At 73.7% G+C, this 57671-nt stretch carries 51 protein-coding genes and 1 pseudogene (1 of these 52 running past the window's edge); 46 read left to right on the top strand and 6 right to left on the bottom strand.

What is annotated here, in order from left to right; all coding sequences use genetic code 11:
• Positions 1-107: 107 nt before the first annotated feature.
• Positions 108-293, bottom strand: coding sequence for a 50S ribosomal protein L28 (gene rpmB, locus AB0N04_RS30270; RefSeq protein WP_014138233.1), 186 nt, complete (start codon positions 291-293; stop codon positions 108-110).
• Positions 294-592: 299 nt separating this feature from the next.
• Between rpmB and AB0N04_RS30275 the strand changes: the two genes are divergently transcribed.
• The 10 genes from AB0N04_RS30275 (at position 593) to mutM (ending at position 10528) form a co-directional block, all read left to right on the top strand.
• Positions 593-2224, top strand: coding sequence for a DAK2 domain-containing protein (locus AB0N04_RS30275; protein WP_360220886.1), 1632 nt, complete (start codon positions 593-595; stop codon positions 2222-2224).
• Positions 2225-2300: 76 nt separating this feature from the next.
• The gene (gene recG, locus AB0N04_RS30280; RefSeq protein WP_360220889.1) at positions 2301-4517 is read left to right on the top strand and encodes an ATP-dependent DNA helicase RecG; all 2217 of its coding nucleotides are present in this window, start codon (positions 2301-2303) and stop codon (positions 4515-4517) included.
• Between the two features lie 105 nt (positions 4518-4622).
• Positions 4623-5156, top strand: coding sequence for a hypothetical protein (locus AB0N04_RS30285; protein WP_280686268.1), 534 nt, complete (start codon positions 4623-4625; stop codon positions 5154-5156).
• A gap of 101 nt (positions 5157-5257) precedes the next feature.
• Positions 5258-5842, top strand: a complete 585-nt coding sequence (gene rsmD / locus AB0N04_RS30290) for a 16S rRNA (guanine(966)-N(2))-methyltransferase RsmD (protein WP_360220892.1) — start codon at positions 5258-5260, stop codon at positions 5840-5842.
• Positions 5843-5893: 51 nt separating this feature from the next.
• On the top strand, positions 5894-6385 hold the full coding sequence (gene coaD / locus AB0N04_RS30295) for a pantetheine-phosphate adenylyltransferase (RefSeq protein ID WP_360220895.1): 492 nt from the start codon (positions 5894-5896) through the stop codon (positions 6383-6385).
• A gap of 236 nt (positions 6386-6621) precedes the next feature.
• Positions 6622-7794, top strand: a complete 1173-nt coding sequence (locus AB0N04_RS30300; protein ID WP_360220898.1) for an ATP synthase F0 subunit B — start codon at positions 6622-6624, stop codon at positions 7792-7794.
• 171 nt (positions 7795-7965) lie between these two features.
• Positions 7966-8610, top strand: a complete 645-nt coding sequence (locus AB0N04_RS30305; protein WP_360220901.1) for a DUF177 domain-containing protein — start codon at positions 7966-7968, stop codon at positions 8608-8610.
• A gap of 2 nt (positions 8611-8612) precedes the next feature.
• Positions 8613-8786: a 50S ribosomal protein L32 gene (gene rpmF / locus AB0N04_RS30310; protein WP_030056747.1), complete on the top strand. Its 174-nt coding sequence runs from the start codon at positions 8613-8615 to the stop codon at positions 8784-8786.
• Between the two features lie 20 nt (positions 8787-8806).
• The gene (gene rnc, locus AB0N04_RS30315; protein ID WP_360220904.1) at positions 8807-9598 is read left to right on the top strand and encodes a ribonuclease III; all 792 of its coding nucleotides are present in this window, start codon (positions 8807-8809) and stop codon (positions 9596-9598) included.
• 51 nt (positions 9599-9649) lie between these two features.
• Positions 9650-10528, top strand: coding sequence for a bifunctional DNA-formamidopyrimidine glycosylase/DNA-(apurinic or apyrimidinic site) lyase (gene mutM / locus AB0N04_RS30320; RefSeq protein WP_360220907.1), 879 nt, complete (start codon positions 9650-9652; stop codon positions 10526-10528).
• 129 nt (positions 10529-10657) lie between these two features.
• Here the strand turns inward: mutM and AB0N04_RS30325 are convergent, their stop codons facing one another.
• Positions 10658-11578, bottom strand: coding sequence for a hypothetical protein (locus AB0N04_RS30325; protein ID WP_360220910.1), 921 nt, complete (start codon positions 11576-11578; stop codon positions 10658-10660).
• Between the two features lie 290 nt (positions 11579-11868).
• On the opposite strand from AB0N04_RS30325, the gene AB0N04_RS30330 reads away from it, so the two are divergent.
• The 5 genes from AB0N04_RS30330 to ftsY all read left to right on the top strand — a co-directional run bounded on the left by AB0N04_RS30330 (position 11869) and on the right by ftsY (position 19378).
• On the top strand, positions 11869-13230 hold the full coding sequence (locus AB0N04_RS30330; RefSeq protein WP_360220913.1) for a hypothetical protein: 1362 nt from the start codon (positions 11869-11871) through the stop codon (positions 13228-13230).
• 141 nt (positions 13231-13371) lie between these two features.
• Positions 13372-13671: an acylphosphatase gene (locus AB0N04_RS30335; protein ID WP_360220916.1), complete on the top strand. Its 300-nt coding sequence runs from the start codon at positions 13372-13374 to the stop codon at positions 13669-13671.
• A gap of 402 nt (positions 13672-14073) precedes the next feature.
• The gene (locus tag AB0N04_RS30340) at positions 14074-14277 is read left to right on the top strand and encodes a hypothetical protein (protein ID WP_030243474.1); all 204 of its coding nucleotides are present in this window, start codon (positions 14074-14076) and stop codon (positions 14275-14277) included.
• Positions 14278-14453: 176 nt separating this feature from the next.
• Positions 14454-18086, top strand: a complete 3633-nt coding sequence (gene smc / locus AB0N04_RS30345; protein ID WP_360220919.1) for a chromosome segregation protein SMC — start codon at positions 14454-14456, stop codon at positions 18084-18086.
• A gap of 47 nt (positions 18087-18133) precedes the next feature.
• Entirely contained in the window at positions 18134-19378 is a 1245-nt protein-coding gene (gene ftsY, locus AB0N04_RS30350; protein ID WP_360220922.1) for a signal recognition particle-docking protein FtsY, read from the top strand.
• A gap of 101 nt (positions 19379-19479) precedes the next feature.
• Here ftsY and AB0N04_RS30355 read toward each other — a convergent pair whose 3' ends face one another.
• Positions 19480-20157, bottom strand: a complete 678-nt coding sequence (locus AB0N04_RS30355; protein WP_360220925.1) for a bifunctional DNA primase/polymerase — start codon at positions 20155-20157, stop codon at positions 19480-19482.
• 605 nt (positions 20158-20762) lie between these two features.
• Between AB0N04_RS30355 and AB0N04_RS30360 the strand changes: the two genes are divergently transcribed.
• From AB0N04_RS30360 to ftsH, 7 genes are all read left to right on the top strand, one after another.
• On the top strand, positions 20763-22217 hold the full coding sequence (locus AB0N04_RS30360) for a hypothetical protein (protein WP_360220928.1): 1455 nt from the start codon (positions 20763-20765) through the stop codon (positions 22215-22217).
• A gap of 290 nt (positions 22218-22507) precedes the next feature.
• A complete protein-coding gene (locus tag AB0N04_RS30365) occupies positions 22508-23944 on the top strand; it encodes an ammonium transporter (RefSeq protein ID WP_360220931.1) in 1437 nt (478 codons plus the stop codon).
• On the top strand, positions 23944-24282 hold the full coding sequence (locus AB0N04_RS30370) for a P-II family nitrogen regulator (protein WP_270143771.1): 339 nt from the start codon (positions 23944-23946) through the stop codon (positions 24280-24282). Before AB0N04_RS30365 ends, AB0N04_RS30370 begins: the two co-directional genes overlap by 1 nt.
• Positions 24283-24460: 178 nt before the next feature.
• Positions 24461-26929 carry a [protein-PII] uridylyltransferase gene (locus tag AB0N04_RS30375; RefSeq protein WP_360220935.1) on the top strand — a complete coding sequence of 823 codons (2469 nt, stop codon included), beginning with the start codon at positions 24461-24463 and terminating at the stop codon, positions 26927-26929.
• A 100-nt stretch (positions 26930-27029) separates the two neighbouring features.
• The gene (ffh, locus tag AB0N04_RS30380) at positions 27030-28595 is read left to right on the top strand and encodes a signal recognition particle protein (protein ID WP_360220938.1); all 1566 of its coding nucleotides are present in this window, start codon (positions 27030-27032) and stop codon (positions 28593-28595) included.
• Between the two features lie 60 nt (positions 28596-28655).
• Complete coding sequence (locus AB0N04_RS30385) at positions 28656-29198, top strand: GNAT family protein (protein ID WP_360217696.1); 543 nt, start codon at positions 28656-28658, stop codon at positions 29196-29198.
• An 86-nt stretch (positions 29199-29284) separates the two neighbouring features.
• The gene (ftsH, locus tag AB0N04_RS30390; RefSeq protein WP_360217693.1) at positions 29285-31222 is read left to right on the top strand and encodes an ATP-dependent zinc metalloprotease FtsH; all 1938 of its coding nucleotides are present in this window, start codon (positions 29285-29287) and stop codon (positions 31220-31222) included.
• A gap of 260 nt (positions 31223-31482) precedes the next feature.
• Here ftsH and AB0N04_RS30395 read toward each other — a convergent pair whose 3' ends face one another.
• Positions 31483-32187 (bottom strand): methyltransferase domain-containing protein, encoded by a 705-nt coding sequence (locus tag AB0N04_RS30395; RefSeq protein WP_360217690.1) that lies wholly within the window; start codon positions 32185-32187, stop codon positions 31483-31485.
• 472 nt (positions 32188-32659) lie between these two features.
• On the opposite strand from AB0N04_RS30395, the gene proS reads away from it, so the two are divergent.
• The 18 genes and pseudogenes from proS (at position 32660) to AB0N04_RS30485 (ending at position 49491) form a co-directional block, all read left to right on the top strand.
• A complete protein-coding gene (proS, locus tag AB0N04_RS30400) occupies positions 32660-34072 on the top strand; it encodes a proline--tRNA ligase (protein ID WP_360217687.1) in 1413 nt (470 codons plus the stop codon).
• 398 nt (positions 34073-34470) lie between these two features.
• Entirely contained in the window at positions 34471-35049 is a 579-nt protein-coding gene (locus AB0N04_RS30405) for a hypothetical protein (protein ID WP_359822362.1), read from the top strand.
• Positions 35050-35440: 391 nt separating this feature from the next.
• Positions 35441-35869: a 30S ribosomal protein S16 gene (gene rpsP / locus AB0N04_RS30410; protein WP_360217684.1), complete on the top strand. Its 429-nt coding sequence runs from the start codon at positions 35441-35443 to the stop codon at positions 35867-35869.
• Positions 35870-35871: 2 nt separating this feature from the next.
• Positions 35872-36111, top strand: coding sequence for an RNA-binding protein (locus AB0N04_RS30415; protein ID WP_030056773.1), 240 nt, complete (start codon positions 35872-35874; stop codon positions 36109-36111).
• A 295-nt stretch (positions 36112-36406) separates the two neighbouring features.
• Positions 36407-36979, top strand: coding sequence for a ribosome maturation factor RimM (gene rimM, locus AB0N04_RS30420; RefSeq protein ID WP_360217681.1), 573 nt, complete (start codon positions 36407-36409; stop codon positions 36977-36979).
• Positions 36980-37083: 104 nt separating this feature from the next.
• Positions 37084-37902, top strand: coding sequence for a tRNA (guanosine(37)-N1)-methyltransferase TrmD (gene trmD, locus AB0N04_RS30425; RefSeq protein ID WP_360217705.1), 819 nt, complete (start codon positions 37084-37086; stop codon positions 37900-37902).
• 154 nt (positions 37903-38056) lie between these two features.
• Complete coding sequence (gene rplS, locus AB0N04_RS30430) at positions 38057-38407, top strand: 50S ribosomal protein L19 (protein ID WP_030306736.1); 351 nt, start codon at positions 38057-38059, stop codon at positions 38405-38407.
• A 332-nt stretch (positions 38408-38739) separates the two neighbouring features.
• Positions 38740-39561, top strand: coding sequence for a signal peptidase I (gene lepB / locus AB0N04_RS30435; RefSeq protein WP_360217678.1), 822 nt, complete (start codon positions 38740-38742; stop codon positions 39559-39561).
• 7 nt (positions 39562-39568) lie between these two features.
• Positions 39569-40543, top strand: a complete 975-nt coding sequence (lepB, locus tag AB0N04_RS30440) for a signal peptidase I (RefSeq protein WP_360217675.1) — start codon at positions 39569-39571, stop codon at positions 40541-40543.
• Between the two features lie 244 nt (positions 40544-40787).
• Complete coding sequence (gene lepB, locus AB0N04_RS30445; RefSeq protein WP_360217672.1) at positions 40788-41804, top strand: signal peptidase I; 1017 nt, start codon at positions 40788-40790, stop codon at positions 41802-41804.
• A 145-nt stretch (positions 41805-41949) separates the two neighbouring features.
• On the top strand, positions 41950-42705 hold the full coding sequence (gene lepB, locus AB0N04_RS30450) for a signal peptidase I (protein WP_360217669.1): 756 nt from the start codon (positions 41950-41952) through the stop codon (positions 42703-42705).
• Between the two features lie 112 nt (positions 42706-42817).
• Positions 42818-43291: an NUDIX domain-containing protein gene (locus tag AB0N04_RS30455; RefSeq protein ID WP_360217666.1), complete on the top strand. Its 474-nt coding sequence runs from the start codon at positions 42818-42820 to the stop codon at positions 43289-43291.
• A gap of 54 nt (positions 43292-43345) precedes the next feature.
• Entirely contained in the window at positions 43346-43672 is a 327-nt protein-coding gene (locus tag AB0N04_RS30460; protein WP_030056781.1) for a DUF2469 domain-containing protein, read from the top strand.
• A 168-nt stretch (positions 43673-43840) separates the two neighbouring features.
• Positions 43841-44341 (top strand): YraN family protein, encoded by a 501-nt coding sequence (locus AB0N04_RS30465; protein ID WP_360217663.1) that lies wholly within the window; start codon positions 43841-43843, stop codon positions 44339-44341.
• 1 nt (position 44342) lies between these two features.
• Positions 44343-45935: pseudogene (locus AB0N04_RS30470) on the top strand (YifB family Mg chelatase-like AAA ATPase); the annotation flags it as partial.
• Between the two features lie 272 nt (positions 45936-46207).
• Entirely contained in the window at positions 46208-47377 is a 1170-nt protein-coding gene (gene dprA, locus AB0N04_RS30475) for a DNA-processing protein DprA (RefSeq protein ID WP_360217702.1), read from the top strand.
• 304 nt (positions 47378-47681) lie between these two features.
• Positions 47682-48698, top strand: a complete 1017-nt coding sequence (gene whiG / locus AB0N04_RS30480) for an RNA polymerase sigma factor WhiG (protein WP_360217660.1) — start codon at positions 47682-47684, stop codon at positions 48696-48698.
• A gap of 208 nt (positions 48699-48906) precedes the next feature.
• A complete protein-coding gene (locus AB0N04_RS30485) occupies positions 48907-49491 on the top strand; it encodes a helix-turn-helix domain-containing protein (RefSeq protein WP_360217699.1) in 585 nt (194 codons plus the stop codon).
• Between the two features lie 142 nt (positions 49492-49633).
• On the opposite strand, the gene AB0N04_RS30490 is transcribed toward AB0N04_RS30485, so the two are convergent.
• Positions 49634-49993 carry a peptidoglycan DD-metalloendopeptidase family protein gene (locus tag AB0N04_RS30490; RefSeq protein ID WP_360217657.1) on the bottom strand — a complete coding sequence of 120 codons (360 nt, stop codon included), beginning with the start codon at positions 49991-49993 and terminating at the stop codon, positions 49634-49636.
• A gap of 987 nt (positions 49994-50980) precedes the next feature.
• Here AB0N04_RS30490 and rpsB point away from each other — a divergent pair.
• The 6 genes from rpsB (at position 50981) to rlmN (ending at position 57227) form a co-directional block, all read left to right on the top strand.
• Positions 50981-51850: a 30S ribosomal protein S2 gene (gene rpsB / locus AB0N04_RS30495; RefSeq protein WP_360217654.1), complete on the top strand. Its 870-nt coding sequence runs from the start codon at positions 50981-50983 to the stop codon at positions 51848-51850.
• 129 nt (positions 51851-51979) lie between these two features.
• Entirely contained in the window at positions 51980-52819 is an 840-nt protein-coding gene (gene tsf / locus AB0N04_RS30500; RefSeq protein ID WP_360217651.1) for a translation elongation factor Ts, read from the top strand.
• A 261-nt stretch (positions 52820-53080) separates the two neighbouring features.
• On the top strand, positions 53081-53845 hold the full coding sequence (pyrH, locus tag AB0N04_RS30505; RefSeq protein WP_030056790.1) for a UMP kinase: 765 nt from the start codon (positions 53081-53083) through the stop codon (positions 53843-53845).
• Between the two features lie 98 nt (positions 53846-53943).
• On the top strand, positions 53944-54501 hold the full coding sequence (frr, locus tag AB0N04_RS30510; protein WP_360217648.1) for a ribosome recycling factor: 558 nt from the start codon (positions 53944-53946) through the stop codon (positions 54499-54501).
• A gap of 290 nt (positions 54502-54791) precedes the next feature.
• On the top strand, positions 54792-55994 hold the full coding sequence (locus AB0N04_RS30515; RefSeq protein ID WP_360217645.1) for a phosphatidate cytidylyltransferase: 1203 nt from the start codon (positions 54792-54794) through the stop codon (positions 55992-55994).
• A 132-nt stretch (positions 55995-56126) separates the two neighbouring features.
• Positions 56127-57227, top strand: a complete 1101-nt coding sequence (gene rlmN / locus AB0N04_RS30520; protein WP_360217642.1) for a 23S rRNA (adenine(2503)-C(2))-methyltransferase RlmN — start codon at positions 56127-56129, stop codon at positions 57225-57227.
• Here rlmN and AB0N04_RS30525 read toward each other — a convergent pair whose 3' ends face one another.
• Positions 57228-57671, bottom strand: partial view of a hypothetical protein gene (locus AB0N04_RS30525; protein ID WP_360217639.1) — the 3' portion only. Its footprint extends 708 nt past the window's final position; only the last 444 of its 1152 coding nucleotides appear in the window; its start codon lies beyond the right edge, outside the window; it ends in the stop codon at positions 57228-57230.

Raw genomic sequence — 57671 nt, forward strand, 5'->3', positions numbered from 1 at the left:
CCCGCGGTGCCACTTCTCGGCGACGGCGTAGGCCCGCTCGATGTCCCGCAGCAGCGCCGGGTCGGCCTTCGGGTCGTTCGCCCGGATCGAGCGGATCGGTCTGCGCGTCAGCGCGAGACCTTACCGGCCTTGATGCACGAGGTGCAGACGTTGAGCCGCTTCGGCGTCCGCCCAATCACAGCGCGCACCGTCTGGATGTTGGGGTTCCAACGACGGGGGGTACGGCGGTGCGAGTGGGAGATGCTGTTGCCGAAGCCCGGCCCCTTGCCGCAGACGTCGCAGTTGGCAGCCACAGGAGTCACTCCAAGACTTCAGATCATTTACGTTCGACAACCCCTGTGAACCAGCGGAACACTCGCGTGAACCGGACCGGGCCGAGGGGTGCGCCCGGATTGTTCCAGGCAACCGGAAGAGCATACAACGCTTGCTCCCGTTCAACGAAACTACCATGACCGGCCGGGTGATCGCCCCGGTCGGCCGTCCCGGCGGCCCTCCCCGGCCCCCGATAACCTGCCGGTATCACCCCTCGCCGCAGCTCTGGCTGTGCTGCTGCCCCGCAGGCCGTCGCGGCGTCCGATCCGGAGGAGACCCGGTGCTGCACACGCTCGACGCCCCGGCCGTGCGCACCTGGTGCCAGCTCGCCCTGCGCGCGCTCGGCCAGGCCCGGGAGGAGATCGACGCGCTCAACGTGTACCCCGTCCCGGACGGGGACACCGGCACCAACCTCTACCTCACCGTCGAGTCCGCCGCCGCCGAGGTGGAGAGCCGCTTCACCGACCCCGCCGACGGGCCCGCCCCGGGCCTGGCCGACACGGTGCGGGCGATGGCCCGCGGCGCGCTGGTCGGCGCCCGCGGCAACTCCGGGGTGATCCTCGCCCAGTGGCTGCGCGGCACCGCCGAGACGCTCGCCGAGGGCGGCGGCGCCGACCAGCTGCGGGCCGCCCTGCAGCGGGCCGCCGACTCCGCCTACCAGGCCGTCGCGGAGCCCGTCGAGGGCACCCTGCTGACCGTCGCCCGGGTCGCGGCCCGGGAGGCCGTCCGGGCCGGGGACGGGCTCGCGCAGGTCGCCGACACCGCCCACCGGGCCGCCCGGGACGCCCTGCGGCACACCCCGGAACAGCTCGCCGTGCTGGCCGAGAACGGCGTCGTGGACGCGGGCGGGCGCGGACTGGTGGCCGTCCTCGGGGCGCTCGCCGACGCCGTCGCCGGCCAGCAGCCGATGGGCCCGGTCGCGCTGCGCGACGACGTCCGGGCGGTCGACAGCTGCGAGGTGCACGTGCGACCGCCCGGCCCCGGCCACCCCGCCTTCGAGGTCATCTACCTGCTGGACGCGGCCGACGAGGCCCTGCCCGCGCTGCGCGAGCGGCTCGGCGGCCTCGGCGACTCGCTGGTGATCGGCGGCGGCGACGGCCTGTGGAACGTGCACGTCCACGTGGACGACGCGGGCGCCGCCGTCGAGGCCGGGGTGCGGGCCGGGCGGCCGCACCAGATCCGGATCACCCACTTCGCCGAGGCCGCCGCCCGGGCCGGCCGCGCCGCCGAGCGCGGCGAACGCGAGGAGCGCGCCCGCGCGGTGCTCTCCGTGGTCTCCGGCACGGGGCTCGCCGAGCTGTGCGAGCAGGCCGGCGCCCTGGTGCTGCACGCCGACCCGGACCGCCCGCCGGCCAGCGCCGAACTCGCCGCGGCCGTCCGCCGCTCGGCCGCCTGCGAGGTCGTCCTGCTGCTCAACGACCCCGAACTGCGGGCCGCCGCCGGGGCCGCCGCCGACCAGCTGCGCGAGGAGGGCGTGCGGATCGCCGTGCTGCCCACCCGCTCGCCGGTGCAGGGGCTGGCGGCGCTCGCGGTGCACGAGGCGGGCCGCCGCTTCGACGAGGACGTGGTCGCCATGACCTCCGCGGCCGGCGCCACCCGGTACGCCGAACTCGCCGTCGCCGAGGGGGAGTCCTGGACGATGGCCGGGGTCTGCCAGGCCGGGGACGTGCTCGGCCTGATCGACGGCGACGTGGCGGTGATCGGCACGGGCCTGGACGAGGTCGGGACGAGCGTGCTGGACCGGATGCTCGGCGCGGGCGGCGAACTCGTCACCCTGGTGCTCGGCGACGGCGCCGACGAGGCGCTCGCCGAGCGCCTCGTCGCGCACGCCCGGCACCGGCGGCCGGAGGTGGACGCGGTGGTCTTCCACGGCGGCCAGGAGTCCGCGCCGCTGCTCATCGGCGTCGAGTGAACCCGCCGCCCGGGTCGGCGCGGGTCGGCCGCCGGAAGGCCCGGACTGTCGGCCCCGTGGTGTAAACAAGGGCCTGATGGGCGCTCTCGATGAACCACTGACCAAGCTCGTCGGCGACCGCACCGCGAAGGTGCTGGCCGACAGCCTGAAGCTGCGCACGGTCGGGGACCTGCTGCACCACTACCCGCGCCGCTACGTCGAGCGCGGCCAGCTCACCAGCCTGGACGAGCTGGAGATCGACGAGCACGTCACCGTGCTGGCCCGGATCGAGAAGGTCACCCTGATCCCGTTCCGCGGGCGCAAGGGCGACCGGCTGGAGGTCGTCGTCACCGACGGCCGCAGCCGGCTCTCGCTGGTCTTCTTCAACCAGGGCTGGCGCCAGAAGGAGCTCAGGGCCGGCGCCCAGGGCCTGTTCGCGGGCAAGGTCGGCGTCTTCAACCGCAGCCGGCAGCTGGTCTCCCCGGACTACCAGCTGCTCGACGAGGACGCCGGGTCGGACGCGGCGAAGCAGTTCGCCGGCCGGCTCATCCCGGTGTACGGCGCCAGCGCGCAGATGCCCAGCTGGAAGCTGTCGATCTGCATCGAGACGGCGCTCACCAAGCACCTCGCCGACGTCGGCGAGCCGCTGCCCGCCGAACTGCGCGAGCGGCACGAGCTGATCCCGCTGCCCGAGGCGCTGGAGCTGATCCACCGCCCGCGCGGCCAGGCCGACCGCGAGCGCGCCCAGAGCCGGCTGCGCTGGGACGAGGCCTTCGTGCTCCAGGTCGCCCTGGCCCGGCGCCGGGCCGCCGAGTCCGCGCTGCCCGCCGTTCCGCGCCGGGCCCGCGAGGGCGGCCTGCTGGACGCCTTCGACGCCCGGCTGCCCTTCACCCTCACCGAGGGCCAGCAGAAGGTGTCCGCCGAGATCGCCGCCGACCTGGCGACCGAGCACCCCATGCACCGGCTGCTCCAGGGCGAGGTCGGCTCGGGCAAGACGCTGGTCGCGCTGCGCGCCATGCTCGCCGTGGTCGACGCGGGCGGCCAGGCCGTCCTGCTCGCCCCCACCGAGGTGCTCGCCCAGCAGCACCACCGCTCGATCGTCGAGATGATGGGCGACCTCGCCGAGGGCGGCATGCTCGGCGGCTCCGACCTCGGCACCCGGGTGGTGCTGCTGACCGGCTCGATGGGCGTCCCGGCCCGCCGCCAGGCGCTGCTCGACATGGCCTGCGGCGACGCCGGCATCGCCATCGGCACCCACGCGCTGATCGAGGACAAGGTCCAGTTCCAGGACCTCGGCCTGGTCGTGGTCGACGAGCAGCACCGCTTCGGCGTCGAGCAGCGGGACGCGCTGCGCGCCAAGGGTGACCAGCCGCCTCACCTGCTGGTGATGACCGCCACGCCGATCCCGCGCACCGTCGCGATGACGGTCTTCGGGGACTTGGAGACCTCCGTCCTCGACCAGCTGCCGGCCGGCCGCTCACCGATCTCCACCCACGTCGTCCCCGCCCTGGAGAAGCCCAACTTCCTCACCCGGGCCTGGGAGCGCGTCCGCGAGGAGGTCGCCAAGGGCCACCAGGCGTACGTGGTCTGCCCCCGGATCGGGGACGAGGAGCCCGCCGCCGAACCGAAGAAGCGGCGCAGGGCGGCCGAGGAGGACTTCGAGGAGGTCGCCGACGCCGGGGCCGCGAGCGACGAACGGCGGCCCCCGCTCTCGGTGGTGGAGACGGCCGGGAAGCTGGCCACCGGCCCGCTCGGCGGCCTGCGGGTGGAGATCCTGCACGGCCGGCTCGCCCCGGAGGCCAAGGACGACGTGATGCGCCGGTTCGCGGCCGGCGAGGTGGACGTCCTGGTGGCCACCACCGTCATCGAGGTCGGCGTCAACGTGCCCAACTCCACCGCGATGGTCATCATGGACGCCGACCGCTTCGGCGTCTCGCAGCTCCACCAGCTGCGCGGCCGGGTCGGCCGCGGCAGCGCGCCCGGCCTGTGCCTGCTGGTCAGCGACATGCCCGCGGGCAGCGCCGCCCGCTCCCGGCTGGACGCGGTGGCCGGCACCCTGGACGGCTTCGAGCTGTCCCGGATCGACCTCGAACAGCGCCGCGAGGGCGACGTGCTGGGCCAGGCGCAGTCCGGGGTGAAGTCCTCGCTCAAGGTGCTCTCGGTGCTGGAGGACGAGGAGGTCATCCTGACCGCCCGGACGGAGGCCACCCGGCTGGTCGCCGAGGACCCGGACCTCACCGCCCACCCGGAGCTGCGCACCGCGCTGGAGAGCCTGCTCGACGAGGACCGCGCGGCCTACATGGAGAAGGGCTGAGCGGCCGCCGCCGGCCCCGGAATTGTCAGACCCCCGGGAGAGAATGAAGGTGTTCAGGACGCACCCTCAAGGTGCGTACCTGGCGCGACACTTGGGGGTCCTGCCATGGCATTCCGTCATCTCAACGAGCTCCCGCTCGGTGACAAGGTCTTCCGGATCGAACTCGCCAGCGACGACGACCGCGAGGTCACCCTCACCCTGACCGGCTGGCGCGAGGGGGCGGCCGCCCAGCCGCTGGCCTCGGGCAAGCTCCGCCTGCCGGTCGAGGACGTCGCCTCGCTGCGGATCGCGCTCAACCGCGCGCTGCGGGCGCTGGCGATCGTCGCCGACGTCTCCGAGCCCATCCCCGACCGCGACGTGCTGCGCGAGCTGTACCCCGGCCACGGCGCCCCCTGGGTGCCGCAGCACGAGGAGGAGCTGGTCCGGCGCTTCCACGACGGCGAGACCGTCGCCCGGATCGCCGCCCGCTTCGGCCGCACGCCCGACTCCGTCCGCACCAAGCTGCGCGAGCTCGGCCACGACCCGCGCCGCCCCGAGTTCTGCCCGCCCGACGGCTGCCTGTCCTGGTCCCGCTACGCCTCGCCGGCGCTGCTCGGCGCGGCCGTCCCGGCCCAGTCGGCGGGCTCCGAGGCGAGCTGACGCCGGTCCGGCCCGCGGGGCCCCGCCGATCCACCGGTGGGGCCCCGCGGGCCGGGGCGGGATAGCGTGGTCGGGCAGCGACGAAAGGACCTCCCACCACCATGACCCGCGTGATCGCCGGGGCGGCCGGGGGCCGCCGACTGGCCGTACCGCCAGGCCGGGGCACCCGCCCGACCTCCGACAAGGCCCGCGAGGCGATGTTCTCCACTCTGGAGGCGCTGCGCGGCACCCTGCACGGGGCCCGGATGCTCGACCTGTTCGGCGGATCCGGCGCGGTCGGCCTGGAGGCGCTGTCGCGCGGCGCCGACCACGTCCTGCTGGTCGAGGCGGACGGCCAGGCGGTCCGGGTGATCCGGGAGAACGTCCGCACGATCGGCCTGCCGGGCGCCGAGGTGAGGTCCGCCCGGGCGGAGAAGGTGGTCGAGGGCCCGGCCCCGGAGACCCCGTACGACCTGGTGTTCCTCGATCCGCCGTACGCCGTGACGGACGAGGAGCTGCGCGAGATGCTGATCACACTCCTGGCCGGGGGCTGGCTCGCGGAGGACGCACTCGTCACCGTGGAGCGCAGCACCCGCGGCGGAGAGTTCGGCTGGCCCGAGGGCTTCGAGGTGTTGCGCTCCCGCCGCTACGGCGAGGGCACGCTCTGGTACGGTCGCGCCGCCGCCGAGGCCCGCCAGCACGAGTAGCGGGCCGAGGCCCGCCGAGCAGCCGTCACCCCACGAGGGAGCACACACGCCATGCGCCGCGCCGTCTGTCCCGGATCGTTCGACCCGATCACCAACGGTCACCTCGACATCATCGAGCGGGCCTCGAAGCTGTACGACGTGGTGCATGTCGCGGTCCTGATCAACCGGAACAAGCAGGGCATGTTCACCGTCGAGGAGCGGATCGGCCTGATCGAGGAGGTCACCGCGCAGTTCGGGAACGTGGTGGTCGAGTCGCACCACGGCCTGCTGGTGGACTTCTGCCGCGAGCGCGGGATCCCCGCGATCATCAAGGGCCTGCGCGCGGTCAGCGACTTCGACTACGAGCTTCAGATGGCGCAGATGAACCACGGCCTGACCGGGGTGGAGACCCTGTTCGTGCCGACCTCGCCGACGTACAGCTTCCTGTCCTCGACGCTGGTCAAGGAGGTCGCCTCCTACGGCGGCGACGTCTCGCACCTGCTGCCGGAGACGGTGCACCGGCGGCTGGTCGAGCGGATCGCGGAGCGCCGCGCACAGCAGTAGCGGACGGGCCGCGGGAGGGCCGTCGGCGGTCTGGGTGGCCGGCGGGATCGGAGGAACCGTCCGTTTCTGCCGGTTCGTCACGACTTGTCCTCCGCCTCCCGCGGCCGGTTCCGCCCGGGCGTTGTGTCCTCGCAGCGCGGTGGCCGTACAGTCTGTAGTCCTGCCCTGCGGTGAGGTCCACCGCGCCGGGCCTGCCTCCGCCGGACCGTCGGCGGCACACGGAAAGACGAAGCCCCGTGGACGTGCAGAACAAGGTCGACGAGATCGTCGCGGCCGTCGAGGGCGCCCGCTCGATGCCCATGTCGGCCTCCTGCGTGGTGAACCGGGCCGAGCTGATCGGCCTGCTCAACGACCTCAAGGCGGCGCTGCCCGCCGAACTCGCCCAGGCTCAGTCGGTGATGGCCGACCACGAGCAGGTGGTCGCCGGCGCGCAGGCCGAGGCCGACCGGATCATCCAGGGCGCGCACGCCGAGCGCGGCTCGCTGATCTCCGACACCGAGGTGGTCCGCCGGGCGCAGGCCGAGGCCGACCGGATCCTCGCGGAGGCCCGCAACGAGGTCGAGACCAAGCGCGTCGAGGCCGACGACTACGTGGACAGCAAGCTGGCCAACTTCGAGGTCGTGCTGACCAAGACGCTCGGCGCCGTCGGCCGCGGCCGCACCAAGCTGCGCGGCGACTCCAGCGTCTTCGAGACGGAGTTCGACGGCGAGAGCGACGGCGAGGAGTTCCAGCCGCAGCGGATCAGCCCGAGCCCCGAGGTCGACGAGTACGTCGACGTGAAGCTCGCCACCCTGGAGAACGTCCTCAGCGCCACCCTGGAGGCCGTCGGCAAGGGCCGCGACAAGCTGCTCGGCAAGCGGCCGATCGACGAGCTCGGCGCCTACCTGGCCGCCGCCGACGAGGCCCAGCAGGCCAAGGAGCGGGCCGAGGCCGTCGCCGCGGGCTTCTCCGAGGCGGAGGGCGACGACATCGCCTGGTACCGCGAGGACGTGCCGCAGCAGCAGACCTGGCCGGAGCAGACCCCTGCCGCGGCCGGCTGGCAGGCCCCCGGCGCCGACCAGTACGCCGCCGCCCAGCAGCAGGGCGGGCAGTACGCCGAGGTGTACGGCGGCGGCTTCGACTCGGCCGGCCAGGGCGACCCGTACGGCACCCAGTGGGGGCACCAGCAGCAGGGCGCCGCGGGCGGCTACCAGCAGCAGCCGGACTACCAGAACCAGCAGCACGGCGACTACGGCTATCCCCAGCAGCAACAGGGCTACGGCGCCCAGCAGTACGACGGCTACGCCTACCCGCAGCAGCCCGCCGCCCCGCCGGCCGTGCCGCAGCAGCAGCCGGGACTGGACGAGACCAGCTTCTTCGACACCAGCATGATCGACATGACCCGGCTCCGGGAGCTGGGCGGCCGCTGAGCCGGTTCCGGCCGGGCCCGGCTGGCGTCCCTGACGGGACCGAAGTTGGGCCTGGCGGGAGACTCCGGTAGGCTGACCACTCCGGCCATTTCGTGTCGGACTCTCGGCTTGCCCGCGCACCGTCGGTGCGTAGGCACCGCAATCGATGAATCCCATGGAAGTCAGGACACCTTGAACCGCCTCGACCACCGCGACCCCCTCGTGTTCGACACGCACGAACTGGGACGTCGCCCGGGCTCGCTGCGCAAGGTGTCCCGCACCCTGGAGGCCCCCGAGGGCCTGGGCATCATCGACGTGATCGGAGTCCCCGAGAAGAGCGAGATCCGGCTGGAGCTCCGCCTGGAGTCGGTGGTCGAGGGCGTGCTGGTGACCGGCACCGCCGAGGCCCACGTCGAGGGGGAGTGCGTCCGGTGCCTGGAGCCCGTCGACGACGACATCGACGTGGACTTCCAGGAGCTGTACTACTACCCGGAGTCCGACGAGCGCCACCGCGCCCGGACCGCCGGGGCCGAGGACCTCGAAGAGGACTCGGAAGAAGAGACTTACCGTCTGGAGGGCGACTTCTTCGACCTCCAGCCGGTGCTGCGTGACGCGGTGGTGCTCGCACTGCCGCTGCAGCCGGTGTGCCAGGAAGACTGCCTGGGCCTGTGCTCCGAGTGCGGAGCGCGCCTGAGCGACGACCCGGCGCACCACCACGACGCCGCCGACCCCAGGTGGGCGGCTCTGCAGGGACTCTCCGCCGCCCCCGGCGACGAGGGTGACGGGATCAAGAACAGCGACACCCGTGAGGGTCTCGCCGAGAACCAGGAGAAGTAGCCGTGGCTGTTCCGAAGCGGAAGATGTCGCGCAGCAACACGCGCCACCGCCGGTCCAACTGGAAGGCCGTCGTTCCGGCCCTCGTGGCGTGCGACCGCTGCCACGAGCCGAAGCTCGGCCACATCGCGTGCCCGAGCTGCGGCACGTACAACCGTCGCCAGGTCCTCTCGGTCTGATCGGCGGGGTGCACGGATCGATGTCGGACGGTAACTCCACCCGCAAGGCGTCCACCGCCCCGAAGGGTTCCTCTTCGAGCGGTGGCAGGCCCGGCGGGCCGGCTTCGACCGAATACGACGTCCTGGAAGGGCGCCTCGGGTACACGCTCGAGCGCGCCCTTCTGGTACGCGCCCTGACCCACCGCTCGTACGCGTACGAGAACGGTGGCCTGCCCACCAACGAGCGCCTCGAGTTCCTCGGCGACTCGGTGCTGGGCCTGGTGGTGACCGACACCCTCTACCGCGTCCACCCGGACGTCCCCGAGGGCACGCTCGCCAAGCTCCGCGCCGCGGTGGTCAACTCCCGCGCGCTCGCGGACGTCGGCCGGGGCCTCGACCTCGGTGCGTTCATCCGGCTCGGCAAGGGCGAGGAGGGCACCGGCGGCCGCGACAAGTCGTCGATCCTCGCCGACACCGTCGAGGCCGTGATCGGCGCCGTCTACCTGGACCAGGGGCTGGACGCCGCCACCGAGTTCGTCCACCGCCTGTTCGACCCGCTGATCGAGGAGTCCTCCCAGCTGGGCGCGGGCCTGGACTGGAAGACCAGCCTCCAGGAGCTCACCGCCTCGGTGGGCATCGGAGTCCCCGAGTACGTGGTCATGGAGTCCGGACCGGACCACGAGAAGACCTTCACCGCCGCGGCCCGGGTCGCCGGCGAGGACTTCGGCAGCGGCGTCGGCCGCTCGAAGAAGGAAGCCGAGCAGAAGGCCGCCGAGAGCGCCTGGCGCGCGATCAAGGAGAAGTACGCCGACCGGCTGCCCGCCGGCGCGTGAGTCCGCAGTAGCCTTCCTCCTGCCGTCGTCTGCCGCAGGAGGCCTGTTCCCGTGCCCGAACTCCCCGAGGTCGAAGTCGTCCGCCGCGGTCTGGCGAACTGGGTCGCCGGGCGCACCGTCGCCGACGTCCAGGTGCTGCACCCGCGCGCGGTGCGCCGACAGCCCGCCGGCGCGGCCGACTTCGCCGCCCGGCTGACCGGCACCGTCCTCGGCGCCGCGCAGCGCCGCGGCAAGTACCTGTGGCTGCCGCTGGGCGGCACCGGCACCGGGTTCTCGCTGATCGGCCACCTCGGGATGAGCGGCCAACTCCTCGTCCAGGAGCCCTCGGTGCCCGACGAGACGCACCTGCGGGTGCGGCTGCGGTTCACCGACGGCGGGCGCGAGCTGCGCTTCGTCGACCAGCGGACCTTCGGCGGCCTCGCCGTCGAGGAGGCCGAGGAGGGGGACCCGGAGGGCACCCCACTCTCCATCGCGCACATCGCCCGCGACCCGCTCGACGAGCGCTTCGACGACGCCGTCTTCGTGGCCGCGCTGCGGGCCAGGCGCACCACCGTGAAGCGGGCGCTGCTCGACCAGACGCTGATCAGCGGGGTCGGCAACATCTACGCCGACGAGGCGCTCTGGCGCTCCCGGCTGCACTACGACCGCCCGACCGCGACGCTCACCCGGGCGCAGGCCGCCGAACTGCTGGCCAACGCCCGCGCGGTGATGACGGCGGCGCTCGCCGTCGGCGGCACCAGCTTCGACAGCCTGTACGTCAACGTGAACGGCGAGAGCGGCTACTTCTCCCGGGACCTCGACGCCTACGGCCGCGAGGACGAACCGTGCCGCCGATGCGGCACCCCGATGCGGCGGGCCGCCTGGATGAACCGGTCCAGCTACTTCTGCCCCCGCTGCCAGCGGGTGCCGCGGGTCCGCAGCGGGGGCTGAGGCTCCGGGCGCGGCCCGCGGACCCGGTGCCGACCGGATCCGCGGGCCGCGCCGCCCGTCGGTGCCCGTCGCTCGCCGGTGCCCGCAGCCCGTCGGCGCCCGTCGGAGCCCACCGCCCGTCGGTGCCCGTCAGTGCTCGGCGAGGGCCGGCCGGTCCTCGGCCGGTTCGTCCGGTGCGCCGTGGGTGTCCTGGCCGAAGTAGGCGACGCCGACCGCGGAGACCACCGCCAGCAGGAAGCCGACCACGCCGAGCCAGCCCAGACCGGGCTTGGAGGAGTCGCCGAGCCAGATCACCCCGACCGCGCCGGGCAGCACCGTCTCGCCGACCACCAGCGCGGCCGTGGCACCGTTCACCGAGCCGATCTGCAGCGCCACCGTGTGCACGTACATGCCGCCGATGCCGCCGATCAGGATCGCGTACAGCGCGGGGTCGGAGAGCAGCGAGGCGAGGTCGAACGGGTCGACGCCGTTCAGGATGCGCACGCCGACGCCGAGCGCGCCGAAGCCCAGGCCGGAGAGCAGACCGGCGACGATCGCGCCCTTGGCGCCCATCCGGCGCACCAGCAGGCTGCCGCCGACCAGCAGCACGGTGGTGATCAGCAGCAGCCACCAGTGGAAGGACATCGCCGCGTGGTGGCCGCCCTCCGGGCCGGCCGAGACCGCCAGCAGCACCAGCGCCGAGCAGAGCACGCCGATCGACGCCCACTCCAGCTGCTTGAGCCGGATGCCGAGCAGCTTGATGCTCAGCACCGCGGTGATCACCAGGTTGGCGCTGATGATGGTCTGGGAGAGGAAGAGCGGCAGCAGCCGGGCGGCCAGCGCGCCCAGCCCGAAGCCGATGAAGTCCAGCACCGTGCCGAGGATGAACTCCCAGGTGACGGCGGCCTTCGCGGTCGAGGAGAGGCTCGGCCCGCCGTGCTCGGTGGTGCCGGTGGTGGCGCCCTTGGCGGCCTCCTCGCGGGCGGAACGGCGGGATCCGACGGCCTGCAGGACCGAGCCGGTGCCGTAGCAGGCGGATGCCGCCACGGCGGTGACGAGGCCGATGATCACCGGGTGCTCCGATCGGGAGATGGGTCAAGAACGGGTAATGGGACCAGCGGTCCGGGTCCACTATGCCCGCCCGCGCGGTACGGTCGGCACGCCCCCGGAACCCCCGGCCCGCCGGGACGTACGACCGGGCGCCCGCCGCGGTTCCCGCAGGCCACCGGCGTCAGGGGCGAGTGGGGGAAACATCATCCCCGAGGAGGGGCGCGGCCCCGGCGGTCGGCGGGGAACCCCGCAGTCACCAGTATGCGAAGGGTATGCCGTCCTCCGGCGCCGGTCACGGTAGCGTCGGGGACATGAGAACCCTTGCACGACGTTCCCGGGGCGCCGGGCCGCTTGCCCTGGTGGCGGCGCTGCTCGGGCTGTTGCTCCTGCTGGCTCCGGCGGCCTCGGCCGCCGGCGGGCTGGACGACGCCGCCTCCACCCTGAAGCAGGGCAAGGTCTACGTCGACCCGGCGATGACCGGCCGCTTCAGCCAGAGCCAGGCGGACGCCCTGACCGAGAAGATCAAGAAGGCCGACAAGCCGATCTTCGTCGCGGTCGTCCCGGCCAGCCAGGCCTACGGCGCCCAGACCGTCTTCAAGGACCTGCGCACCAAGGTCGGCATCGACGGCGCCTACGCGATCTGGCGCGGCGACCAGTTCGCCGCCCACGCGGACCGCGGCGCGATGGCGAACGGCAGCGCCGAGCGGATCGCCGGCGCGGCCTTCCGCTCCCACGGCGGCGACATCGACGCCACCCTGAACGACTTCGTCGACACCGCCGCCCCGCAGGCCAAGGGCAGCGGGGTCGACAGCAGCACCTCGATCGCCTGGGTCGTCATCCCGGTCGCGCTGCTCGCCCTCGCCGGCGCCGGTGTCTTCCTCCTCTTCCGCCGTGCCAAGAAGCGCAAGGAGGAGCAGGCCCGCGCCGAGCTGGAGCAGCTCCGCCGGGTCGTCGACGAGGACATCACCGCCTTCGGCGAGGAGCTGGACCGCCTGGACTTCAGCCCGGGCGCGGCCGACGCCGACGACACCCAGCGCGCCGACTACACCCACGCCCTGGACTCGTACGAGAAGGCCAAGCGCCTGATGGACGAGGCCAAGCGGCCCGACGACGTCAGGCCGGTCACCGAGGCGCTGGAGGACGGCCGGTTCGCCCTCGCCACCCTGGCCGCCCGGCGGGACGCCCGCCCGCTGCCCGAGCGCCGCCCGCCGTGCTTCATGGACCCGCGCCACGGCCCGTCCGTCAAGGACGTCGACTGGGCCCCGGCCGGCGGCGCCGCCCGCACCGTCCCGGTCTGCCAGGCCGACGCCGACCGGCTGGCCGCCGGCCTCGACCCGGCCGTCCGCACCGTCGACACCGACCACGGCCCCCAGCCGTACTGGAACGCCGGCCCGGCGTACGGCCCCTGGGCGGGCGGCTACTTCGGGGGCTTCGGCGGCGGCCTGCTGCCGGGCCTGCTGGTCGGCACCGCGCTCGGCTCGATGATCAGCTCCCCGGCCTACGCCGCGGCCCCGATGGGCGACCACGGTTACCAGGACCAGTACGAGGGCGGTGACTACACCGGCGCCGACTTCAACGCCTCGGACTTCAGCGGTGGCTTCAGCGACAGCGGGGGCGGCTTCGGCGGGGGCGACTTCGGTGGCGGGGGCGACTTCGGCGGCGGCGACTGGTGACGCGCTGACGCGCTGACCCGCTGCCCCGGACGCCCCGTCCCCGCGGCCCCGCCGGCTCCCCGGCGGGGCCGCGGCGCGTCCGGGCCGGCTGCCCCGACCCTAACCCGGGCCACGGCGACCGCCCCGGGTTAGGGTCGGGGCATGCACGGTCGCGACGCCCACAGTGATGAACCGGTCCGGGTGACCGCCTGGGTCCGGGGGAAGGTCCAGGAGGTCGGCTTCCGCTGGTGGACCAGGGCGCGGGCGCTGGAGGTCGGGCTGACCGGCTACGCGAGCAACCTCGGCGACGGCCGGGTCCAGGTGGTCGCCGAGGGCCTGGCCACCGACTGCGAACTGCTGCTCGCCCTGCTCCGCGGCCCCGACACGCCCGGGAGCGTCAGCGGCGTCACCGAGATCTGGACGGCCGTCGGCACCGGTTACGAGGGCTTCGAGATCCGCTGAGCCGGGCCCCGCGGGGGCCGCCCGGAAATGATCCGCAACTGCCGGTGTCATACGGTTGCCATTCGGGCAGACTCGTGGTTGACTCCGCATCGAACGATGATCCACGAGCAGGTGGTGGACCCGGCCCGAGCCCCCCTAGGCGTGACGACACCGCCAGGCAGGTGACAGGGGCGCGGTAGCGTGCGGTGATCGTGTTGACCCTTTCCGTCTTTGGTGAGACGCTTGAAGCCCGCGCACACGACCGCGTTTATCCGGTAGGCGCATGCCCTCGTGAGCCCAGCTCACGACGGTTGTGCCGTGGTGTCCAGCCAGCACTGCCGGTGGTGCGCCGCGCGTGCGTCCCCCTTCCCCCTAGACCCATACCGTTCCGGTTCGGTCACTCAGCGTGGAGGACCATTCATCATGGCAAAGGCGCTTCTCGGGTACGTCGGCGGCCCCGACCCGCGAATGCTCTCCGAGATGCGACGGCTTCAGCAGCGCGTCCAGGACCTGGAGTCCGAGCTCCTTCGGATGCAGGCTGAGAACGACGCTCTCACCGCTGTCGCTGACGAGCACTCGCTGCTCAACAGCATCGATCTGGATCAGCGGGAGCCGGCTCTCACCTGAGTCCCGCACGGTCCTCGCAGATCGACGCCGCTGTGCACTGAGCCGCCCCGAAAGGGACGCTGCATGCAAGGGACGCCCGGTTGTGGCGTCCCTTCGTCGTGTCCGGGCCCGGGGCGCACCGCCCGCCGGGGTTACAGTCGCCGCTGGGCCCCGCGAGCGATGAGGAGACCGGCCGCGTGCACCTGAAGAGTCTGACGCTGCGCGGGTTCAAGTCCTTCGCCTCCAGCACCACCCTGCGCTTCGAGCCCGGCATCACGTGCGTCGTGGGCCCCAACGGCTCCGGCAAGTCGAACGTGGTCGACGCGCTGTCCTGGGTGATGGGGGAACAGGGCGCCAAGTCGCTGCGCGGCGGCAAGATGGAGGACGTCATCTTCGCCGGGACCAGCGGGCGCGCCCCGCTCGGCCGGGCCGAGGTCAGCCTCACCATCGACAACACCGACGGCGCCCTGCCGATCGAGTACGCCGAGGTGACCATCACCCGGACCATGTTCCGCAACGGCGGCAGCGAGTACGCCCTCAACGGCGAGACCTGCCGGCTGCTGGACATCCAGGAGCTGCTCTCCGACTCCGGCATCGGCCGCGAGATGCACGTGATCGTCGGCCAGGGCCAGCTCGACTCCGTCCTGCACGCCGACCCGATGGGCCGCCGCGCCTTCATCGAGGAGGCGGCCGGCGTCCTCAAGCACCGCAAGCGCAAGGAGAAGGCGCTGCGGAAGCTGGACGCGATGCAGGCCAACCTCAACCGCGTCCAGGACCTGGTGGCCGAACTGCGCCGCCAGCTCGGGCCGCTCGGCCGGCAGGCCAGGATCGCCCGCCGCGCCGCCGGCATCCAGGCGGACCTGCGGGACGCCCGGCTGCGACTGCTCGCCGACGACCTGCTCACCCTCCGCCGGGCCGTCGAGGCCGAGATCGCCGACGAACTGGCGCTGCGGCTGCGCCGCACCACCGTCGAGCAGGAACTCGCCCGGGCGGTGCAGCGCGAGGCCGTCCTGGAGGCGCAGGTCCAACAGCTCGGACCGGGCCTGGAGGCCGCCCGGCAGACCTGGTACCGGCTGTCCGCGCTCGCCGAGCGCACCCGCGGCACCGTCGGCCTGGCCGAGGCCCGGGCCCGGCACGCCGCCGCCGGCGGGCGGACCGAGGAACGGCGCGGACGCGACCCGGAGGAGCTGGAACGGGAGGCCGAACGGGTCCGCGAGGAGGAGGCCGCGCTCGCCGAGGCCCTGGAGGAGGCGCAGTACGCGCTCGCCGAGGCGGTCGAGCACAAGGGGGAGCTGGAACGCGCCCTGGCCGCCGAGGAACGCCGGCTGCGGGACGCCGCCCGGGCCATCGCGGACCGCCGCGAGGGCCTGGCCCGGCTGCAGGGCCAGGCCGCGGCCGCCCGCTCCCGGGCCGCCTCCGCCGAGGCCGAGACCGGCCGGCTCGCCGAGGCCAGGGACGAGGCGCTGCTGCGCGCCGCGGCCGCCCGGGCCGAACTCGACGAACTCCAGCAGCAGGTGGACGGGTCGGCGGGCGAGGACGATCGGGTCGAGGACGCCCACCGGCAGGCCCGGGACCGGCTCGCCACCGTCGAACACGACCTCGCCGCCGCCCGGGAGACGGCCGCCGCCGCCGAGCGCGAACGCGCCGCGCTCACCGCCCGGCACGAGGCGCTCTCGCTCGGACTGCGCCGCAAGGACGGCACCGGCGCGCTGCTCGACGCGGGGGACCGGCTGGCCGGGCTGCTCGGCCCGGCGGCCGGGCTGCTGCGGATCGCCCCCGGCCACGAGGTGCCCGTCGCGGCGGCGCTCGGGGCGGCGGCCGACGCGGTGGCCGTCGACTCGCCCGGCACCGCCGCCGCGGCGCTGCGGCTGCTACGCACCGAGGACGCCGGCCGGGCCGCCCTGCTGATCGCCGGCGCACCCGAGCCCGGGGCCGCACCGGTCGAGCCGCCCGCCGGGGCCCGCTGGGCGGCGGAACTCCTCGACGGCCCGGCCGACCTGACGGGCGCCGCCCGGAGCCTGCTGGCCGGCGTGGCGGTCGTCGACACCCTCGACGAGGCGCTGCGACTGGTCACCGACCACCCCGGGCTGACCGCCGTCACCGCCGACGGCGACCGGCTCGGCAGCGGCCACGCGCACGGCGGATCCGGTGGCGCGCCGAGCCTGCTGGAGACCCGGGCCGCGGTGGACGAGACCGCCCGGGCGATCGACGAACTGGCCGCCCGCTGCGCCGAGTCGGCCGCCCGCCTGGCCGAACTCACCGAACTGCGCCGGGAGTCGGTCGCGGTCGTCGAGCAGCTCGCGGAACGGCGGCGTCAGGCGGAGCGGGAACGCGCCCGGGTCGCCGGTGCGCTGGGCCGCCTCGGCGGTCAGGCCCGGGCCGCCGCCGGTGAGGCCGAGCGGCTCTCGGCCGCCGCCGCGCGGGCCGACCGGGGCCTCGCCGAACTGCTGTCCGCCGCCGAGGAGTCGGCCGAACGCCTGGCCGCGGCGGAAGGCACGGCGGAGGCCGGGGAGGAGGAGCCGGACCGGGCCGAGCAGCAGCGGCTGGCCGACGGCGCCTCCGCGGCCCGGCAGACCGAACTGGAGGCCAGGCTCGCGGTGCGCACCCACGAGGAGCGGGTCCGCGCGCTCGCCGGCCGGGCCGACCAGCTGGACCGGGCCGCCCGAGCCGAGCGCGAGGCGCGGGACCGGGCCGCCGAGCGCCTCCGGCGCGCCGAGCACGACGCGGGCGTGGCGAACGCCGTCGCGGCGGGCGCCCGGCAGCTGCTGGCCTGCCTGGAGGTGTCGCTGACCCGCGCGGACGCCGGGCGGGCGGCCGTCGAACAGGAGCGCGCCGAGCGCGAGAGCGAACTGCGCGCGCACCGCGAACAGGGCCGCGGCCTCAAGGAGGAACTGGACAAGCTGGTCGACGCCGGCCACCGCGACGAGGTGCTGCGGGCCGAGAAGCGGCTGCGGATCGAGCAGCTGGAGGCCCGTGCGCTGGAGGAGTTCGGCATCGACGGCGGTGAGCTGCTCGCCTCCTACGGCCCGGACCAGCCGGTGCCGCCGTCCGCCGCGGACGCCGCCGAGGAGGGCCGGGACGGCGGGGAGCCCGGCGCGCCGCGCCCGTACGACCGGGCCGAGCAGGAGAAGCGACTGAGGGTCGCCGAGAAGGCCTACCAGCAGCTCGGCAAGGTCAACCCGCTGGCGCTGGAGGAGTTCACGGCGCTGGAGGAGCGCCACCGCTTCCTCGGCGAGCAGCTGGACGACCTCAAGCGCAGCCGGCGCGACCTGCTGGACATCGTCCGGGAGGTCGACGACCGGGTCGAACAGCTGTTCACCTCGGCCTACCACGACACCGCGGCACAGTTCGAGGGCGTCTTCGCCCGGCTGTTCCCCGGCGGGGAGGGGCGGCTGGTGCTGACCGACCCCGACGACATGCTCACCACCGGCGTCGAGGTCGAGGCCCGCCCGCCGGGCAAGAAGGTCAAGCGGCTGTCACTGCTCTCCGGCGGTGAGCGCTCGCTCACCGCGGTGGCGCTGCTGGTGTCGATCTTCAAGGCGCGGCCCAGCCCGTTCTACGTGATGGACGAGGTGGAGGCGGCGCTGGACGAGACCAACCTGCGCCGGCTCGTCGGGATCATGGAGGAGCTGCGGGAGTCCTCCCAGCTGATCGTGATCACCCACCAGAAGCTCACCATGGAGTCGGCGGACGCCCTCTACGGCGTGACCATGAAGGGCGACGGCATCTCGCAGGTGATCAGCCAGCGGCTGCGCGGGGGAGTGCCCGCGCGCCGCCGGGCCGGGGAACGGCACGGGTCCGTCGCCGCCGCCCCCACCGCATCGGCGTAGTCCGGCTGCGGTCCATCCGCGCTCCGGTCACGGATACTGGAGCGGATATGGAATACGTGATCCTTGCCGTAGTCATCGCCGTGATCGCCGTCGGCGCGATCGCGGGCCTCGTCGTTTCCGGCAGACGACGCCAGCAGCTCCCCCCGAAGTCGCAGGCGCCGGTCATCACGGCGCCGAAGCCCACCCCGGCGGAGCCCCAGGTCGGCGACGAGTCCGCGCCGCCCACCGAGGAGCCCCGCCGCACCGTCGAGGAGGTGGAACTCCCCCTTCCCGAGGCCGGGACCACCGAGGCCGGGACGGCAGAGGCCCCCGCCGAGATCGAGGTCGAGGCGGCCGAGGCCGAGGCGCCCCCGGCCGTCGAGGTCCCCGAGCCCACCGCGGGCCGGCTGGTCCGGCTGCGCTCCCGGCTCTCCCGCTCGCAGAACTCGCTCGGGAAGGGCCTGCTCACGCTGCTCTCCCGCGAGCACCTGGACGAGGACACCTGGGAGGAGATCGAGGAGACCCTGCTCACCGCCGACGTCGGCGTCGCCCCCACCCAGGAGCTTGTCGAGCGGCTGCGCACCCGGGTGAAGGTGCTCGGCACCCGCACGCCCGACGAGCTGCGCGCGCTGCTGCGCGAGGAGCTCGTCGAGCTGGTCGGCAGGGACCTCGACCGCACCGTCCGCTCCACCAAGCACGAGGACGGACCGGCCGTGGTCCTGGTGGTCGGCGTCAACGGCGTCGGCAAGACCACCACCACCGGCAAGCTGGCGCGCGTCCTGGTCGCCGACGGCCGCAAGGTGGTGCTCGGCGCGGCCGACACCTTCCGTGCCGCGGCCGCCGACCAGCTGCAGACCTGGGGCGAGCGGGTCGGTGCCCGCACCGTGCGCGGCCCGGAGGGCGGCGACCCGGCCTCTATCGCCTTCGACGCCGTCAAGGAGGGCATCGCCGAGGGCGCCGACACCGTGCTGGTGGACACCGCCGGCCGGCTGCACACCAAGACCGGCCTGATGGACGAGCTGGGCAAGGTCAAGCGGGTCGTCGAGAAGCACGGCCCGGTGGACGAGGTGCTGCTGGTGCTGGACGCCACCACCGGCCAGAACGGCCTGATCCAGGCCCGGGTCTTCGCCGAGGTGGTCGAGATCACCGGCATCGTGCTGACCAAGCTGGACGGCACCGCCAAGGGCGGCATCGTGGTCGCGGTCCAGCGCGAGCTGGGCGTGCCGGTCAAGCTGGTGGGTCTGGGCGAGGGCGCGGACGACCTGGCGCCGTTCGAGCCGGGCGCGTTCGTGGACGCGCTGATCGGGGACTGAACGCCCCGTGCGCGAAGGGTCCGCTCCCGACGGGGGGCGGGCCCTTTCGCGTGCCCGGCCAGGTGCGGCGGAGGCCGGGAGCCCAGGCGGGGGCGTGCGGGCTAGGACGCCAGCCAGGCGGGTTCGGCGGTGCGCTCGCGGCCGCGGTGGCAGGCGTAGGCGAGGGTGCCGAGCAGCAGCCGGGCCTCCGGCGGGCAGCCGGCGTTGTCGCGGGTGGGGCGGCGCAGCCAGCGGACCGGGCCGAGCGTGCCGAGCACGGTGGGCGGGGCGGCCACGTAGCTGCCCTCGCCGTGGCAGGTGAGGTCGAGGGCGGCGTCGTCCCAGCCCATCCGGTAGAGCAGGTCCGGCAGCCGACGGGCGGTGCCGGCGGCGACCAGGAACTGCAGTCGACCGGTGGGCGCGGCGAGCACCGGGCCGACCTGGGTGCCCATGCGTTCCAGCCGGACCAGCGCCTGCAGGCCGGCCTGCTCGGGGACGTCCAGGACGTCGAAGGCGCGGCCGGTGGGGAACAGCACCGAGCCCTCGGCGCCGGCGGCGCGGGCCCGGCCCGCGGTGCCCGGCACGGGGTGCAGACCGGGTGCGGCGCAGCGTGCGGAGCCGCAGGGACAGCGGGTCGGGGCGGTGGCGGAGTCGGCCGGGGCGCCGGTGGCGACCGTCCAGCCCCAGCGGCCGGTGTACTCCGCGGCGGCCTGGGACGCGGTGACCTTGGTGCGGCGGCGCGCGCCCAGCGGTGTCAACCGCAGGTGTCCCAGTCGAAGTTCGCCGAACAGGTTGTCCATGCCTCCCCCAACAGGTTCTGGTTGCCGATGGTTACGGGATCGTGACTTTGTGTTGATTGTCCGTTGCGTGACGCGTTGTGCGGTGGCGGCGCGCAGCGCGCGGTGCGCGCCTGTTGCGGTGGTGCGCCTCGGGCGCCGCCTTGTGGCGGGCGGCACCGGTGCAGGATCGTCGGGTGCGCGGGGCGGGTGCCGACCGGTGCGGTCGGCGAACTCGCCCGTGGCCGCTGTGGATTGCCGGTACCACCGGGTTTCGCCGGAGGACTTGGCGGCCCGCATATGCCGGACCGTCGGTCCATCCAGTGAAGCGTGTGGGTCCTTGCTTCGGTTCACTCCTGGGGGTGGCGAAAGGTGGCGTTTCGCCAGGGTCGCTCCCGCGGGTGCCGGGCGGGGCATTACGTTCAGCACACGGACGTGGTCGTCGAGTCGACTCCAGGCCCTCGGGGAACGGGAGTTGGGGATCTGACGACTCGTCCGCGACGATGGCACACCAGTGCGACGGCACGGTACGGCACCACCTCAGGCACGGCACGCCTGGCAAGAGCCCGCAACCGTCGGGCGTCACGATCGGGGCCCCGGCAGGGGCCGGGCGGGATGGGGACGTTCCCATGGCAGAGAAGCAACCCAACGAGAAGCTGACCACGTGGTTCGCCCGCAGCGGATGGTCCAAGGGCGAGCTGGCCCGCCAGGTCAACCGCCGGGCCCGGCAGATCGGCGCCCACCACGTGTCCACCGACACCTCGCGGGTGCGCCGCTGGCTCGACGGCGAGCAGCCCCGGGAGCCCATCCCCAAGATCATGTCGGAGCTCTTCTCCGAGCGCTTCGGCTCGGTGGTCTCCATCGAGGACCTCGGCCTGCGCGCGGCGATCCCGGTCTCCACCGTGGGCGGCGGCGTCGACCTGCCGTGGAGCGCGCCGCAGACCGTCCAGCTGATCAGCGACTACTCCCGCAGCGACCTGATGCTCAACCGCCGGGGCTTCCTCGGCACCTCGCTCGCGCTGACCGCCGGTGCCGCCCTGATCGAGCCGATGCAGCGCTGGCTCGCCCCCGGCCCGACCGGCACCCCCACCCCGATCCTCGCCGCGGCCAACGGCGGCGACCCCTTCACCGGCCGGCTCTCCGAGCCGGAGCTCGAACTGCTCGAGCAGACCACCGTGATGTTCCGCCAGTGGGACGCCCAGAACGGCGGCGGGCTGCGCCGCAAGGCCGTCGTGGGCCAGCTGCACGAGGTCACCGACCTCCTCCAGGAGACGTACAACGAGAACACCACCCGGCGGCTGTTCCGGCTCACCGCGGAACTCGCCCACCTGGCCGGGTGGATGTCCTACGACGTCGGGATGCACCCGAGCGCGCAGAAGTACTACGTGCTGGCCCTGCACGCCGCCAAGGAGGCGGGCGACCGCCCGTTCGGCGCACTGATCCTCACCGACATGAGCCGCCAGATGATCCACCTCAACCGGGGCGAGGACGCCCTGGAGCTGATCCACCTGGCGCAGTACGGCAGCCGGGACACCGCCACCGCGCGCCAGCAGTCCCTGCTGTACGCGATGGAGGCGCGGGCCTACGCCACCATCGGCGAGGTGAACCGCTGCGCCCGGGCGGTCCGGCTGTCCGAGGACACCTTCACCGACATCCGCGAGGGGGACGAGGAGCCGGACTGGCTGAAGTTCTTCTCGCCCGCCGAGCTGAACGCCGAGAACGCGCACTCCTTCCGCGACCTCGCCTACCACTCCGACAACGCCGAGCTGTACGCCTCGATGTCCGCGCCGGTGATGGAGCGGGCCGTCGACCTCTTCCGCCAGGACGGCGACCACGTGCGCTCGTACGCCTTCAACCTGATCGGCATGGCCAGCGTGCACCTGCTGCAGAAGGAGGCCGAGCAGGCCGCGGTGATGGCCGAGCAGGCCGTGGACATCGCCGCCAAGGTGCGCTCGGAGCGGCTGAACTCCCGGGTGCGCAAGACCACCGAGGCCGCCGCCGCCCGCTTCAGGGGCGTGGACGCGGTGAGCCGGCTCAAGGAGCGCGTGGTCCAGGACATCCCGGAGTACGTCTCGGTGGTCTGAGGACCCCGCCGCCGGGCCCCCGCCGACCGTGCCGGCCCCCCGCCGCCACGGTCGGTGGCGCTTTCGCGACCGGCCGTGCCGTGCGGCGGCACGGTAAGCCGTCCGGCCCGGTGACGGGGCCGTGGTTCACGCAGGTGTAACCCGCGCGTCGCATGCGTCACGGCCGCGAAACAACGGGCCGCACTGGCCGAAACCAGCCTTCGGCACGCTCCTCTGCATCGCCGACACCCCGGGGTGGCACGGGACAGGTAACCCGGGTGTGGATCGGCTTTCACGCAGAGGAGACGCCGATGCCGGACGGCTTCAGCGCGGGCGACACCGCCTTCGTGCTCATCAGTGCGGCCCTGGTCATGGTGATGACCCCGGGCCTGGCCTTCTTCTACGGGGGCATGGTCCGGGCCAAGAGCACACTGAACATGCTGGCGATGAGCTTCCTCTCGCTCGGCATCGTCAGCGTGCTCTGGGTCCTCTACGGGTACTCGCTCAGCTTCGGACCGGACTCCTTCGGCGGGCTGATCGGCAACCTGGACTTCATCGGGATGCGCGGCATCGGCCTGAACGACCTCACCGGGACCATTCCGGTCACCGCGTTCTCCGCCTTCCAGCTGATGTTCGCGATCATCACCCCGGCGCTGATCAGCGGCGCCATCGCGGACCGGGCGAGATTCGCCGCCTGGGGCCTGTTCATCGCCCTCTGGGTGAGCATCGTCTACTTCCCGGTCGCGCACTGGGTCTTCTTCTTCGACGGCGGCAACGGCGGCTGGCTGGGTGACCGCAACGGCGTGATCGACTTCGCCGGCGGGACGGCCGTCCACATCAACGCGGGCGTCGCGGGCCTCGCGCTCTGCCTGGTGCTCGGCAAGCGGGTCGGCTTCAGGAAGGACCCGATGCGCCCGCACAGCCTGCCGCTGGTGATGCTCGGCTCCGGACTGCTCTGGTTCGGCTGGTTCGGCTTCAACGCGGGCTCGGCGCTGGCCGCCAACGGCGTCGCCGCGATGGCGCTGGTCAACACCCAGGTGGCCACCGGCGCCGCGCTGGTCGGCTGGCTGGTCTTCGAGAAGTTCAAGCACGGCGCGTTCACCACGCTGGGCGCCGCCTCCGGCGCGGTGGCCGGTCTGGTCGCGATCACCCCGGCCTGCGGCTCGGTCAGCCCGCTCGGCGCGGTGGCGATCGGCCTGATCGCCGGGGCCGTCTGCGCCGCCGCGGTCAGCCTCAAGTACCGCCTCGGCTTCGACGACTCCCTCGACGTGGTGGGCGTGCACGCGGTGGGCGGCGCGATCGGCTCGCTGCTGATCGGCCTGTTCGCCACCGGCGGTGTCGGCCAGACCGCCAAGGGCCTGTTCTACGGCGGCGGGCTCGGGCAGCTCGGCAAGCAGGCGATGGGCGTGGCCGTGGTCGCCGCGTACTCCTTCGTGCTCTCCTGGCTGCTGGCGAAGGCGGTCGACCGGACGGTCGGCTTCCGGGTCGCCGAGGAGGTCGAGGTGGCCGGCATCGACCAGGCCGAGCACGCCGAGTCGGCCTACGATTTCAGCGCCGTGGGCGGGGGCCTGGCCCGGGCCGTCACGGGTCTGGTCGGCGCCGCTCAGGCCGCTCAGGCCGCCAGGGCCGTCGAGGGCTCCGGTGACGGGCCGGCGGCCGGGTCCGCCGGGCAGCCCCCGGAGAAGTCCGCCGAGAAGTCCCCGAAGACCGCCGAGAAGACCGCCGAGAAGACCGAGGTCGACGCCTGATGAAGCTCATCACCGCCGTGATCAAGCCGTACCGCCTGGACGAGGTGAAGGCCGCCCTGCAGGCCTTCGGGGTCCACGGCCTGACCGTCACCGAGGCCAGCGGCTACGGCCGCCAGCGCGGCCACACCGAGGTCTACCGGGGCGCCGAGTACACCGTCGACCTCGTGCCCAAGATCAGGATCGAGGTGCTGGTCGAGGACGAGGACGCCGACGACCTGATCGACGTCCTGGTGAAGGCCGCCCGCACCGGCAAGATCGGCGACGGCAAGGTGTGGAGCATCCCGGTCGACACCGCCGTCCGGGTCCGCACCGGCGAGCGCGGCCCCGACGCCCTCTGAGCCCGCTCCGGGACCGCCTCCGGGGCCCCGGCCCCGACTCCCCCCGAAGGCCCTGACACGCACCGCGGGCGGGCCTGCGACCCCACCCGGGCGCAGGCCCGCCGGCGGCGTATCGGCGCCCGGCCCCGCGGGCCCTCCGGCGCCACCCGCTCAACCGCACGACGGACGGGACCACGCGATGACCACCGAGACCAGCCCGCCCTCCCCGACCGGCGACGACCGGGACGGGACCGCCGCCCACGCCGCCTCCCACGCCGCCGCCCGGGCCGCCCTGCTCGCCGACCCCGGCCGGTCCGGCCGCCCCCGCCGCACCGCGCTCGCCCGGCTCACCGACGACTGGCTGGCCGGCCTGTTCACCGCCGCCGGCCGGCCGCCCGGCGTCGCACTCGTCGCGGTCGGCGGCTACGGGCGCGGCGAGCTCTCCCCGCGCAGCGACCTCGACGTCCTGCTGCTGCACGACGGCCGGATCGCCCGCGACCTGCCCGAGCGGATCTGGTACCCGGTCTGGGACTCGGGCTCCGCGCTCGACCACTCGGTGCGCACCGTCGCCGAGGCCCGGGCGGTGGCCGCCGCCGACCTCAAGGCCCAGCTCGGCCTGCTGGACGCCCGCCACCTCGCCGGGGACCAGGCGCTCACCGCCACCCTGCGCTCGGTGGTGCTGACCGACTGGCGCGCGAGCGCCCCCGCCCGCCTGCCCGAGCTGCGCGAACTCTGCCGTGAGCGGGCCGAGCGGCACGGCGAGCTCTCCTTCCTGCTGGAGCCCGACCTCAAGGAGGCCCGCGGCGGTCTGCGCGACGTCGTCGCCCTGGACGCCGTGGCCGCCACCTGGCTCGCCGACGCCCCCCGGGACGGTCTGGACGCCGCCGCGCTGCGGCTCGCCGACGTCCGCGACGCGCTGCACCTGGCCACCGGCCGGGCCACCGAGCGGCTCAGCCTCCAGGACCAGGACCAGGTCGCCGAACGGCTCGGCGTGCTCGACGCCGACACCCTGCTGCGCGAGGTCTACGAGGCCGCCCGCACCATCGCCTACGCGAGCGACGTCACCTGGCGGGCGGTGGACCGGGTGCTCGCCGCCCGCTCCGGCCGGGGCCGCCGGAGCGCCCGGTCGGCCTTCCGCTTCGCCGGCGCCGGGCGCGGCACCGGCGCGGTGGCCCGGGGCGCGGTCGAGCGCCGCCCGCTCGCCGAGGGCGTGGTCGAGCAGGACGGCGAGGCGGTGCTGGCCCAGGGCGCCCGCCCGGCCGCCGACCCGGTGCTGCCGCTGCGCGCCGCGGCCGCCGCCGCCCAGAACGGCCTCACCGTCTCGTACGCGACGGTGCGCCGGCTGGCCGCCGAGTGCCGGCCGCTGCCGACGCCCTGGCCGGACGAGGCCCGCGAGCAGCTGGTCACCCTGCTGGGCGCGGGCGAGGCGGCCGTCCCGGTCTGGGAGGCGCTGGAGGCGGAGGGCCTGGTCACCCGGTTGCTGCCGGACTGGGAGCGGGTGCGCTGCCGTCCGCAGCGCAACGCCGTGCACCGCTGGACGGTCGACCGGCACCTGGTGGAGACGGCGGTGCGGGCGGCCGCGATGACCCGCCGGGTGGCCCGGCCGGACCTCCTGCTGGTCGCCGCGCTGCTGCACGACATCGGCAAGGGCTGGCCCGGCGACCACAGCGAGGCCGGCGAGGTGATCGTCCGCGACGTCGCCGTCCGGATGGGCTTCGCCCCCGAGGACACCGAGACCCTGGCGGTGCTGGTCCGCCACCACCTGACCCTGGTCGACACCGCGACCCGGCGCGACCCGGACGACCCGGCCACCGTCGAGGCGGTCACCAAGGTGGTCGGCACCCCGCAGCAGCTGGAGCTGCTGCACGCGCTCACCGAGGCCGACGCGCTCGCCACCGGGCCGGCGGCCTGGAGCGCCTGGCGGGCCTCGCTGGTGGACGGTCTGGTGGCCCGGGCCGCCGCCCGGCTGGCCGGCGCCGCGACCGCCCCCGTGGAGGCCGCACCGACCGCAGAGCAGGAGCGGCTCGCGGTCGAGGCCGCCCGGACCGGGGGGCCCGCGCTGTCGCTGCTGGCCCAGTCCGACGGGGCGGACCCGGCCACCGAGCCGATGGGCGTCGAACTGACCCTGGCCGTCCCGGACCGGCCCGGGCTGCTGGGCACCGTCGCCGGGGTGCTCGCGCTGCACCGGCTCACCGTCCGCTCGGCGGGCCTGCGCGAGCTGGACCCGATCGGCGCGGGCCCGGTGCTGCTGCTGTCCTGGCGGGTGGCCGCCGAGTTCGGCGAGCTGCCGGAGGCCGCCCGGCTCCGGGCCGACCTGCGGCGGGCCCTGGACGGCTCGCTGGACGTCGCGCGCCGACTGGCCGAGCGGGACGCCGCCGCCCCGCGCCGCCGGGGCATCCCCACCCCGCCGCCGCTCGTCGCGGTGGCGCCCGCGGTGGCCTCGGCCACCGCGACCGTGCTGGAGGTGCGCGCCCACGACGCCCCGGGGCTGCTGCACCGGATCGGCCGGGCGCTCGACGGGGCCGGCGTCCGGGTGCGCACGGCGCACGTCTCGACGCTGGGCGCGGAGGCCGTGGACTCCTTCTACCTGACCGACGAGGAGGGCCGTCCGCTGGCCGCCGGGCGGGCCGCGGAGGTGGCCGCGGAGGTCCGGGCGGCCCTGGGTTGAGACCCCCGGGCACGGGGGTGGAGACCTCACCCGGGGCGGCCGGATACCCTGGGGGGCGACGACCGTACCGATACCGATGCCGCAGAGGACCCGCGACGACGTGTTCGACACCCTTTCCGATCGCCTCGCAGCGACGTTCAAGAACCTCCGGGGCAAGGGCCGCCTGAGCGAGGCGGACATCGACGCCACCGCCCGCGAGATCCGCATCGCACTGCTGGAGGCGGACGTCGCGCTGCCGGTCGTGCGGGCCTTCATCAAGCAGGTGAAGGAGCGGGCACTCGGCGTCGAGGTCTCGGGCGCGCTGAACCCGGCGCAGCAGATCATCAAGATCGTCAACGAGGAGCTCATCGCGATCCTCGGCGGCGAGACCCGACGGGTGCGGTTCGCCAAGAACGGCCCGACGGTCATCATGCTCGCCGGCCTCCAGGGCGCCGGAAAGACCACCCTCGCGGGCAAGCTCGGCCACTGGCTGAAGCAGCAGAAGCACACCCCGCTGCTGGTGGCCTGCGACCTCCAGCGCCCCAACGCGGTCAACCAGCTCCAGGTGGTCGCCGAGCGCGCCGGCGTGGCCTTCTACGGCCCGCAGCCGGGCAACGGCGTCGGCGACCCGGTGCAGGTGGCCAGGGACTCGATCGAGTACGCCAAGCAGAAGCAGTACGACGTCGTCGTCGTCGACACCGCCGGCCGTCTCGGCATCGACGCCGAGCTGATGCAGCAGGCCGCGGACATCCGCGCCGCAGTCAACCCGGACGAGGTCCTGTTCGTCGTCGACGCGATGATCGGCCAGGACGCGGTCACCACCGCGCAGGCCTTCCTCGAGGGCGTCGACTTCACCGGTGTGGTGCTCTCCAAGCTCGACGGCGACGCCCGCGGCGGCGCCGCGCTCTCGGTCGCGCACGTCACCGGCCGGCAGATCATGTTCGCCTCCAACGGCGAGAAGGTCGACGACTTCGACGCCTTCCACCCGGACCGGATGGCCTCGCGCATCCTCGGGATGGGCGACGTCCTCTCGCTGATCGAAAAGGCCGAGCAGACCTTCTCGCAGGCCGAGGCCGAGAAGATCGCCGCCAAGCTGCGCGGCGGCCCGAAGGCGTTCACCCTGGACGACTTCCTGTCGCAGCTGGAGCAGGTCCAGAAGATGGGCTCGATCTCCAAGCTGCTGGGGATGCTGCCCGGGATGGGCCAGATCCGCGAGCAGATCAACAACATCGACGACAAGGACGTCAACCGGGTCGGCGCGATCATCAAGTCGATGACCCCGACCGAGCGTGCCGAGCCGGAGCTGATCAACGGCTCCCGCCGGGCCCGCATCGCCAAGGGTTCCGGCGTCCAGGTCGGCGAGGTGAAGAACCTCGTCGAGCGGTTCTTCGAGGCCCGCAAGATGATGTCCGCGATGGCCTCCGGCAAGGGCGTGCCCGGCATGCCGGGGATCCCCGGCATGGGCGGCGGCGGCAAGAAGTCCGCCAAGAAGGCCCCGCAGGCCAAGGGCAAGCGCAAGAGCGGCAACCCGCTGAAGCGCGCGCAGGAGGAGGCCGCGGCCGCCGAGCGCCGCGCGCTCGGCCCGGGCGGTGCCCAGGGTCCGGCCGACGGCGGCGCGTTCGGCCTCGGCGCGGGCAAGGGCCCGGCCGACTTCGAGCTGCCCAAGGAGTTCAAGGACCTGCTGTAGGCCCCGGTCCGCCTCCCGACGGCCCGCCGCCCGGCACACCCCGGGCGGCGGGCCGTCGGCATGTCCGATGATGGTGGCGTGCGAGTGACGATCAGGGCCCCGCGGGGCGAGGACAAGGACCTGTACGCCGCGGCGGTCCGGCGCTCCGCCGACCACATCGGGCGGTGGAACCCGGTCGAGCCGGACGGACTGGCCGAGCTGCTGGAACGCCAGGGGCCGGGCCTGCGCACCTTCCTGGTCGTCGACCGGGAGAGCGGCGGGCTGGTCGGCAAGGTCAACGTGGCCAACATCGTGATGGGCCGGTTCTGCAACGCCGCGCTGGGCTACGACTCGTACCTGCCGTTCGCCGGGACGGGGCGGATGACCGAGGGCATGCGGCTGGTCCTGGACCGCTGCTTCGCCGCCCAAACGGCCGGCGGGCTGGGGCTGCACCGGCTGGAGATCAACGTGCAGCCGGGCAACGCGCGTTCGATCGCACTGGCCGAGCGGCTGGGGTTCCGGCACGAGGGCTTCACGCCGCGGATGCTGTTCCTGAACGGGGGGTGGCGCGACCACGAGCGGTTCGCGCTGACCGCCGAGGAGTGGCCGGGCACCGGGGCGTAGCCGGCCGCCGGGGGCGGTGGCCGGGGGCGTCCGCGGCGCGGCGTTGCGCGTGGCCCGCCCGAGCGGCGGTCCGTATCGTCCGACGGGTGACCGAACCCGTGCCGCCGCGCCAGACCCCCGACCAGCCCTGGCGGTCCGAGGGCGCACCGCCCCCGTCACCACCCCGCCGCCGGATGCCCGGCGGCTGGACGGGCCTCGTCCTCACCGCGCTCGTGGTGTTCCTGGTCTCCGACCTGCTGCTGTCCTTCTTCGGCAACGGCGGCGCCACCACGATCTCCTACACCGAGTTCAACGACCAGCTGAACAAGGGCAACATCACCAAGATCTACTCCAAGGGCGACGCGATCGAGGGCACCCTCAAGAGCGCCCGGCCCAAACCCGACGGCGGCGAGGGCGACTACACGGAGTTCGCCACCCAGCGGCCCTCCTTCGCCAACGACGACCTGTGGACCACCCTCCAGAAGCAGGGCGTCGAGGTCACCGCGACCTCCCCGGTGGTCCCGCAGCGCAGCTTCCTCGCCAACCTGCTGCTCTCGCTCGCCCCGATGGTGCTGCTGATCCTCATCTGGGTGCTGGTCGCCCGCCGGATGGGCGGCGGCCTCGGCGCCGGCGCGCTCGGCCGCAAGGCCCCGCCCAAGCCGGTCAGCGCCGAGCAGGGCAGGCGCACCACCTTCGCCGACGTGGCCGGCATCGACGAGGTGGAGGCCGAACTCACCGAGGTGGTCGACTTCCTGAAGAACCCGGACCGGTACCGCAGGCTCGGCGCCAAGATGCCGCGCGGCGTCCTGCTCAGCGGCCCGCCCGGGACCGGCAAGACGCTCCTCGCCCGGGCCGTCGCCGGCGAGGCGGACGTGCCGTTCTTCTCCGCCTCCGCCTCCGAGTTCATCGAGATGATCGTCGGGGTCGGCGCCAGTCGGGTCCGCGAACTGTTCGCCGAGGCCCGCAAGGTGGCCCCGGCGATCGTCTTCATCGACGAGATCGACACCATCGGGCGCCAGCGCGGCGCGGGCGGCGGCATGGGCGGGCACGACGAGCGCGAGCAGACGCTCAACCAGATCCTCACCGAGATGGACGGCTTCACCGGCTCCGAGGGCGTCATCGTGATCGCCGCGACCAACCGGGCGGACGTGCTCGACCCGGCGCTGCTGCGCCCCGGCCGGTTCGACCGGCGGATCACCGTCAGCCCGCCGGACCGGGACGGCCGCGCCGCGATCCTGGGCATCCACGCCCGGACCGTCCCGCTGTCCGGCGACGCCGACCTCGGCCGGCTGGCCAGGGCCACCCCCGGGATGACCGGCGCCGAACTCGCCAACCTGGTCAACGAGGCCGCCCTGCTGGCCGTCCGGCGCCAGCAGGACGCGGTCGGCGAGCGGGACCTCTCGGACGCCCTGGAGAAGGTCCAGCTGGGCGCCGTCCGGCCGCTGGTGATGCCCCGGGAGGAACGCGAGCGGACGGCCCACCACGAGAGCGGGCACGCGCTGCTGGGCATGCTGCAGCCCGGCGCCGACCCGGTCCGTAAGATCACCATCGTGCCGCGGGGCCGGGCGCTCGGCGTCACCCTCTCCACCCCGGAGGACGACCGCTACTCGTACACCGAGCCCTACCTGCGCGGCCGGATCATCGGTGCGCTCGGCGGGATGGCGGCCGAGCAGGTGGTCTACGGGGTGGTCACCACCGGTGCGGAGAGCGATCTGGAACAGGTCACCAACATCGCCCGGGGGATGGCCGGCCGCTGGGGGATGAGCGAACGGGTCGGACGGCTGACCGCGGTGCCCGCCGATCCGCAGGGGGCCTACGGGCTGTCCGCCGCGCCGACCACCCTCGACGCGGTCGACGAGGAGGCCCGGCGGATCGTCGCCGAGTGCTACGAGGAGGCGGTCCGGCTGCTGACCGAGCAGCGGCCCCGGCTGGACGCGCTGGCGGCGGCGCTGCTGGAGGCGGAGACGCTGGACGAGGAGGCGGCGTACCGGGCGGCGGGGGTGCCGCGCAAACCCGTCGGGGGGAAGTCGCTCGACCAGGCGTGAGGCGGCCGGCCGGGGGCGCTCGCCATGACGGCGGGCGCCCCCGGTTTCGGTGCTCGGCGGTCCCGGCGGGCTCGGTGGTTCTGGCGGTCCCGGCGGGCTCGGTGGTCCCGCGGGTCCCGGCGGTCCGGCCCGCTCCAGCCTGGCTCGGAGGTCCTTCCGGCGTTCGTCGGCGCGGTCGGCGCCGTCCCCGCCACCTCCCGGCCGTGGTCGCGTCCCCGCCGCGGCGTCCCCTCCGTCGCGTCCCCGTCGTCGCCTCCCCGTCAGCGCGGGCGCTCGGCGATCAGGTAGCGGAAGACGTTCTCCATCCGGACCGAGCCGTCGGCGCGCAGGTACGGCTGCAGCGCCTCCTCCAGCTCCTTGGCCACCAGCGAGGCGCCGGAGAACTCCTCGGCCGCCTCGAACAGGCCCGTGGAGAGCAGGCCGCGCACCGCGCTGTCCAGGTCCGCGTAGGCGAACGGGCAGCTCACCCGCCCGCTGCCGGCCGGGCGCAGGCCGGCCGGGGCCAGCAGGTCCTCCAGCGCGCCGGGCGCGCTCAGCTCGAACGGGTCGCGGGCGGTGGTCCGGCCCGCCATCCGGCGCGCCACGTCCAGCACCGGGGCGCTCGCGCAGCGCTCCGGCGGGCCCCAGGCGGCGAGTACCACGTGTCCGCCCGGGAGGGTCAACCGGGCGGCCTCGGCCACCACCGGGCGCGGCTCGGCACAGCCGGGCAACTGCTCGAAGACGGTCACCAGGGAATGGGCCGAGCGGGGGACGGCGGCGGTCGGCCGGGCCCCCGCGCACACCCGCAGCCGGCGGCCGCGGGCCAGCTCGCGCAGCTCGTCCCGCGGCTCCTGGCCGGAGACCTGGGCGCCCCTCCCGGCCGCGAGCAGCAGGGCCAGTCCGGACCGGCAGCCCAGTCCCAGCACGCTGGACGCCGGGCCGACCTCCAGCCGGTCGTAGACCGCCTCGTAGAGCGGTACCAGCATGCGTTCCTGGATCTCCGCCCAGTCGCGCGCCCGCGCGGGCCGGGCGGTCCCGTGCTGCGCGCGGTGTGGTCGTGCGCCTGTTGGTCGTTCGGTCGTGCCGGTCGTCCGAGCTGAAGCCATCGCGGCCTCCCATCCGGTCCTTCGGTGTCCTGCTACGGCTCCCCCAAAGTCCCGCCCCACTCCAGCGAACAGCGGGTCGGGCCCGGCGTCCAGAGGGGTGCAGGGTGGTGCGCGCGTGTCGCGGTCGTGCGCCCCCTGCTCCCGGCGGGGGCGCCGCACGGTCCGGGCCGTGCACCGGGCCGCGCCCCGGGGCGTCCTCCGGGGCGCCTCCGGACCGCCCACCGGCCCTTCGGCGGCGCCCCGCGGCGCGGAGCCCGGGGCGGCCCCGGGAGGCGTACGAGCCGTGCGGGCGGCGGCCACGGGTGTGATACCGATTCGAAGTCAGGGGGCCGCTCCCCGTACCATTCGGGCCATGGCTAAGGCACCCGTTCTCACCCCTCAGGCGGAAGACTTCCCGCGCTGGTACCAGGACCTCATCAACAAGGCCGAGCTGGCCGACAACGGTCCGGTGCGCGGCACCATGGTCATCCGACCGTACGGCTACGGCCTGTGGGAGCGGATGCAGCAGGAGATGGACGCGCGGATCAAGAAGGCCGGCGCGCAGAACGCCTACTTCCCGATGTTCATCCCGCAGTCCTACCTGACCAAGGAAGCCGAGCACGTCGAGGGCTTCGCCCCCGAGCTCGCGGTCGTCACCCACGGCGGCGGCAAGCAGCTGGAGGAGCCGGTCGTCGTCCGGCCGACCTCCGAGACGATCATCAACGAGTACTTCTCCAAGTGGGTGCAGAGCCACCGCGACCTGCCCCTGCTGATCAACCAGTGGGCCAACGTGGTCCGTTGGGAGCTCCGCCCGCGCGTCTTCCTGCGCACCACCGAGTTCCTCTGGCAGGAGGGCCACACCGCCCACGCCACGTACGAGGACGCCCGCGAGTACGCGTCGATGATCCACACCCAGGTCTACGGCGACTTCATGACCAACGTGCTCGGCATCGACGTCGTGCTCGGCCGCAAGACCGCCAAGGAGCGCTTCGCCGGCGCCATCAACACCCTCACCCTCGAGGGCATGATGGGCGACGGCAAGGCGCTGCAGATGGGCACCAGCCACGAGCTGGGCCAGAACTTCGCCAAGGCGTTCAACACCACGTACCAGCTGCAGGGCGCCGAGCGCGAGCACGTCTGGCAGACCTCCTGGGGCGTCTCGACCCGCATGGTCGGCGGCCTGATCATGTCCCACGGCGACGACAACGGCCTGCGGGTCCCGCCGCGCCTGGCCGCCGTCCAGGCCGTCGTGCTCGCCATCAAGGGCGACGACGCGGTCATCGCCAAGGTGCGCGAGATCGGCGCCGCCCTGGAGGCCGCCGGCATCCGGGTGGTCGTCGACGACCGCACCGACACCCCGTTCGGCCGCCGTGCGGTGGACTGGGAGCTCAAGGGCGTGCCGCTGCGCATCGAGGTCGGCCCGCGCGACCTGGAGAACGGCACCGCGATGCTGGCCCGCCGCATCCCGGGCGGCAAGGAGCCGGTCTCCATCGACGGCCTGGCCGCGCTGCTCCCGGGCGTCCTGGAGGAGGACCAGGCGCTGCTGCTGCGCCAGTCCCGCGAGCGCCGCGAGGCCCGCACGGTGGACGTCAAGACCATCGACGAGGCCATCGAGGCCGCCGCCACCGGCTGGGGCCGGATCTCCTGGGCCGAGCTCGGTCCGGAGGGCGAGGCCAAGCTGGCCGAGCAGGGCGTCTCGGTGCGCTGCATCATCGCGGCCGACGGCTCCGTTCCGCAGGCGGACGACCAGGACGGCAATATCGCGATCGTCGCCCGCGCGTACTGATGCGTCTTACCGACGGGTAATGACCGTTCCCGGCGACATTTGCCCGGAATGCGGATGGGTAAGAATGCGGTAACTCTCCGCGGGGTCGCCGAACCGGTGACATCCCTACTGGCCGGTCAACTGCCGGTATTAACGGAATAGCGGTACGGTGTACGGCCCGTGGCCCTGTCAACTCGACGGGCCCACGGGCCGTACGTCCTGGGTGCGACAGCCCGCCCCCGGACGGAATTCACGAGGCCCACCGACCTGCGGGGGGCCGAAACCGGCAGGGGGTTGGTCTTGCACCGCATCCGGAACGCGCAATTCGCGCGCGACCATGCATTCCTGGGAGTTCCCTGGGAATTCCCGGAGAACGGGAACACGCGGAACATCGGCTCGCACTCCATCGTTGGTCTAGCGTGAGCACGACACAGCCCCTCGTCCTCGCGGCCGAACTGGCCGCCGCCTGGAGTGACATCCAGGCCTACCACCAGGACCTCCCCGACCTGGCCTCGCCCGAGGCCCTGATCGGCGAATCCTCCTCGGCCTGTGGCACGCGGCTCGGTTTCGAGCGGCTCCTCCACGAGGCTGCCCACGGTCTGGCCGCGGCCCGGGACATCCGGGACACCTCGCGGGCCGGCCGCTACCACAACCGGCGCTTCCTGATGCTCGCCTCCGAGCTCGGTCTGGCCCACCCGGTCGAGCCGCACGCCAGCAGCGGCTTCTCCCAGGTGACCATGCTCAAGGAGACGCAGGAGCGCTACGCGGACACCATCGAACGCCTGGACCGCGCCCTCGGCGCGCACCAGGAGGCGGTGGCCGGAGACGGCGCCACGCGCGCCTTCCGCGGCCCTGCGGCCCGGCACGGCTCCTCCGGGGGCGGCGTCCGGGTCAAGGCGGTCTGCGGCTGCGGTCGCAACGTCCGGGTCGTGCCGTCGGTGCTCGCGCAGGCGTCCATCGTCTGCGGCGCGTGCCAGCAACCGTTCAAGATCGCGTAACCACTCGCTCTGCCGGTTCGCCGGTTCACCGGGACCACGGGTCACGGGGTCGCGGGAACGGAACATCGGAAGACGGGGAAGTCCGGTTGGCAGCTGTGCGGGCAGCGGGTCCGGCCGGAACGAGCAGGACATCGGTGAGCGTGTGGGCTGACCGGGAGCGGGGGCTCCCGGTCGAGCCTCGCGAGCGGGTCCGAGGGGCCGCGGGGAGCGCCCCCGGGCGGCCGGGTGAAGGCGGTTCGCGCCGGTATGGCAGAATGGACAGCTGAGTACTCGGCAGCCGGGTCAGGACCCCTCTCTCCTACGGCTGGCGTGTCCCTTGAACGGTCCACCTCGCAACCCCACGCGACGGCGAGGCCGCTCACCCACGTCAACACCAGGAGAATCCACTCCCGTGGCAGTCAAGATCAAGCTGAAGCGTCTCGGCAAGATTCGCTCCCCGCACTACCGCATCGTCGTCGCCGACTCGCGCACCAAGCGTGACGGTCGCGCCATCGAGGAGATCGGCATCTACCAGCCGACCTACAACCCCTCGAAGATCGAGGTCGACAGCGACCGCGCCCAGTACTGGCTGTCCGTCGGCGCCCAGCCGACCGAGCCCGTGCTCGCCATCCTGAAGCTGACCGGCGACTGGCAGAAGTACAAGGGCCTGCCGGCCCCCGCGCCGCTCAAGGTCGCGGAGCCGAAGGTCCAGGACTTCTCGCACCTGTTCGCGAAGGCCGTCGCCGGCTTCGAGGACGCCACCACCGGTGTCGCCATCACCCCGAAGGCCAAGAAGTCGGACAAGGTCGAGGCTGAGGCCGACGCCGCCGCCGAGGCCTGAGCGTGATCGAGGACGCCCTCGACCACCTGGTGAAGGGCATCGTCGAGCACCCCGACGAGGTGCAGGTGCGTTCGCGCAACCTGCGTCGGGGCAACACCATCGAGGTGCGAGTGCACCCCGATGACCTCGGCAAGGTGATCGGCCGGGGCGGCCGCACGGCGCGCGCTCTGCGCACCGTGGTCGGCGCCCTCGGCGGTCGCAACGTCCGGGTCGACCTGGTCGACGTGGACAACATCCGCTGACGCTGCTCGTTCAGCAGTCAGGGCTTGTGAGGCCGGTCGGGACGCACGTCGTCCCGGCCGGCCTTTCGCATTCCCCGTGCCGGTCGCAGGACCGGCACCGACCCGCAGTGCCGGCAGCCGCGCGCAGCGCCGGCAGCACGGGCAGTGCCGGCACAACCGGCAGTGCCGGCACAACCGGCAGTGCCGGCACAACCGGCAGTGCCGGCACCACTAGAGGTGCCGGGGCCCGGCGCCACCGGCACTCCCGCACTTCCCGCATCCCGTCCCGCTCAGGAACTCCAGGAGAACGATCACCGTGCAGCTCGTCGTCGGCAAGATCGGCCGCGCCCACGGCATCAGGGGGGACGTCAGTGTCGAGGTCCGCACCGACGAGCCGGAGCTCCGGCTCGGCCCCGGTGCCGTCCTGCTCACCGACCCCGCGTCGGCGGGCCCGCTGACCGTCGAGTCCGGCAAGGTGCACAGCGGTCGGCTGCTGCTGCGCTTCGCCGGAGTGAAGGACCGCAACGCGGCGGAGGCGCTGCGGGGCACCGTGCTCATCGCCGAGGTCGACCCGGAGGAGCGCCCGGACGATCCGGAGGAGTACTACGACCACCAGCTGATCGGCCTGGACGTGGTGCTGCTCGACGGCACCCTGGTCGGTGAGCTGACCGAGGTCGTCCACCTGCCCTACCAGGACCTGCTCACGGTGAAGAAGCCCGACGGGACGGAGGTGCTGGTGCCCTTCGTCACCCAGATCGTGCCGACCATCGACCTGGAGAACCAGCGCGCCGTGATCACCCCGCCGGGCGGGCTGATCGACCCCGAGCAGGCCGAGGTCGACCGGGACGACTCCGTCGCCGAGGACGAGGGCGCGGAGGGAGCGAAGTGACCTCGCTCGAGGGCCTCGAGCCCGGTACGCCGGCCGGGGCGACCGAGTCGGCTGCGGTGGCCGAGCGGGCCTCCGGGGCGCCCGCGTCCGTGGTGCAGAGCGGGATGCGGATCGACGTCGTCTCGATCTTCCCCGAGTACCTGGAACCGCTGAACATCTCCCTGGTCGGCAAGGCCCGTGCCCGCGGCCAGCTGGACGTGCACGTCCACGACCTGCGCGAGTGGACCCACGACGTGCACCGGACCGTGGACGACAGCCCGTACGGCGGCGGCCCCGGCATGGTGATGAAGCCCGAGCCGTGGGGCGAGGCGCTGGACGCCGTGGTCGCCGGCGGGCCCGAGGGCCTGCTTCCGACCCTGGTGGTGCCCACCCCGAGCGGCCGGCCGTTCACCCAGGAGCTGGCCCAGGAACTGGCGGGCCGCCCCTGGCTGGCGTTCACCCCCGCCCGGTACGAGGGCATCGACCGGCGGGTGATCGAGGAGGCGGCCACCCGGATGCCGGTGGTCGAGGCCTCCATCGGCGACTACGTGCTGGCTGGCGGCGAGGTCGCCGTCCTGGTGATGGTCGAGGCGATCGCCCGGCTGCTCCCCGGCGTGCTCGGCAACGCGGAGTCCCACCGCGACGACTCCTTCGCGCCCGGTGCGATGGCCGACCTGCTGGAGGGCCCGGTCTACACCAAGCCCGCCGAATGGCGCGGGCGCACCGTGCCGGACGTGCTGCTCAGCGGCAACCACGGCCGGATCGCCCGCTGGCGGCGGGAGCAAGCCTTCGCCCGCACCCTCGCGAACCGCCCCGACCTGGTCGAGCGCTGGCGCCACGGCTCCTTCGACAAGAAGGACCGGGAGGCGCTGAGCATCCTCGGTCTGGCCTGGGACGAGGAGCTCGGCCGATTTCGGTCCACGGCCGCCGGTGTGGAAGAATAGGCCGCTGCTGTCTGTCGCTGGATCCCTCCCGTAGGGCTCACGTGGACCGGCGCCCCCGCCACGGGGGGATCGTCGTCAGCCGATGCGGCCCGCAGCTCACCCCATTGTGACGAACTTCCGTGGGCGGCCCGTGGCGCCTGCGATGGAGAGCAACATGAGCAACAAGCTCGCTGCTGTCGACGCGGCCTCGCTGCGTAGCGACATCCCGGCCTTCCGCGCCGGTGACACCCTGAAGGTCCACGTCCGGGTCATCGAGGGCAACCGCTCCCGTGTCCAGGTCTTCCAGGGCGTCGTCATCCGCCGCCACGGCGCCGGCATCGGTGAGACCTTCACCGTTCGCAAGGTCAGCTTCAACGTCGGCGTGGAGCGCACCTTCCCGGTGCACACCCCGGTCGTCGAGAAGATCGAGGTCGTGACCCGCGGTGCGGTTCGCCGCGCCAAGCTGTACTACCTGCGTGACCTCCGCGGCAAGGCCGCGAAGATCAAGGAGAAGCGCGACCGCTGATCCACCGGCCCCCGGCGTCGCCGGGGGATCGGATCGCTCTGGGGGGCCGGGCTGCCGCAAGGTAAGCTCACCCCCCGATGAGCACGCACGAACCACCCGCGGACCGCGACGGCAGTCCCGCACCCACCGGTGCGGACCTGCTGTCGCGGTCCGCGGTCGTTTCCGCGGAGGCGGCGGGCGGTGCCGTACCGGACGGTCCGACGGTGGACCGGCGGGCGTCGGAGGGCGCGGCTCAGGACCGTGTGACGCGGGGCGGTGCGGCTCAGGACCGTGTGACGCGGGGCGGTGCGGCTCAGGACCGTGTGACGCGGGGCGGTGCGGCTCAGGACCGTGTGACGCGGGGCGGCGCCACCTCGGCGGCAGCGGCGCACGGGCCCGAGGGCGATGCGGAGGGCGCGCTCGACGACGCGTCCCAGGGTGTCTCCGAGGACGCCTCTGAGGGCGATGCGGAGGGCGCGCCGGAGGGCGAGGACGAAGGCCACTCGCGCTCGCGGGACCTGCTGCTGCTCGCGGGGATCTGCCTGCTGGCGCTGCTGCTGGTGAACGCCTTCGTCGCCCGGCCATACTCGGTGCCGTCCGGGTCGATGGAGGACACCCTCCGCCCCGGCGACCGGCTGATCGCCAACCAGCTCGCCTACGCGTTCGGCGGCCACCCCCGGCGGGGCGACGTCGTGGTGTTCGACGGGACGGGCTCCTTCCTCCCGGAGCCGACCGGACCGGCCGACGTCTGGGACGGGCTGCGCTCGCTCGGCCGCGACCTCGGGCTGGTCCCGGCCGGGAACACGGTCTACGTCAAGCGGGTGATCGGCGTGGGCGGGGACCGGGTGACCAGCACCGGCCCCGGCGGGCGGATCACCGTCAACGGCGTGCCGGTGGACGAGTCCTCCTACCTCGCCCCGGGCGACCAGCCGTCGAGCGTGGCCTTCGACGTGGTCGTGCCGGCCGGGAAGCTGTGGGTGATGGGTGACCACCGCAGCGCCTCCCGCGACTCCCGCGACCACCTCGGTGAGCCCGGGGGCGGCTTCGTGCCCGAGCGCCGGGTGATCGGCCGGGCGGACTGGGTGGTCTACCCGTTCTCCCGCTGGACGAGCCTGGACCGGCCCGCGGCCTTCGCCGCGACTGCGGGGACGGGCGGTCATGGGGACCAGAGGTAGGGGCCGGGTGGCCGACCGCCCGGCTCCGGAGCCGGGCGGCGGGGGAGCCGTCGGCGACGTGCCCGCGGGCCGGCGGTCCAGGAGGGGGGCGCCGGGCGGGGCCGATTCGGCCGGTTCCGGCGCGGACCGGCCGCCGCGCGGCCGGGCCGAGCGCCGCCGCAGTGCCCGGAAGGCGGCCCGGCGCCGCCGGCGCTCACTGCTGCGCGAGTTCCCCCTGATCATCGTGGTGGCGCTGCTGGTCGCGCTGGTGCTGAAGACCTTCCTGATCCAGGTGTTCGTGATCCCCTCGGGCTCGATGGAGCAGACCATCCAGGTCGGGGACCGGGTGCTGGTGGACAAACTGACCCCCTGGTTCGGCAGCGAGCCGCAGCGCGGCGACGTGGTGGTGTTCAAGGATCCGGGCGGCTGGCTGGAGAGCGACCACAAGCCGTCCGACGACGGTCCGGTGCTGGGGGCGGCCAAGGACGTCCTCACCTTCGTCGGGCTGCTGCCGTCCGACAGCGAGCAGGACCTGATCAAGCGGGTGATCGGCGTCGGCGGGGACACCGTGGAGTGCTGCGACGCGCAGGGCCGGCTGAGCGTCAACGGCACGCCGGTGGACGAGTCCTCCTACCTCGCCCCGGGCAACCCGCCGTCCCAGCGGCCGTTCAAGGTGAAGGTCCCGCAGGGCCGGCTCTGGGTCATGGGCGACCACCGGGACGTGTCCGCCGACTCCCGCTTCCACATGGGGAATCCGGGGCAGGGCACCATCCCGCTGAGCGGTGTGGTCGGCCGGGCGTTCGCGATCGCCTGGCCGCTGGACCGCTTCCATCAACTCGACGCCCCGGGTTCACTCTCCTCCCTGGCACGGGCTCCGCGGGCGGACGGAACTGCGCCGGAATCGGTGGCTGTTGGGCCGGTTCCGATGGAACCTCCGCTCGTTATGGGTGTGTTGGGCATCCTTCCGATCGCCGTTCGTCGGCCCGGCCGGCCACCGAAGTGAGCCGGGTCGGCCGTCGGTCGCCGGGCCGCGCGCGTGGGACCACGAGCCGGATGCCTTGGAGTGATAGAGAAGTGCAGGTGCGGCCGGGGATCGGCCCCGGTCGTGCGCCGGGGCTGTGCCGGAGTCACGGGAGCCCCGGGTGGGCGGCCCGGACCCTTGTTCACGGTCGCGGTGAGCGTGGTGCCCGCTGTGCGGCACTTTGAGCGCGGACGCGCAGGCGTCCGCACAGCAGGGAGGAGACGTTGTGGGGGATGTGGTGATCGGCGCCCGCTCCGGTGCCGGCGAGCCCGAGGGCTCCGGCGGTCGAGCGGCCCGGTCCGCTGATTCCGGTGCGTCCTCGGCCTCGGTCGAGGACGCCGCGGCCCAGACCGCCGACGGCCAGGGCGATGAGCCGGAGGACTCCGCGGGGAGCTCTCCGGAGTCCGGTCGACCGGGGTCCGAGTCGACGGACCAGCCGGAGTCGGAGACCCCCGGCAAGCAGCGCAAGCAGCGTTCCTTCTGGAAGGAACTGCCGATCCTGGTCGGCATCGCGCTGGTCCTGGCACTGGTGATCAAGACCTTCTTCGTCCAGGCCTTCTCCATTCCGTCGGAGTCGATGCAGAACACGTTGCAGGTCGGGGACCGCGTCCTGGTGGACAAGCTGACCCCCTGGTTCGGTGCGGAGCCCGAGCGGGGCGACGTGGTGGTGTTCCACGACCCGGGCGGCTGGCTGAACGACGAGCCCACCCAGCAGAGCTCCAACTCCTTCGTCCGGGGCGTCCAGGACGTGCTGAGCTTCGTCGGTCTGATGCCCTCGGCCAACGAGAAGGACCTGATCAAGCGGGTCATCGGGGTCGGCGGGGACACCGTCGAGTGCGAGGGCGAGGGCCCGGTCAAGGTCAACGGCGTCGCGCTCAACGAGCCGTACGTCTACCCGGGCAACACCCCCTGCGGCGACCACCCGTTCGGTCCGGTCAAGGTGCCCAAGGGCCGGCTCTGGGTGATGGGCGACCACCGCGCCGACTCGCTGGACTCCCGGTTCCACATGGACCAGCCGGGCGGTGGCACCGTGCCGGTGGACAACGTGATCGGGCGTGCCTTCGTGGTGGCCTGGCCGATCAGCCACTGGGCGACCCTCCCGGTGCCGAGCACCTTCGACCAGAAGGGCCTGTCGGCGGCCGCGCCGGTCGTGCCTCCCGCGGTCGGCGCGGTGGGTGCGGTCGCGGTGCTCCCGCTGGTGCGCCGGGCTCGGGGCCGGATGGACCGCCGGAAGGATTCCTGAGCTCCACCAGGTTGTCCGCAGGCCTTGCGCGGGCCGTGGTACCGACGAGTAATCTGCTCGGACGTGCCACGGCCCGTCGGCATTTCCGCCGGGGCCTCCGGCGTGCCAGTGGTGTTCTCCGGTCGGCCAGAGGTGGACGGTGTCGATGAGCAGTGTCGTGGAGCAGACGGCCGACCGCCCGACCTCGGCGGCCCGTCCGCGGCGCCGGCCCGCCGCGGTGCTGCAGGGCGTGGCGATCGCGCTCGGGCTGGTGCTGATGATCGGCGGGTTCGCCCTCATCGCGATCGACTACCGGCCGTACAAGATCCCGACCGCCTCCATGTCCCCCACGCTCCAGATCGGGGACACCGTCCTCGCCCGGAAGATCGGCGGCGGCGCCGTCGGACGGGGCGACGTGGTGGTCTTCCGGGACCAGGACTGGGGCGGCGAGCTCATGGTCAAGCGGGTCGTCGCCGTCGGCGGGGACACCGTGGCGACCACCGGGGCGGAGCATCGGCTGACCGTCGACGGACAGCCGGTGGAGGAGCCGTACCTCGCGGCGAAGGGCCTGCAGGGCGAATCGTTCAGTGTGACGGTTCCGCCGGGCCGGCTGTTCCTGCTCGGCGACAACCGGCTGGGCTCGCTCGACTCCCGCACCCACCTGGAGGTCGACGGCGGTACCGTCCCGGCCGGCGCGGTGGAGGCCAGGGTCGAGGCCACCGTGCTGCCGTTCGGCCGGACGGGGGAGCTCGGCCGGAGCACGGCCTTCGACGCCCTGAAGGGGCCCGCGGCCGGCGAGCCGGGCCCGCTGCAGCCCGCCGCCTACGCGACCGTCGCGGGCGCGGCGCTGATCGTCGTGGTCTCGGCGGCGGGCGGGGTGGCGGGCCTGGCTCGCCGGTTCCGCCGGGGGAGCGGCTCCTGAGCACGGCCGCCGCCGGCCGGGCCGCTCTGGCGAACATCGCCCCGGACGCCCGCGCCGGGTGGCAGGATCGGTAACGCCACCGATGCGAACGGAGGGAGCGTGGAGCGCTGCCATGACGGCACAACGCCGCAAGGCGGTCCGGATCCTGCTGCTGGACGGGCAGGACCGCATCCTCCTCTTCCTGGGCGCCGACCCGGCGACACCGGGGGAGACGTGGTGGATCACGCCCGGGGGCGGCTTGGAGCCGGGCGAGGACGTGCGGGAGGCGGCCGCGCGGGAACTCGCGGAGGAGACCGGCCTGCGGGGCGTCGACCTGGGGCCCTTGGTGGCGTACGGCACGGTGTCGTTCTCCTTTCGGGGGCAGCGCTACGAGCAGGACCAGTGGTTCCACCTCGCCCGGACCGCGGATACGGTCGTCGACCACTCGGGGACGGGGGAGGAGGAGCACGCGCAACTGCTCGCGGCGCGCTGGTGGACGGTCGAGGAGCTGCGGGGGACCGCCGAGACGGTCTATCCGGTCGGACTGGCGGATTTCCTGGAACGACTGCTGGCCGAGGGCCCGCCGGTCGCTCCGGTACGGCTCTGAGCGTGGGTGCGGTGGTCCACAATGGGTGGACTGACAAGTTGAGGGGACGCCTGGATGAGTGCCGAAGATCTCGAGAAGTACGAGACCGAGATGGAGCTCAAGCTCTACCGGGAGTACCGGGACGTCGTCGGCCTGTTCAAGTACGTGATCGAGACCGAGCGACGTTTCTACCTCACCAACGACTACGAGCTGCAGGTGCACTCGGTCCAGGGCGAGGTGTTCTTCGAGGTGTCGATGGCGGATGCGTGGGTCTGGGACATGTACCGGCCGGCCCGGTTCGTCCGCAAGGTCCGGGTGCTGACCTTCAAGGACGTGAACATCGAGGAACTCGCGAAGAGCGATCTGGAGCTGCCCTCGGACGAGTCCGGCTTCGGGAACTGACGTTGGACCGCTCGGCCCCGGGTTGTCCAGCCGAATTCCGCACGATCGGGGCGTCTCACTCCTGAGGGTGACAAAAGTTATCCACAGGGTCGAGTTATCCACAGGGAAACGGATAACTGTGGTGCCGTCGTGCCCGGCGGTGCAACCTCCACGGCGGAGGTGGTCACCGTGCAGAACACGATCACGCAGGACCGGGCCGCACCCGACGCGGCCGAACCGGGCGGCCCCGGGCAGGGCCCGCGCCGCAGCACCAACAACGGGCTCGGGCGCTACGGGGAGCGGGTCGCCGCCCGTCGGCTGACGGAGGCCGGGCTCCGCGTACTGGACCGCAACTGGCGCTGTGCCGAGGGCGAGCTGGACATCGTCGCCCTCGACGGCGACACCGTCGCGGTCTGCGAGGTGAAGACCCGCTCCGAGCGGGGCTTCCAGCAGCCCACCGAGGCCATCGACCAGGCCAAGGCCGCCCGGCTGCAGCGCCTGGCCGAGCGCTGGATGGCCGAGCGCTGGCCCGACCACTTCGCCCGGCTGGCCGGCCCCGGGTACGACCCCGGGCCCACGGACCCGCACTGGCCGCCGGCGCCGCCGGGCGGGGTGCGGATCGACCTGGTGGCCGTCGTCAACCGGGCCCGTGGTGCGGCCCTGGTCGACCACCTGCGGGGGGTGGTCTGAGATGGCCTTCGCCCGAACCTGTTCCGTCGCGCTGGTCGGTGTCGACGGGGTGATCGTCGAGGTCCAGGCCGATCTGGAGCCCGGGGTGGCAGCGTTCGCCCTGGTCGGCCTGCCCGACAAGGCGCTGTCCGAAGCCCGTGACCGGGTCCGGGCGGCCGTGGTCAACAGCGGCGAGGCCTGGCCGCAGCGCAAACTGACCGTCGGACTCAGCCCGGCCTCGGTCCCCAAGAGCGGCAGCGGCTTCGACCTCGCGGTGGCCTGTGCCGTGCTGGCCGCCGCCGAGCGGCTCGACCCCGCGTCGATCGCCGAGCTGCTGATCATCGGTGAACTCGGGCTGGACGGCCGGGTGCGGCCGGTCCGCGGGGTGCTGCCCTCGGTGCTGGCCGCGGCCGACGCCGGCTACCAGCGGGTCGTGGTCGCGGAGCAGACCGCGCCCGAGGCCTCGCTCGTTCCGGGCGTCAGCGTGATCGGGGTCCGCAGCCTGCGCCAGCTGGTCGCCGTCCTGACCGGTGCGCCCGCGCCCGAGGAGCCGCCCGACCCGTTCGGCGGGCGGCCCGATCCGCTGATGGCCGGCCTGATGCTGCCCAGCGCGGGCGTCCGGGGCCTGCCCGACGACCGGGCGGCCCGCCTGGACATGGCCGACGTCGCCGGCCAGTACGAGGCCCGGCGCGCACTGGAGATCGCCGCCGCCGGCGGACACCACCTGTACCTCAAGGGCCCGCCGGGCGCGGGGAAGACCATGCTGGCGGAGCGACTGCCCGCGCTGCTCCCGCCGCTGACCCGGAAGGAGGCGCTGGAGGTCAGCGCCGTCCACTCGGTGGCCGGGCTGCTCCCGGCCGGGCGCCCGCTCATCGACACCGCGCCGTACTGCGCCCCGCACCACTCCACGACGATGCCCGCGATCGTCGGCGGCGGGAGCGGCCTGCCGAGGCCGGGCGCGGTCTCCCTGGCCCACCGGGGCGTGCTGTTCCTCGACGAGGCGCCGGAGTTCCCGGTCCGGGTGCTCGACGCGCTGCGCCAGCCGCTGGAGTCGGGCGAGGTGGTGATCGCCCGCTCGGCCGGATCGCTCCGGCTCCCGGCCCGGTTCCTGCTCTGCCTGGCCGCCAACCCCTGCCCGTGCGGGCGCCACTCCAGGCGCGGCGAGGGCTGCGAGTGCAGCCCCGCGATGGTCAGCCGCTACCAGGGGAGGCTCTCCGGCCCGCTGCTGGACCGGGTCGACCTCCAGGTCCAGGTGGCCCCGGTGACACGGGTGGAGCTGATGGAGCGGGACACCACGGCGGAGAGCACCGAGACCGTCGCGGCCCGGGTGCTGGCCGCACGCGAACGGGCGGCCGCCCGGCTGGCGGACACGCCGTGGCGGACCAACGCGGAAGTCCCCGGGCACGAGCTGCGCACCCGCTGGCAGCTGGCCCCCGGTGCGCTGAACGACGCCGCACGCCAGCTGGAGCGAGGGATGCTGACGGCCCGCGGCCTGGACCGGGTGCTCCGGGTCGCCTGGACGGTGGCCGACCTTGCCGGTCGGGACCGACCGGACCAGCGGGACGTGCGCACCGCACTGGTCCTGCGCACCGGTGTCGAACACGGGCTGCCGATGTCCGGTCGCGCGCCCGGTCTCCTCGGGAGCGTTCCCGCGCAGCGCGGCCCGGTGGACGAGCCGCCGGAGGAGCCGGACGGGACGGGCGACCTCGCCGGCCCCGCGAGACCGGACCACCCCGGCAGCCCGGCCGCCGAGCCGGCACACCCCGCCGGCCCCGGCGATCCCGGCGACCCCGGCCACCCGGAGCCCCCCGCGCGGTCGGCCCGTGCCAAGCGGACGCGCACGCTCGACCGGCAACCGGCGAACGAGGACGGTGAGGCATGAACCCGATGATGACGCACTCTCAGCCGCCCGGCGGAGCCGGGACGCCGCCCGGCCCCGAGCCCGAGCGCTTCGCCCGCGCGGTGCTCAGCCGACTGGGCGAACCGGGGGACGCGGTGATCGGCCGGTGGCTGGGCCGGCTCTCCGCAGCCGACGTGGTCCGGGCGATCCGGGCGGGCGAGGTGCCCTCGCACCCCGGGCTGGACGGCGCCCGGCTCGCCGGCTACCAGGCCCGACTCCCCGGGCTCGACCCTTCCGGCGACCTGGAACGGGTGCGAGCGGTGGGTGGACGCTTCATCATTCCGGGGGACACGGAATGGCCCAGCCAACTGGACGACCTGGGTGACGGCAGGCCGGTCGGGCTCTGGACGGTCGGCACCGGCTCGCTGCGGCTGCTCGCGCTCCGCTCGGTGGCGATGGTCGGTTCCCGGTCCTGCACGGCCTACGGCGCCCACGTCGCGGGCGAGCTGGCGGCCCAACTGGCCGAACGGGGATGGGTGGTGGTGTCCGGAGCGGCCTACGGGATCGACGCGGCCGCCCACCGCGGGGCGCTTGCCGTCGGCGGGATGACGGTCGCGGTGCTCGCCAGCGGCGTCGACGTGCCCTACCCGAAGGGGAACGCCGAGCTGATCCGGCGGATCGGCGCGCAGGGGCTGCTGGTCAGTGAACTGCCGCCGGGGGAGCACCCGAACCGCTTCCGCTTCGTCCTGCGCAACCGCGTCATCGCCGCACTCACCCGGGGCACCGTGGTGGTCGAGGCGGCGCTGCGCAGCGGCGCGCTGAGCACGGCCCGACGGGCCCGGGACCTCAACCGCCACACCATGGGTGTCGCCGGCCCGGTGACCTCGGAGCTCTCGGCCGGGGTGCACGCCCTGATCCGCAGCGGCGGTGCCGTGCTGGTCACCGACGCGGCCGAGATCGGCGAACTGATCGGGGCGATCGGGGACGACCTGGCTCCCCAACGCAGCGGCCCCGTCCTGCCCCGGGACTTGCTGGAGCCGGCGGTGGCGCGGGTGCTGGAGGCCGTCCCGGCGACGGCTGAGGGCGCACCGGTCGAGCGACTGGCCCGGCAGTCCGGTCTCCCGCCGGACGAAGTTCTCCAGCGGCTCTACGAGTTGGGCTCGATCGGCTACGTCGAGCGACACGGCGCGCACTGGCGCCTCGTCCGGAGGAGGTGATCACCGGGAGCGGGGAACACGCCCGAGCCGTGGGAGGCGAACCGCGATCGCCCGGCTGACCTGCTGATCCGCCCCTTTCGCTCGCGTGCCTGGATTCGGTGAAGAGAACGCCACCGGATCGAGGGACGACCGAGTGGTGGTAGCGCATTGCAGCGAGTCGGTCACGCTACGCTCCACATGCCTTCCCTATCAGCACATGACTCGGCAGAACGGCGCATACCAACGCATGCCCACACACATTCCCGGACACAGAGTGACCGGTGGCGCCCGGTCCTCGGGAGGGCCGCGGACCGAGCGGCGTCCCGTGACCGAGTTCCCGCCCAAGGCGACGGGGACGATGGGCGGCCTGTCACGCCAGGGCAACCGGCCGGCGGCGGTGCCGGGCCAGCCCGCCGACGCGGCCGGCCCCGCCGACGTCGCGCCCGACCCGCGGCTCGGCGCACCCCAGCCGCCGGACACCGCGTCCCCGCCCGTCGGCGAGCAGAACCGCGGTGGCCGACACGCCGGTGGCCGACACGCCGGCGGCCGGGGCTCCGAGGCGCGGGAACCCGAGGCCCAGGGCCGGACCGCGCTCGAACAGCTCTGGCGCTCCTACAAGGACAGCGGTGACCAGCGGCTGCGGGAGCAGCTGATCCTGCACTACTCACCGCTCGTCAAATACGTGGCCGGCCGGGTCGGGGTCGGCCTGCCCTCCAACGTCGAGCAGGCGGACTTCGTCTCCTCCGGGGTCTTCGGGCTGATCGACGCGATCGAGAAGTTCGACATCGACCGCGCCATCAAGTTCGAGACCTACGCGATCAGCCGCATCCGCGGCGCGATCATCGACGAGCTGCGCGCCCTGGACTGGATCCCCCGCTCGGTGCGGCAGAAGGCCAAGGCCGTCGAGCGGACGTACGCGACGCTGGAGGCCCGGCTGCGCCGCACGCCGCACGAGCCCGAGGTGGCGGCCGAGATGGGCATCGCGATCGAGGACCTGCACGCCATCTTCAGTCAGCTCTCCCTGGCCAACGTGGTGGCCCTGGACGAACTGCTGCACCCGGTGGGGGAGGGCGGCGACCGGCTGAGCCTGATGGACACCCTGGAGGACCACGGCGCCGACAACCCGGTCGAGGTCGCCGAGGACCGGGAGCTGCGCCGACTGCTGGCCCAGGCGGTCAACACCCTCCCCGAGCGGGAGAAGACCGTGGTGACGCTCTATTACTACGAGGGGCTCACCCTCGCCGAGATCGGTCAGGTCCTGGGGGTGACGGAGAGCCGGGTGAGTCAGATCCACACCAAGTCCGTCCTCCAGTTGCGCGCCAAGCTGTCGGACATCCGCTAGCGCACCGGTGGCGGGCAGCAAGGCGGCCGGCGCCAAGGCTGCGGGCGGCAGGCGGCCGCGGGCGTCCCGGGCCCACCGGGTGCGCACGGGGAACGACGGGTCCGCGCCCCGCTGCGTGCGCCCGCGCTCCCCCCGATTGCGCGGCGCCGTATCGGCCGCAGGTAGGGCTCCGTACAGTGGGGGCGTGCCGAAGATCCGAGCGGCCACGGTGGCCGAGCATCGCCAGCTGCAGCGCGCAGCCCTCCTTGACGCTGCCCGCACCCTGCTCACCGAGGGCGGGATGGAGGCGCTGACCTTCCCCGCGCTCGCGGCGCGCACCGGCTTGGCGCGATCCTCGGTCTACGAGTACTTCCGCTCCCGCGCCGCCGTGGTCGAGGCGCTCTGCGAGGTGGACTTCCCGCTCTGGGCGGCCGAGATCGAGGCCGGTATGGAGAGCTGCGACACGGCCGCCGAGCGGGTCGAGGCCTATGTCCGGGGCCAGCTGGCGCTGGCCGCCGACCCGCGTCACCGGGCGGTGGTGGCGATCTCCGCGCTGGAGCTCGACGAGGCCGCTCGCGAGCGCATCCGCGCGGCGCACGGCAGGCTGGTCGGTCTGGTCGTCCGGGCCCTGGAGGACCTCGGGCACGTGCAGCCCCGGCTCGCCGCCGTGCTGCTGCAGGGCGTGGTGGAGGCGGCCGTCCGCCGGGCCGAGCAGGTGGCCGGCGGGGACCGCGCCGGGTGCGTGGCCGAGAACGCCGAGCTGATCGCGGACGCCGCCGTGGCGATGGCCCTGCACGGTCTCGTCCGCGACTGAACCGTCGAGGCCCCGTCCGACCCGCTCCGCCGGCGCCGCTACGCTGCCGCCCCGCCCCGCCCCGCCACCACCGCCGCCGCCGACCCCGCACCGCCCTCCGTCGACCCCGACGCCCCCGCGCCGGTGGGGCCGCCCCCGTTCGTCAGCCGGCCTGGCCGTCCCGCCGGTCGCCGCCCAGGGGGAGCAGCCGGGCCGCCCCCGCACCGAACAGGGCCAGCGGGTCGAGGTAGCGCTCCCCGCGCAGCAGCCCCCAGTGCAGGCAGTCGCGCTCGCGGCAGTGCCGACCGTCCGGTGCGATCCGCCCGATCACGGCCCCGGCCGGGACGGAGGTGCCGACCGGGACGGTGCCGGTGACGGGCAGGTAGGTGGTGCGCAGGGGAGGGGCCCCCTGGCCCGGATGGATGACGGTGACCACCGGCCGCCCGGCCACCGGACCGGAGAACGAGACCACCCCGGCGGCTGCCGCCCGCACCTCCGCCCCGGCAGCCGCGGCGAGGTCCACACCCCGGTGCCCCGCGGCCCACGGCCTGGCCGGCGGCTCGAACCGGCCGAGCACCCCACCGCCCGGCCCGCCGGGCGCGTCCACCGGCCAGGCCCGTGTGCCGTCCGGCCCGGCGCGAACCCCGGGCCCCGCGCCGCCCCCAGCCCCCGGACCACCGCCGACCCCACCACCCGCGCCCGAGTGCGCGGACCGTCCGAGGGCGACGCCCGGAACCGCCCCGACGGCCACCAGCAAGACCAGCACCGCGGCCGTCACCACCACGGGGGCCGCGCCGAGGAACGGGCCCCGCGGGCGCCGAGCACCGGAGGACGGGAGAAGGAGGCCATCGCGAGCAGTCATGCCCGGAGGCTCCCGTCCTCGCCGCTCCCGCGCCACCGGCCTCCGTTTTCCTGTGGACAAACCGCCCCCCGCGGCCGTCACCCCTCCCTCCGGCGGGTGTACGCACTCCGCCATCCGGTGTACAAGCGGCGTACGGGCCGCGTACCGGCCGGGTGGCGACCGCTGCGCCGCCCCTCCACGGCACTCCCTCCCGTACCCGGCGATCGCCCGATGCCGACCCGGCGACCGCCCGATGCCCGACCCGATGCCCGACCCGGCGTCCGCCCGGCGAGAGCCCGGGCCCCGCCCGGCCCCCGGCCCTCCGCCGCTCGCGGAGTCGCTCGCGCCTCGGGGCTTCCCGTACACTTCACACGCGACCCGGTCCGCCGGGTCGACTTCGCACGCCCCGCCACCGGTGGACGGACGCGGTTCGACCGCAGCCCCCGCCAGGTGCGAGTGCCGCTCGGTCCGCCGAGCCCGACCGGTCCCCGGACCGAGCGGGTTCAAGCGGCTCGGCACGTTCGGGGCGTCAGGCGTGGCTGTCACCTGGCCGCCACGGACAAAACCGAGCCCGACCCGGCCGGTACGCACCGCGCGAGCGGGGAGCGCCACCGCGCGAACCGCCTCCGCTGCGCGACCGCTGGGCCGTAACACCTGAGGAGCACGGCTATGGCCGTCGTCACGATGCGGGAGCTGCTGGAGAGCGGCGTCCACTTCGGTCACCAGACCCGCCGCTGGAACCCGAAGATGAAGCGCTTCATCATCACCGAGCGCAACGGCATCTACATCATCGACCTCCTGCAGTCGCTGAACTACATCGACCGCGCCTTCGAGTTCATCAAGGAGACCGTTGCCCACGGCGGCAGCGTCCTCTTCGTCGGCACGAAGAAGCAGGCCCAGGAGGCCATCGCCGAGCAGGCCACCCGCGTGGGCATGCCCTACGTGAACCAGCGCTGGCTCGGCGGCATGCTGACCAACTTCTCGACCGTCTACAAGCGTCTGCAGCGCCTCAAGGAGCTCGGCGAGCTGGACTTCTCGGACGTGGCCGGCTCCGGTCTCACCAAGAAGGAGCTCCTGGTCCTCCAGCGCGAGCACGACAAGCTGGAGAAGACCCTCGGCGGTATCCGCGACATGCAGCGCGTTCCCAGCGCCGTCTGGATCGTGGACACCAAGAAGGAGCACATCGCGGTCGGCGAGGCCCGGAAGCTCAACATCCCGGTCGTCGCCATCCTCGACACCAACTGTGACCCCGACGAGGTCGACTACAAGATCCCGGGCAACGACGACGCGATCCGCTCCGTCACCCTGCTGACCCGCGTGATCGCCGACGCCGTGGCCGAGGGTCTGAAGTCCCGCGCCGGTGTCGCCAAGGGCGACGCCAAGGCCGAGCCGGGTGCCGACCAGCCGCTGGCCGACTGGGAGAAGGACCTGATCGAGGGCGAGAAGAAGGCCGAGGAGGCCCCCGCCGCCGAGGCTCCCGCCGCCGAGGCCGAGGCCGTCGAGGCCCCCGCCACCGAGGCGCCGGCCGAGCAGGCCTGACGTACCACGGGTGAGGGGCACCCACCGGTACGACGCCGGTAGGTGCCCCTCTCTCCCGCGCCGGGGCCGAACCATCGGTCCCGGCGCATCCCCACGCAGACACGCGAGACGCGAGAAGAGATTCACACCATGGCGAACTTCACCGCCGCGGACGTCAAGAAGCTCCGTGAGCTCACCGGCGCCGGCATGATGGACTGCAAGAAGGCCCTGGACGAGGCCGAGGGCAACGTCGAGAAGGCCGTCGAGCTCCTGCGCATCAAGGGCCAGAAGGGCGTTGCCAAGCGCGAGGGCCGTGACGCCTCCAACGGCGCCGTCGCCGCGCTGATCGCCGAGGACAAGAAGTCCGGCGTTCTGGTCGAGCTGAACTGCGAGACCGACTTCGTCGCCAAGGGTGACAACTTCGTCAAGGTCGCCGACGCGATCGCCGCCCACGTCGCCGCCACCGCCCCGGCCGACCTGGACGCCGCCCTGGCCTCCGAGATCGAGGCCGGCAAGACCGTCCAGCAGTTCGTCGACGAGGCCAACGCGACCCTGGGCGAGAAGATCGTCTTCCGTCGCTTCGCCCAGTTCGGCGGCGACGGCTTCGTCGCGGTCTACCTGCACAAGACCAGCCCCGACCTCCCGCCGGCCGTCGGCGTCCTGGTCGAGCTGGACAAGGAGAACGCCGAGGTCGCCAAGGACGTCGCGCAGCACATCGCCGCCTTCGCGCCGAAGTACCTGTCCCGCGAGGACATCCCGGCCGAGGACATCGAGAACGAGCGCCGCGTCGCCGAGGCCACCGCTCGCGAGGAGGGCAAGCCGGAGGCCGCCCTGCCGAAGATCGTCGAGGGTCGCGTCACCGGCTTCGTGAAGGAGAACTCCGTCCTGGAGCAGGCCTTCGCGAAGGACAACAAGAAGTCCGTCGCCAAGGTCCTCGAGGAGAACGGCGTCGCCCTCAAGCGCTTCGCCCGCTTCCGCGTCGGCGCCTGAGCCACGTTCCCCCTGGTCCCCGGCACCCTTACGCTGGGAACCGCCCCCGCCCGCTGAGCAGGGCGGGCGGAACGCCGAACGGGCTCACCCAGCGCCATCCGTCCACGGGCGGGCCGCGTCGGCACCACGAACGACGAGGAGGCCATTGCCGTGCAGGACACCGAACCGGTTCCCGCGGCAGTGGCCTCCTCGCGTGTACGCGCAGGCCGGGCATCCGCACACCCGCGCCTGTGAGCCAGTAGGTGCAAAAAGGAGAAGTCCATGCAGGAGACGCAGGAGACCGCGCAGGACCCCAAGGCCGGCTCGCGCCGCCGGGTGCTGCTCAAGCTGTCCGGTGAAGCCTTCGCCGGTGGTGGCGGACTCGGCGTCGACCCGGACGTCGTGCACGCGATCGCCCGGGAGATCGCCACCGTCGTCCGCGCCGGTACCGAGGTCGCGGTGGTCATCGGCGGCGGCAACTTCTTCCGGGGCGCCGAGCTCCAGGTGCGCGGCATGGACCGGGCGCGCTCGGACTACATGGGCATGCTCGGCACCGTGATGAACTGCCTGGCGCTGCAGGACTTCCTGGTCAAGGAGGGCATCGAGACCCGGGTCCAGACCGCGATCACGATGGGCCAGGTCGCCGAGCCGTACCTGCCGCTGCGGGCCGTCCGGCACCTGGAGAAGGGCCGCGTGGTGATCTTCGGCGCGGGTATGGGCATGCCGTACTTCTCGACCGACACCACGGCCGTGCAGCGTGCGCTGGAGATCCACGCCGACGTCCTGCTGATGGGCAAGAACGGTGTGGACGGCGTCTACGACTCCGACCCCCGGACCAACCCGGACGCGGTGAAGTTCGACGCTCTGGAGTACTCCGAGGTCATCGCGCGCGACCTCAAGGTGGCCGACCTCACCGCGATCACGCTGTGCAAGGACAACAACCTGCCGATGCTGGTCTTCGAGCTGCTGGCGGAGGGCAATATCGCGCGTGCGGTGAAGAGTGAGAAGATCGGCACACTCATCAGCCAGGATTCCGTCCGGGCCTGAGCAGCAACCAGCAGTACGGGGCGGCGCCGTCGCCGTGACCGGCCTCGACGCCGACACCGGTCGGGACAACCGCAGATGAACCGGACAGGGAGACCACAGTGATCGAAGAGACCCTCCTCGAGGCCGAGGAGAAGATGGAGAAGGCCGTCGCCGTCGCCAAGGACGACTTCGCCGCCATCCGCACCGGCCGTGCCCACCCGGCGATGTTCGCCAAGATCGCGGCCGAGTACTACGGCGCCGTGACGCCGATCAACCAGCTGGCCTCGTTCTCGGTGCCGGAGCCGCGCATGGCCGTCGTGTCGCCGTTCGACAAGACCGCGCTGAAGGCCATCGAGCAGGCGATCCGCGACTCCGACCTGGGCGTCAACCCGTCCAACGACGGTTCCATCATCCGGGTGGTGCTTCCCGAGCTGACCGAGGAGCGCCGCCGGGAGTTCATCAAGGTCGCCCGCGGCAAGGGCGAGGACGCCAAGGTCTCGATCCGCGCCGTGCGCCGCAAGGCCAAGGACGCGATCGACAAGCTGGTCAAGGACGGCGAGGTCGGCGAGGACGACGGCCGCCGCGCCGAGAAGGAGCTCGACGACACCACGGCCAAGTACGTGGCCGCCGTCGACGAGCTGCTGAAGCACAAGGAAGCCGAGCTGCTCGAGGTCTGATGAACGACGCCCCTGACGCCCCTGGCTACTGGGGCCCGTCCGACCAGCAGTTCCAGCCGTACCGCCCGGCGCCGCAGCCGCAGCCGCAGGCCCACCTGCAGCAGCCGCACCCGGCGCCGGGACACGGCGGGCCCCCGGCGCCGCCGTTCCAGGGGCTCCCCGGTCACCCGGGCGGCGAGGCCGCCCACCCCGGCGCGCCCGGTGCCGCCCCGGGTGATCCCGGCCTCCGTTCGGATCACTCGCAGCAGCCTCCGGTGTACTGGGGCGGCGACGCGGAGGAGACTCGGGTCATGCCTCCCGTACCGGCCGATCCCGGTCCGCTCCCCGGTGCGCCGGGTCAGGGCGGCCAGGACCTCCCACCGGCGCCCGGCCGACCGGGCGACCCCGCGGCCGGCCCGGCCCGGGAGGCCGGCCGGCTGAGCGGCCCGCTGTTCCGGGACGAGCCCGCCGGGCCGGCGGTGCCGGGCGTGACGGAGACGGTCGTGCTGCGCGCCGTGACCGGTGACGCCGCCCCCGCTCCCGGCCACGGCCTCCCGCCGCACCCGGGGGCTCCGGCGCACCCCGCGCCGCCGCCGGGCCACCCGGCGGCCGGGCAGCCCCCCTTCGTGCCGTCGTCCCATCCAGGGCAGGAGACTCCCGTGGCCGCCCAGCCCGCCCCGCCGCCGTCGCAGCCGCGCAAGCAGCGCGGTGGCCGTAACCTCCAGGCCGCGATAGGCGTGGGCGTCGGCCTCGGCGCGGTGATCATCGCCTCGCTGTTCGTGGTGAAGGCGCTGTTCCTGGTCGTCGTGATGGCCGCGGCGTCGGTCGGCGTCTGGGAGCTGACCAGCCGGCTGGCCGAGCGCAAGCAGATCAAGGCGCCGCTGGTCCCGCTGGTCGCGGGCGGCATCGCGATGATCGCCACCGGCTATTGGGCGGGCGTCCAGTGGGCGGCGGCCTCGCTGGCGCTGACCGGGCTCGCGGTGATGGTCTGGCGGATGGCGGAGCCGCCGGAGAACTACCTGCGGGACATAACGGCCGGCGTGTTCACCGCCTTCTACGTGCCGTTCCTGGCGACGTTCGTGGCGATGATGCTCGCGGCCGACGACGGTCCGCAGCGGATCGTGCTGTTCCTGATCGTCACGATCTGCAGCGACACCGGCGCCTACGCCGTGGGCTACAAGTTCGGCAAGCACAAGTTGGCCCCGACGATCAGCCCCGGCAAGACCCGCGAGGGCCTGGCCGGCGGCATCGGCCTGTCGATGCTGGCCGGTGCGCTGCTGATGCAGCTGATCATCGACGGCGGCAGCTGGTGGCAGGGCCTGATCCTGGGCGGCTGCGCGGCGGTCACCGCGACCCTGGGCGACCTGGGCGAGTCGATGATCAAGCGCGACCTCGGGATCAAGGACATGGGCACGCTGCTGCCGGGCCACGGCGGCATCATGGACCGGCTGGACTCCCTCCTGCCGACCGCGCCGGTGGTCTGGCTGCTGCTGGCGGCCTTCGTCGGCAGCTAGGGCCAGGGGACCCGTCCGGCGGGATCCGCCGGGCAGGACCCGGCCGCGCCGACCGTGCGAAGGGGCTCCGGACTTCCGGGGCCCCTTCGCCGTGTCCGGCCCGCTCCGGGCGTCTGCGACACTGGAACAACCATGCCTAAGCCCGGAGAACTCACGTTTGTCGCGCCGCGCGGCGCCAAGCCCCCGCGACACCTCGCCGATCTGAGCCCCGCCGAGCGCAAGGAGGCCGTCGCCGAGCTGGGCGAGCAGCCGTTCCGCGCCAAGCAGCTCTCCAACCACTACTTCGGCCGGATGTCGAACGACCCGGCGAGCTGGACGGACATCCCCGCCGCCAGCCGGGAGAAGCTCACCGAGAGCCTGCTGCCCGAGCTGATGTCGGTGGTCCGGCACGTCTCGTGCGACGACGACACCACCCGCAAGACGCTCTGGAAGCTCTTCGACGGCACCCTCGTCGAGTCGGTGCTGATGCGCTACCCGGACCGCGTCACCATGTGCATCAGCTCGCAGGCCGGCTGCGGCATGAACTGCCCGTTCTGCGCGACCGGCCAGGCCGGGCTGACCCGCAACCTGTCCACCGCCGAGATCGTCGAGCAGATCGCCGCCGGGATGCGCGCGCTCAAGGACGGCGAGATCCCCGGCGGGGAGGCGCGGCTGTCCAACGTGGTCTTCATGGGCATGGGCGAGCCGCTGGCCAACTACAACCGGGTGCTGGCCGCGATCCGTCGGCTGACCGACCCGGCGCCGGACGGCTTCGGCCTGTCCCAGCGGGGCATCACGGTGTCCACCGTCGGCCTCGTCCCGGCGATGAACCGGCTCGCCGACGAGGGCCTGAGCTGCCGCCTGGCGCTGTCGCTGCACGCCCCGGACGACGAGCTGCGCGACGAGCTGGTGCCGGTGAACACCCGGTGGAAGGTCGCCGAGGTGCTGGACGCGGCGTGGAACTACGCGGAGAAGTCGGGCCGCCGGATCTCCATCGAGTACGCGCTGATCAAGGACATCAACGACCAGGCGTGGCGGGCGGACCTGCTCGGCCGGCTGATCCGCAACCACCGGGTGCACGTGAACCTGATCCCGCTGAACCCGACCCCGGGCTCCAAGTGGACCGCCTCCCGGCCCGAGGACGAGCGCGAGTTCGTCCGCCGGCTCCAGTCGCACGGCGTGCCGACGACCGTCCGGGACACCCGCGGCCAGGAGATCGACGGCGCCTGCGGCCAGCTCGCCGCGGCCGGATAGCTAGCGCAGGCCGGCGGCCGCCAGTGCGGCGGTCGCCCCGCCGGTCACCAGCAGGGTGGTGCCCACCGCCAGCGTGCGCAGCGCGATCGCGCCGAACAGCAGCCGGGGCGGGGTGCCGAGGCGCAGCAGCGCGTCGGTGACGTCCCGGCGGTCGGTGCGGACCTCGGCCAGCCGGGCGGCCACCGCGGCGCCCGCGCAGCCGAGCACCAGGCAGGCCTCGACGGCGGGCAGCGCGTCGGCGCTCCCGGGCGTGCCGATCCAGTAGCGGATGGTGGTGAGCACCAGCGCGAGCGCGAGGGTGAGCACGGCCAGCGGCGGGCCGAGCCGGCGGGCCTGGGCGGTGAGCCCGCGGCCGGCCAGCAGCCGCAGCGGGGTGGGGCGGCCGGCGGCGAGCAGCCGGCCGGTCCAGGACAGCAGCGGGCCGGTGAGCAGGGCGAGGCCGAG

Origin of the sequence: Kitasatospora sp. NPDC051702, from assembly GCF_040681575.1 — a bacterium.
Classification (GTDB): domain Bacteria; phylum Actinomycetota; class Actinomycetes; order Streptomycetales; family Streptomycetaceae; genus Kitasatospora.

Coding starts and splice junctions, on each gene's coding strand:
- rnc (WP_360220904.1), top strand. CDS start 8,807: ATGTCGGACGGTAACTCCACCCGCAAGGCGTCCACCGCCCCGAAGGGT.
- recG (WP_360220889.1), top strand. CDS start 2,301: ATGGGCGCTCTCGATGAACCACTGACCAAGCTCGTCGGCGACCGCACC.
- AB0N04_RS30385 (WP_360217696.1), top strand. CDS start 28,656: ATGTCCGATGATGGTGGCGTGCGAGTGACGATCAGGGCCCCGCGGGGC.
- AB0N04_RS30395 (WP_360217690.1), bottom strand. CDS start 32,187: ATGCTGGTACCGCTCTACGAGGCGGTCTACGACCGGCTGGAGGTCGGC.
- rpsB (WP_360217654.1), top strand. CDS start 50,981: ATGGCCGTCGTCACGATGCGGGAGCTGCTGGAGAGCGGCGTCCACTTC.
- proS (WP_360217687.1), top strand. CDS start 32,660: ATGGCTAAGGCACCCGTTCTCACCCCTCAGGCGGAAGACTTCCCGCGC.
- AB0N04_RS30460 (WP_030056781.1), top strand. CDS start 43,346: ATGAGTGCCGAAGATCTCGAGAAGTACGAGACCGAGATGGAGCTCAAG.
- tsf (WP_360217651.1), top strand. CDS start 51,980: ATGGCGAACTTCACCGCCGCGGACGTCAAGAAGCTCCGTGAGCTCACC.
- AB0N04_RS30375 (WP_360220935.1), top strand. CDS start 24,461: ATGACCACCGAGACCAGCCCGCCCTCCCCGACCGGCGACGACCGGGAC.
- dprA (WP_360217702.1), top strand. CDS start 46,208: ATGATGACGCACTCTCAGCCGCCCGGCGGAGCCGGGACGCCGCCCGGC.
- AB0N04_RS30455 (WP_360217666.1), top strand. CDS start 42,818: ATGACGGCACAACGCCGCAAGGCGGTCCGGATCCTGCTGCTGGACGGG.
- ftsY (WP_360220922.1), top strand. CDS start 18,134: ATGGAATACGTGATCCTTGCCGTAGTCATCGCCGTGATCGCCGTCGGC.
- AB0N04_RS30335 (WP_360220916.1), top strand. CDS start 13,372: ATGCACGGTCGCGACGCCCACAGTGATGAACCGGTCCGGGTGACCGCC.
- AB0N04_RS30355 (WP_360220925.1), bottom strand. CDS start 20,157: ATGGACAACCTGTTCGGCGAACTTCGACTGGGACACCTGCGGTTGACA.
- AB0N04_RS30360 (WP_360220928.1), top strand. CDS start 20,763: ATGGCAGAGAAGCAACCCAACGAGAAGCTGACCACGTGGTTCGCCCGC.
- lepB (WP_360217669.1), top strand. CDS start 41,950: ATGAGCAGTGTCGTGGAGCAGACGGCCGACCGCCCGACCTCGGCGGCC.
- AB0N04_RS30365 (WP_360220931.1), top strand. CDS start 22,508: ATGCCGGACGGCTTCAGCGCGGGCGACACCGCCTTCGTGCTCATCAGT.
- AB0N04_RS30515 (WP_360217645.1), top strand. CDS start 54,792: ATGCCTCCCGTACCGGCCGATCCCGGTCCGCTCCCCGGTGCGCCGGGT.
- trmD (WP_360217705.1), top strand. CDS start 37,084: ATGCGGATCGACGTCGTCTCGATCTTCCCCGAGTACCTGGAACCGCTG.
- rsmD (WP_360220892.1), top strand. CDS start 5,258: ATGACCCGCGTGATCGCCGGGGCGGCCGGGGGCCGCCGACTGGCCGTA.
- AB0N04_RS30285 (WP_280686268.1), top strand. CDS start 4,623: ATGGCATTCCGTCATCTCAACGAGCTCCCGCTCGGTGACAAGGTCTTC.
- AB0N04_RS30370 (WP_270143771.1), top strand. CDS start 23,944: ATGAAGCTCATCACCGCCGTGATCAAGCCGTACCGCCTGGACGAGGTG.
- rlmN (WP_360217642.1), top strand. CDS start 56,127: ATGCCTAAGCCCGGAGAACTCACGTTTGTCGCGCCGCGCGGCGCCAAG.
- AB0N04_RS30330 (WP_360220913.1), top strand. CDS start 11,869: ATGAGAACCCTTGCACGACGTTCCCGGGGCGCCGGGCCGCTTGCCCTG.
- coaD (WP_360220895.1), top strand. CDS start 5,894: ATGCGCCGCGCCGTCTGTCCCGGATCGTTCGACCCGATCACCAACGGT.
- pyrH (WP_030056790.1), top strand. CDS start 53,081: ATGCAGGAGACGCAGGAGACCGCGCAGGACCCCAAGGCCGGCTCGCGC.
- AB0N04_RS30340 (WP_030243474.1), top strand. CDS start 14,074: ATGGCAAAGGCGCTTCTCGGGTACGTCGGCGGCCCCGACCCGCGAATG.
- rplS (WP_030306736.1), top strand. CDS start 38,057: ATGAGCAACAAGCTCGCTGCTGTCGACGCGGCCTCGCTGCGTAGCGAC.